At 64.8% G+C, this 57,105-nt stretch carries 52 protein-coding genes and 2 pseudogenes (2 of these 54 only partly in view); 25 read left to right on the top strand and 29 right to left on the bottom strand.

The features are described 5' to 3' along the window. The 4 genes from K3F49_RS11815 to K3F49_RS11800 all read right to left on the bottom strand — a co-directional run. On the bottom strand, positions 1–49 hold the 5' portion of the coding sequence (locus K3F49_RS11815; RefSeq protein ID WP_234681088.1) for an ABC transporter substrate-binding protein. It extends 998 nt beyond the left edge of the window; the window shows 49 of its 1,047 coding nt (coding positions 1–49); its start codon is at positions 47–49; the stop codon falls past the left edge of the window. 30 nt (positions 50–79) lie between these two features. Beyond that, on the bottom strand, positions 80–1,174 hold the full coding sequence (locus K3F49_RS11810) for an ABC transporter ATP-binding protein (protein WP_234681087.1): 1,095 nt from the start codon (positions 1,172–1,174) through the stop codon (positions 80–82). Positions 1,175–1,285: 111 nt separating this feature from the next. Beyond that, positions 1,286–2,038: an aspartate/glutamate racemase family protein gene (locus K3F49_RS11805; protein ID WP_234681429.1), complete on the bottom strand. Its 753-nt coding sequence runs from the start codon at positions 2,036–2,038 to the stop codon at positions 1,286–1,288. A gap of 2 nt (positions 2,039–2,040) precedes the next feature. Then, positions 2,041–2,751, bottom strand: coding sequence for a GntR family transcriptional regulator (locus tag K3F49_RS11800; RefSeq protein ID WP_452100902.1), 711 nt, complete (start codon positions 2,749–2,751; stop codon positions 2,041–2,043). Here K3F49_RS11800 and K3F49_RS11795 point away from each other — a divergent pair. Genes K3F49_RS11795 through hydA (K3F49_RS11765) form a run of 7 tightly spaced genes read left to right on the top strand, consistent with a single transcriptional unit; the run spans position 2,651 to position 9,118 of the window. Further along, positions 2,651–2,947 carry a hypothetical protein gene (locus K3F49_RS11795; RefSeq protein ID WP_234681085.1) on the top strand — a complete coding sequence of 99 codons (297 nt, stop codon included), beginning with the start codon at positions 2,651–2,653 and terminating at the stop codon, positions 2,945–2,947. The genes K3F49_RS11800 and K3F49_RS11795 overlap by 101 nt on opposite strands. A 3-nt stretch (positions 2,948–2,950) precedes the next feature. Next, entirely contained in the window at positions 2,951–3,955 is a 1,005-nt protein-coding gene (locus K3F49_RS11790; protein WP_234681084.1) for an ABC transporter substrate-binding protein, read from the top strand. Beyond that, positions 3,939–4,790 (top strand): ABC transporter permease, encoded by an 852-nt coding sequence (locus K3F49_RS11785; RefSeq protein ID WP_234681083.1) that lies wholly within the window; start codon positions 3,939–3,941, stop codon positions 4,788–4,790. The genes K3F49_RS11790 and K3F49_RS11785 overlap by 17 nt, the downstream gene beginning before the upstream one ends. Further along, positions 4,790–5,566: an ABC transporter ATP-binding protein gene (locus K3F49_RS11780; RefSeq protein WP_234681082.1), complete on the top strand. Its 777-nt coding sequence runs from the start codon at positions 4,790–4,792 to the stop codon at positions 5,564–5,566. Before K3F49_RS11785 ends, K3F49_RS11780 begins: the two co-directional genes overlap by 1 nt. Before the next feature lie 2 nt (positions 5,567–5,568). Further along, positions 5,569–6,960 (top strand): amidohydrolase family protein, encoded by a 1,392-nt coding sequence (locus tag K3F49_RS11775; RefSeq protein WP_234681081.1) that lies wholly within the window; start codon positions 5,569–5,571, stop codon positions 6,958–6,960. Further along, positions 6,957–7,697 (top strand): maleate cis-trans isomerase family protein, encoded by a 741-nt coding sequence (locus K3F49_RS11770; RefSeq protein ID WP_234681080.1) that lies wholly within the window; start codon positions 6,957–6,959, stop codon positions 7,695–7,697. Before K3F49_RS11775 ends, K3F49_RS11770 begins: the two co-directional genes overlap by 4 nt. A gap of 11 nt (positions 7,698–7,708) precedes the next feature. Next, on the top strand, positions 7,709–9,118 hold the full coding sequence (gene hydA / locus K3F49_RS11765) for a dihydropyrimidinase (protein ID WP_234681079.1): 1,410 nt from the start codon (positions 7,709–7,711) through the stop codon (positions 9,116–9,118). A 36-nt stretch (positions 9,119–9,154) separates the two neighbouring features. Here the strand turns inward: hydA (K3F49_RS11765) and K3F49_RS11760 are convergent, their stop codons facing one another. Next, positions 9,155–10,291: an MFS transporter gene (locus K3F49_RS11760; RefSeq protein WP_234681078.1), complete on the bottom strand. Its 1,137-nt coding sequence runs from the start codon at positions 10,289–10,291 to the stop codon at positions 9,155–9,157. A 339-nt stretch (positions 10,292–10,630) separates the two neighbouring features. Between K3F49_RS11760 and K3F49_RS11755 the strand changes: the two genes are divergently transcribed. The 7 genes from K3F49_RS11755 to K3F49_RS11725 all read left to right on the top strand — a co-directional run bounded on the left by K3F49_RS11755 (position 10,631) and on the right by K3F49_RS11725 (position 18,757). Further along, entirely contained in the window at positions 10,631–11,563 is a 933-nt protein-coding gene (locus K3F49_RS11755) for an N-carbamoyl-D-amino-acid hydrolase (protein WP_234681077.1), read from the top strand. A gap of 60 nt (positions 11,564–11,623) precedes the next feature. Beyond that, complete coding sequence (gene hydA, locus K3F49_RS11750; RefSeq protein WP_234681076.1) at positions 11,624–13,093, top strand: dihydropyrimidinase; 1,470 nt, start codon at positions 11,624–11,626, stop codon at positions 13,091–13,093. Between the two features lie 191 nt (positions 13,094–13,284). After that, positions 13,285–14,889 (top strand): ABC transporter substrate-binding protein, encoded by a 1,605-nt coding sequence (locus tag K3F49_RS11745; RefSeq protein WP_234681075.1) that lies wholly within the window; start codon positions 13,285–13,287, stop codon positions 14,887–14,889. A 17-nt stretch (positions 14,890–14,906) separates the two neighbouring features. Next, complete coding sequence (locus K3F49_RS11740; protein ID WP_234681074.1) at positions 14,907–15,848, top strand: ABC transporter permease; 942 nt, start codon at positions 14,907–14,909, stop codon at positions 15,846–15,848. After that, positions 15,845–16,768 carry an ABC transporter permease gene (locus tag K3F49_RS11735; RefSeq protein ID WP_234681073.1) on the top strand — a complete coding sequence of 308 codons (924 nt, stop codon included), beginning with the start codon at positions 15,845–15,847 and terminating at the stop codon, positions 16,766–16,768. The genes K3F49_RS11740 and K3F49_RS11735 overlap by 4 nt, the downstream gene beginning before the upstream one ends. Positions 16,769–16,787: 19 nt before the next feature. After that, the gene (locus K3F49_RS11730) at positions 16,788–17,777 is read left to right on the top strand and encodes an ABC transporter ATP-binding protein (RefSeq protein ID WP_234681072.1); all 990 of its coding nucleotides are present in this window, start codon (positions 16,788–16,790) and stop codon (positions 17,775–17,777) included. Beyond that, positions 17,774–18,757 carry an ABC transporter ATP-binding protein gene (locus K3F49_RS11725; protein WP_234681071.1) on the top strand — a complete coding sequence of 328 codons (984 nt, stop codon included), beginning with the start codon at positions 17,774–17,776 and terminating at the stop codon, positions 18,755–18,757. The genes K3F49_RS11730 and K3F49_RS11725 overlap by 4 nt, the downstream gene beginning before the upstream one ends. An 85-nt stretch (positions 18,758–18,842) precedes the next feature. Here the strand turns inward: K3F49_RS11725 and K3F49_RS11720 are convergent, their stop codons facing one another. The 3 genes from K3F49_RS11720 to K3F49_RS11710 form a co-directional block, all read right to left on the bottom strand. Further along, positions 18,843–19,847: a helix-turn-helix domain-containing protein gene (locus K3F49_RS11720; protein ID WP_234681070.1), complete on the bottom strand. Its 1,005-nt coding sequence runs from the start codon at positions 19,845–19,847 to the stop codon at positions 18,843–18,845. Between the two features lie 190 nt (positions 19,848–20,037). Then, a complete protein-coding gene (locus tag K3F49_RS11715) occupies positions 20,038–20,745 on the bottom strand; it encodes a hypothetical protein (RefSeq protein ID WP_234681069.1) in 708 nt (235 codons plus the stop codon). A 118-nt stretch (positions 20,746–20,863) separates the two neighbouring features. Next, positions 20,864–23,701, bottom strand: a complete 2,838-nt coding sequence (locus tag K3F49_RS11710) for an ATP-binding protein (protein ID WP_234681068.1) — start codon at positions 23,699–23,701, stop codon at positions 20,864–20,866. 330 nt (positions 23,702–24,031) lie between these two features. Between K3F49_RS11710 and K3F49_RS11705 the strand changes: the two genes are divergently transcribed. The 5 genes from K3F49_RS11705 (at position 24,032) to msrA (ending at position 28,231) form a co-directional block, all read left to right on the top strand. Further along, positions 24,032–24,703, top strand: a complete 672-nt coding sequence (locus K3F49_RS11705; RefSeq protein ID WP_234681067.1) for a sensor histidine kinase — start codon at positions 24,032–24,034, stop codon at positions 24,701–24,703. Between the two features lie 57 nt (positions 24,704–24,760). Next, the gene (locus K3F49_RS11700) at positions 24,761–25,450 is read left to right on the top strand and encodes a VOC family protein (RefSeq protein WP_234681066.1); all 690 of its coding nucleotides are present in this window, start codon (positions 24,761–24,763) and stop codon (positions 25,448–25,450) included. Between the two features lie 256 nt (positions 25,451–25,706). Beyond that, entirely contained in the window at positions 25,707–27,020 is a 1,314-nt protein-coding gene (locus tag K3F49_RS11695) for an epoxide hydrolase family protein (RefSeq protein ID WP_234681065.1), read from the top strand. Between the two features lie 138 nt (positions 27,021–27,158). After that, on the top strand, positions 27,159–27,581 hold the full coding sequence (locus K3F49_RS11690) for an OsmC family protein (RefSeq protein WP_234681064.1): 423 nt from the start codon (positions 27,159–27,161) through the stop codon (positions 27,579–27,581). A 134-nt stretch (positions 27,582–27,715) separates the two neighbouring features. Next, the gene (gene msrA / locus K3F49_RS11685; RefSeq protein ID WP_234681063.1) at positions 27,716–28,231 is read left to right on the top strand and encodes a peptide-methionine (S)-S-oxide reductase MsrA; all 516 of its coding nucleotides are present in this window, start codon (positions 27,716–27,718) and stop codon (positions 28,229–28,231) included. Between the two features lie 15 nt (positions 28,232–28,246). Here the strand turns inward: msrA and K3F49_RS11680 are convergent, their stop codons facing one another. After that, positions 28,247–31,087, bottom strand: a complete 2,841-nt coding sequence (locus K3F49_RS11680; protein WP_234681062.1) for an ATP-binding protein — start codon at positions 31,085–31,087, stop codon at positions 28,247–28,249. Between the two features lie 89 nt (positions 31,088–31,176). On the opposite strand from K3F49_RS11680, the gene K3F49_RS11675 reads away from it, so the two are divergent. Continuing rightward, on the top strand, positions 31,177–31,377 hold the full coding sequence (locus K3F49_RS11675) for a hypothetical protein (protein ID WP_234681061.1): 201 nt from the start codon (positions 31,177–31,179) through the stop codon (positions 31,375–31,377). A gap of 82 nt (positions 31,378–31,459) precedes the next feature. Beyond that, the gene (locus tag K3F49_RS11670; RefSeq protein ID WP_234681060.1) at positions 31,460–32,449 is read left to right on the top strand and encodes a Bug family tripartite tricarboxylate transporter substrate binding protein; all 990 of its coding nucleotides are present in this window, start codon (positions 31,460–31,462) and stop codon (positions 32,447–32,449) included. Positions 32,450–33,200: 751 nt separating this feature from the next. On the opposite strand, the gene K3F49_RS11665 is transcribed toward K3F49_RS11670, so the two are convergent. The 20 genes from K3F49_RS11665 to K3F49_RS11570 form a co-directional block, all read right to left on the bottom strand. Then, on the bottom strand, positions 33,201–33,827 hold the full coding sequence (locus K3F49_RS11665; RefSeq protein WP_234681059.1) for an FMN-dependent NADH-azoreductase: 627 nt from the start codon (positions 33,825–33,827) through the stop codon (positions 33,201–33,203). Between the two features lie 3 nt (positions 33,828–33,830). Continuing rightward, on the bottom strand, positions 33,831–35,408 hold the full coding sequence (locus K3F49_RS11660; protein ID WP_234681058.1) for an isochorismatase family protein: 1,578 nt from the start codon (positions 35,406–35,408) through the stop codon (positions 33,831–33,833). A gap of 75 nt (positions 35,409–35,483) precedes the next feature. Then, a complete protein-coding gene (locus K3F49_RS11655; protein WP_212300604.1) occupies positions 35,484–36,332 on the bottom strand; it encodes an MBL fold metallo-hydrolase in 849 nt (282 codons plus the stop codon). Between the two features lie 30 nt (positions 36,333–36,362). Next, positions 36,363–37,247 carry an amidohydrolase family protein gene (locus tag K3F49_RS11650; protein ID WP_234681057.1) on the bottom strand — a complete coding sequence of 295 codons (885 nt, stop codon included), beginning with the start codon at positions 37,245–37,247 and terminating at the stop codon, positions 36,363–36,365. Further along, entirely contained in the window at positions 37,244–38,365 is a 1,122-nt protein-coding gene (locus K3F49_RS11645) for a vWA domain-containing protein (protein WP_234681056.1), read from the bottom strand. The genes K3F49_RS11650 and K3F49_RS11645 overlap by 4 nt, the downstream gene beginning before the upstream one ends. Next, positions 38,362–39,243, bottom strand: coding sequence for an AAA family ATPase (locus tag K3F49_RS11640; protein WP_234681055.1), 882 nt, complete (start codon positions 39,241–39,243; stop codon positions 38,362–38,364). Before K3F49_RS11640 ends, K3F49_RS11645 begins: the two co-directional genes overlap by 4 nt. A gap of 12 nt (positions 39,244–39,255) precedes the next feature. Next, positions 39,256–40,278: a xanthine dehydrogenase family protein molybdopterin-binding subunit gene (locus K3F49_RS11635; RefSeq protein WP_234681054.1), complete on the bottom strand. Its 1,023-nt coding sequence runs from the start codon at positions 40,276–40,278 to the stop codon at positions 39,256–39,258. After that, positions 40,279–41,865: a xanthine dehydrogenase family protein molybdopterin-binding subunit gene (locus tag K3F49_RS11630; RefSeq protein WP_234681053.1), complete on the bottom strand. Its 1,587-nt coding sequence runs from the start codon at positions 41,863–41,865 to the stop codon at positions 40,279–40,281. Between the two features lie 12 nt (positions 41,866–41,877). Beyond that, on the bottom strand, positions 41,878–42,354 hold the full coding sequence (locus tag K3F49_RS11625; protein ID WP_234681052.1) for a (2Fe-2S)-binding protein: 477 nt from the start codon (positions 42,352–42,354) through the stop codon (positions 41,878–41,880). 6 nt (positions 42,355–42,360) lie between these two features. After that, entirely contained in the window at positions 42,361–43,179 is an 819-nt protein-coding gene (locus tag K3F49_RS11620) for an FAD binding domain-containing protein (protein ID WP_234681051.1), read from the bottom strand. Beyond that, a complete protein-coding gene (locus K3F49_RS11615; RefSeq protein ID WP_234681050.1) occupies positions 43,180–43,623 on the bottom strand; it encodes an SRPBCC family protein in 444 nt (147 codons plus the stop codon). 5 nt (positions 43,624–43,628) lie between these two features. Beyond that, the gene (locus K3F49_RS11610) at positions 43,629–44,066 is read right to left on the bottom strand and encodes an SRPBCC family protein (RefSeq protein WP_015686997.1); all 438 of its coding nucleotides are present in this window, start codon (positions 44,064–44,066) and stop codon (positions 43,629–43,631) included. Positions 44,067–44,076: 10 nt separating this feature from the next. Continuing rightward, positions 44,077–46,983 carry a flotillin family protein gene (locus K3F49_RS11605; protein ID WP_234681049.1) on the bottom strand — a complete coding sequence of 969 codons (2,907 nt, stop codon included), beginning with the start codon at positions 46,981–46,983 and terminating at the stop codon, positions 44,077–44,079. Between the two features lie 26 nt (positions 46,984–47,009). Beyond that, positions 47,010–47,843 carry a phosphoenolpyruvate hydrolase family protein gene (locus tag K3F49_RS11600; protein WP_234681048.1) on the bottom strand — a complete coding sequence of 278 codons (834 nt, stop codon included), beginning with the start codon at positions 47,841–47,843 and terminating at the stop codon, positions 47,010–47,012. Between the two features lie 3 nt (positions 47,844–47,846). After that, positions 47,847–50,063, bottom strand: a complete 2,217-nt coding sequence (locus K3F49_RS11595; RefSeq protein ID WP_234681047.1) for an ABC transporter permease — start codon at positions 50,061–50,063, stop codon at positions 47,847–47,849. Then, positions 50,056–50,838, bottom strand: a complete 783-nt coding sequence (locus tag K3F49_RS11590) for an ABC transporter ATP-binding protein (RefSeq protein WP_234681046.1) — start codon at positions 50,836–50,838, stop codon at positions 50,056–50,058. Before K3F49_RS11590 ends, K3F49_RS11595 begins: the two co-directional genes overlap by 8 nt. After that, a complete protein-coding gene (locus K3F49_RS11585; RefSeq protein WP_234681045.1) occupies positions 50,831–51,919 on the bottom strand; it encodes a branched-chain amino acid ABC transporter permease in 1,089 nt (362 codons plus the stop codon). Before K3F49_RS11585 ends, K3F49_RS11590 begins: the two co-directional genes overlap by 8 nt. Position 51,920: 1 nt before the next feature. Further along, on the bottom strand, positions 51,921–52,931 hold the full coding sequence (locus K3F49_RS11580) for a branched-chain amino acid ABC transporter permease (RefSeq protein ID WP_234681044.1): 1,011 nt from the start codon (positions 52,929–52,931) through the stop codon (positions 51,921–51,923). Between the two features lie 176 nt (positions 52,932–53,107). Then, a complete protein-coding gene (locus K3F49_RS11575) occupies positions 53,108–53,935 on the bottom strand; it encodes an AraC family transcriptional regulator (RefSeq protein WP_234681043.1) in 828 nt (275 codons plus the stop codon). 131 nt (positions 53,936–54,066) lie between these two features. Beyond that, positions 54,067–55,317, bottom strand: coding sequence for an ABC transporter substrate-binding protein (locus tag K3F49_RS11570; protein ID WP_200468655.1), 1,251 nt, complete (start codon positions 55,315–55,317; stop codon positions 54,067–54,069). A gap of 356 nt (positions 55,318–55,673) precedes the next feature. Here K3F49_RS11570 and K3F49_RS11565 point away from each other — a divergent pair, with 356 nt between their 5' ends. From K3F49_RS11565 to K3F49_RS11550, 4 genes and pseudogenes are all read left to right on the top strand, one after another. Next, the gene (locus K3F49_RS11565) at positions 55,674–55,913 is read left to right on the top strand and encodes a hypothetical protein (protein ID WP_234681042.1); all 240 of its coding nucleotides are present in this window, start codon (positions 55,674–55,676) and stop codon (positions 55,911–55,913) included. An 82-nt stretch (positions 55,914–55,995) separates the two neighbouring features. Then, a complete protein-coding gene (locus K3F49_RS11560; protein WP_234681041.1) occupies positions 55,996–56,451 on the top strand; it encodes an RbsD/FucU family protein in 456 nt (151 codons plus the stop codon). Positions 56,452–56,456: 5 nt separating this feature from the next. Continuing rightward, positions 56,457–57,038, top strand: a pseudogene (locus tag K3F49_RS11555) (PfkB family carbohydrate kinase); the annotation flags it as partial. After that, positions 57,037–57,105: pseudogene (locus tag K3F49_RS11550) on the top strand (sugar ABC transporter permease); its annotated part runs 156 nt beyond the window's last position; the annotation flags it as partial. The pseudogenes K3F49_RS11555 and K3F49_RS11550, both read left to right, overlap by 2 nt.

Below are 57,105 nucleotides of genomic sequence, written 5' to 3'. Positions count from 1 at the left end.
CGCCGAGGGTGAGTGCGGTCGTCATCAGGCTTCGGCGGTTGAGGATCATGTCGAACTCCCTGTGGGCAAAGACTAAAATCTAAAGCGTTGCGGGAAAGGCGTTGGCGAGCGAAGGCGCGAGCAGAGCGAGGCGCACCGCAGCACCGTTTTCCAACGCGCGCGTCTCGCCGACGCGCGCCTGGGAAACCTTGACGCCGGAGCCGTCGGCGGTCGTCACTTCGTGCACGACAGTGGCCCCCAGCGGTAGCGACATGCCGACCACGCCGGCAAAGCCGGTCTCGTCGCCGACGAATTGCAGATGCTCGGGGCGGATGCACACGGTGACGCGACGGCCTTCGGCAAGCGCGCCACCGGCAGGCCTTGCGATGATCTCTGTGCCGGCATCGAGACGTATTTTTGCGGCGGTGCGGTCCGCCGACACCACGACACCGGGCATGCGGTTGCTGGAACCAACAAAAGTATTCACGAACAGGGTCTGCGGACGGTCGTAGACGTCAGATGGCGTTCCGAACTGTTCGAGCTTGCCATGGCCCAGCACCGCGACGCGGTCGGCCATCGACAACGCCTCTTCCTGATCGTGCGTCACGATCAGCGTGGTGATGCCGGAGACGCGCTGCAGCCGCTTGATCTCGATCTGCATGTCGAGCCGCAAGTTCTTGTCCAGCGCCGCAAAGGGCTCGTCGAGCAGCAGGATCGACGGCTTGATTGCGAGCGCGCGGGCGAGCGCGACACGCTGCTGCTGGCCACCGGAGAGCTGCCGCGGTAGCCGCTCCGCCATCGCGGGCAACTGCACGAGTTCGAGCAGCCGCTGCGCCTCGCGCTGGCGCGACGCCTTGTCGACGCCGCGGGCGGCGAGGCCATATCCGACGTTCTCGCTGATCGATAAATGCGGGAACAACGCGTAGTTCTGGAACACGATGCCGACCGCGCGCCTGTTTGGCGGCAGCGCATCGACGATGTCGTCGCCGATGATGATCCGCCCCTGCGTCTGCGCGATGAAGCCGGCGATGATCCGCAGCAGGGTGGTCTTGCCGCAGCCGGAGGGGCCGAGCAAGGCAATGATCTCGCCGCCCTTGATATCGAGATTGATGTTCTCGACGGCGAGCGCGCCGCTCGGATAGCGATGGGTGACGGCATCGACGACGAGCGAGCGTCCGCCTTGCGCTTCAGCCATAATGTTGCCTCCCGTTTTCCTCGGAAAGAAAGCAATTCTCGTGCCCCAGTCTGCCGTCAGCCGTGCGGCTGAGAGCCGATCGTATCCCTCGCATCTCTGATCGAACCCTTCTCACGAGTTGTCGCGATGCTCGAGCCGGGCGGCGAGCACCTCGGCAAGGCCAATGGTGGGCTTGGCAGCTGGCCTTCGGAATGTTCCGGCCGTGGCCTTGCGCAGGCGCAGCGCAACCAGCGCCTCGGCCTGCTTCACTGAGGCGACCACCTGATCCACCACAGGGACCGGGACTCGGTGGGCGACGCGCTCGGCGAGGCCCGAAAGCGGGGCGCCCGCGAAGATCAGAACGTCGGCCTCGTCCTCGACGATCGCACGCTGCGCAAGCTCGACGAGCACATCCTCCTTTTCGGTGCCGACCTCGGAGATCGCTTGAAATGGCGTATCGAGCATGCGGATACCGGCGCAGCGCTCGCGCAGCCCGTGGTCGCGGACGCATTCCTCGTACCAGGGGCCCAGGGCTTGCGCGAAAGTGACGATGGCGAAACGGCGCCCGGCCATGCAGGCCGTCAGCATCGCCGCTTCAGCCATGCCGATGACGGGAATGTCGAAGGTTTCGCGCGCGGCGAACAGGCCGGGATCGCCGAAGGCGGCGATGATCGCGGCGTCGACGTTGTCGTGTTGTTCCGCCAGCATCTCCAGCGCGATGGCGCCGCCGATCTGCGCTTCGGTGCGCGTCGAGATATAGGGCACGCCGCGGGTTGCAGTGCAGGGGATGAGCTCCGTGCCTGATGACGCCGCGCGCTGCCCGACATCGATCATCAATTGCGTGACAGCGGTGCTGGTGTTGGGGTTGAGCAGCAGCAGCTTCATGGTCACGCCGCCGTCTGCTTGGGTTTGGATGCCGCGAGGACTTCGAGCAGCGCGGTGCCGGTCTGACGAACGTGGGCACCGAGCAGGCGTCCCGCGGCCTCGCTGTCGCGCGCCTCGAGGGCGGCGAGGATGCCGGCGTGCTCGTCGACCGAATTGCTCCAGCGGCGGTCGGCACCCAGCGCCAGATAGCGCGCGCGTTCGGCGCGGGAGATCAGCGTCTCGTGCGCCTCGCGCAGCGGGGCGTTGCGGGCCATGCGGACGATGGTGTTGTGAATCTCGCCATTGATGGCGAAGTAGTCGTCGAGCATGCCGTCGCGGTGATGAGCTTCCATACGCGTCTGAAGCGTGCGGAGGCGGGCGAGATCGCGCTTGGTTGCGCGCCCCGCTGCAAGCTCTGCGGCGAGCCGCTCGATGCCGGCCAGCGCTTCGAACAATTCCGAGATGCCGTCAACCGCGATGCCGGCGATGCGCGGGCTGCGATGCGGTCGCAGCTCGATCAAGCCTTCGGCCGCGAGCAGCTTCATCGCCTCGCGCAGCGGCGTGCGCGACACACCAAGCTCCTTCGACAGCCTGGTCTCCTGGGTCTGTGAGCCCGGAGGCAGTTCGCCGCGAATGATCATCGTCCGCATCCGCGCGGCGGCGCGCTCGTGCAAACCCATCCGCTTGAGTTTGGGCGACCTACGTCCCTTCGGCGTTTCCGACTTCTGCTGCACGCGTGCCTCATTGCTTCAACTCACCTTAGCCGTTTCCAGTGCTTTGACTTGCCCAAAATACCGACGCATCTCGCTGAAAACGATGGCACAACGCGCAAATTGTATGCAGCATGCAAAAACCGGATTGCGCTGCCGCGAAGAGCAACGGATGATCTTGCACGACGCGCGAGATCTCGCGCCCTTCGAAACGGAGTAAGCGATGCGGACGGGTTTGCGACTGGGCCTCGTGGCGATGGCGGCAATGCTTGGTGGAAGCGATCTCGCCTCCGCGCAAACTGCGAAGATCAAGCTCGGTTACGCCAAATGCGCGCATTGCCTGCCGATGTCGCTGGTCGCCGGCATGGCGAAGGGCATCGAGGTCGAGGCCACCGGCTTCAACTCGGGCAATGACGTTCTCACCGCGCTGATCTCGAAGAGCATCGACGTCGCGCAGGTCACCTACCTCCATTACATCACCGCGCTCGACAAAGGTTTCGACGTCGTCGCCGTGTCCGGTCAGATCAACGGCGGCTCGGAATGCTTGTCCTCGTCGAAGTTGGACCTGCCGCCCGATGACTGGACTGCGTTCAAGGCGATCGTTGCCAAGGGGAAGATTGACGGTCAGCCGTTGAAGGTCGCGGCGTCCCGCGGCAATGCGCAGGACATCCACATGCGCGGCGCGTTCCTCAAGCAGGGCGTCGATCCCAACAAGGACATCCAGTTCATCAATATTCCCAATCCGTCCGACCATCTCGCGGCCTTACAGCGCGGCGAGGTCGACATGATCTGCTCGGTCGAGCCGTTCGCCTCGCAGATCAGGCTCGCCGGTGCCGGCAAGCATTTCGTGCTGCCCTATGACCAGGCCGCCGGAAATCTGACCAACCTGATCGTCACTCGTTCTGACGTGATCGCGAGCCAGCGCGCCGGCGTTCAGGGTGTCGTCACCGCCGTGGTCGAGCTCGACAACAAGCTGATCGCCGACAAGGGCCCGTGGGTCGAGGTCATCAACAGGCTCACCGGCCTCGACAAGGCGGTGGCGACCGAGGCGCTGAAGAATGCTTCGCCGGATCCCGCGATCCATCGCTCGCAGACGCTCGCGATCGCCGCGATGATGCGCGACCTCAAATACATCTCCAAGGACGTCTCCGCGGAAGCGGAGAAGAACATGGACTATTCGTTCCTGGAGCAGGCCACGGGAAAGGCCAAGAATGACCTCGGTTACTGACACGGCGCCAGCCAAGCCGGCGTTTCGGCTGACGCGGGCGTTCCAGGGGCTGGAACGGGTTATCGTCCCCGCACTGCTGATCGCCGGCTGGGAAGCCTTCGCGCGCAGCGGCATGCTGCCGCCGGCGCTGCTGCCGGCGCCGAGCGCGGTGCTGCATGCGCTCGGCGACTGGGTGTTCGGCTTCGACGAGACCACGCAGACCTATTCCGGGCACTGGACGCGCGATGCGCTCGCCAGCGCTCTTCGCGTGTTCGGCGGCTTCGCGCTGGCAAGCCTGCTCGGCATCCTCGCCGGGGTCGCGATCGGCTGGTCGCGCCTGTTCGAGAAGACGCTGGAGCCGACGCTGCAGATGTTACGTCCGATCCCGCCGGTGTCCTGGATACCGCTGGCGATCATCTGGTTCGGCATTGCCGACAAGCCGGCGATCTTCCTCGTTTTCCTCGGCGCCTTCTTCCCCGTGCTGATGAACAGCATTCACGGCGTCAAGACCGTGGACCACAACTTCGTGCGGGCCGGCGCAATGATGGGCGCCAACCAACGCCAGATGCTGACCGATATCGTGCTGCCGGCGGCGCTGCCCTCGATCTTCGCGGGCCTGCGCATCGCGGTCGGATCGGCCTGGATGCTGACGGTCACGGCCGAGATGGTCGCGGTGAAGAGCGGCCTCGGCTACGTCTTGTGGGATTCCTACTATTTCCTGCGCTACGACATCGTGCTCGCGGCAATGATCTCGATCGGGCTGCTCGGCTATCTCTCCGACCTCGGCCTCAAGGCGATCATGGCGCGCACGCTGCGCTGGCAGCAGGCGACCACCGTGCAGGGCAGGACTGGCTGATGGCGGCAATCGAGCTTCGCAACATCGTCAAGGTGTTTTCCGACAAGCGGCGCGGCCGCGACCTGCTCACGCTGGACAACATCGATCTCGACATCGAGGCCAACGACTTCGTCTGCCTGCTCGGCCCGTCCGGCTGCGGCAAGTCGACCTTGCTCAACATCATCGCCGGCTTCGAGCAGGCGACCTCCGGGCGAACGCTGGTCGACGGCAAGCAGGTGGAGCGGCCCGGCTCCGACCGCGGCGTGGTGTTCCAGCAGCCGACCCTGATGCCGTGGCTGACGGCGATCGACAACATCGCCTTCCACCTCAAGCTCAAGGGAATAGCAAAGGCCGAGCGGAACGACCGAGCGATGGAGTTCATCGATCTCGTCGGCCTGCGCGGCTTCGAGCATCATCATCCCTCCGAAATGTCCGGCGGCATGAACCAGCGCGTCGGGATCGCCCGGGCGCTGCTGATGAACCCGAGCGTCATTTTGATGGACGAGCCGTTCGCGGCGCTGGATGCCCAGACCAAGCTCGAAATGCAGGAGGAGCTGGTTGCGATCTGGCAGAAGCGCCGCTGCACCATCGTGTTCGTCACCCATAGCGTCGACGAGGCGCTGGTGCTCGGCAACAAGATCGTGGTGATGACGAAGCGGCCAGGCCGGATCCGCGAGGCCGTCAATTTCGACCTGCCACGTCCCCGCGACAGTACCAGCCCCGAATTCAATGATGCAAAGCGTCACATCCTGGCCCTGATCCGGGAAGAGTCGACGCGCCTTGCGCAGGCGTCTTAGCCATGGAGCCCGCAATAGCCCCGCGCATCTGTGATCTTCTGGTGAAGGGCGGACTGGTCGTCACGCTGGACGGAACCGATCGCATCTTGGCAGGCGGGGCGGTTGCCGTCGAAGGCGGCCGCATTGTCGACGTTGGCGAGGGCGATGAGGTTCCGATACGCTGGTCGCCTGTGCGTACGATTGATGCGCGCGATCGGCTGGTGATGCCGGGGCTGGTCAACGTTCACAACCATACGCCCTTGATGATTACCCGCGGAATGATCGAGGATCTCGGCTTCGCGCCGATGTTCACGGCCGGAATTCCGCAAGGACATCGTTTGAGCGAGGGCGAGGCCACAGCGCTATCGCGGCTCGGGGTCTACGAGATGCTGCGGACAGGCTCGACGACGATCGTCGATTTCTACCGTTATCCCGAGGCGCTTGCCAAGGCTCATTCCGAGCTTGGCTCGCGTGCGGTGATCGCCGGCCGGATCCACGATGCCGATCCGGAAGCCCTGACCCAGAAGCGCTACGACTATTCGGCCGCGATCGGTGCGGCGAGCGTCGCCGAAAATATTGCGCTGGTCGAGCGCTGGCAGGGCCATGACAACGGCCGGATCAGGTGCGATTTTGCCCCGCATGCGCCGGACACTTGCTCGGACGATCTGCTGCGTGACGTCGCCGATCTCGTGCGACAATACGGCGGAAATGTTCACACCCACGTCTGTCAAAGCCCGATCGAAGTGTCTCAAACCCGGGCCCGCAGTGGCCGGTCTCCGGTCGAGGTGCTCGATGCGGCCGGTCTGCTCGACCAGCGCCTGATTGCGGCGCATTGCATCCACGTGACGGCCGATGACGAAGCCGCGCTCGGCGCGGCGAAGGCGACCATGGCCTATACGCCGATCGGCAATGCCAAGACCGGCCGCATTGCACCGGCGGCATCCATCGCGAGCCACGGCGCCCGGATGGCGCTGTGCACCGATACGTTTTCGGGCGACATGTTTGAGGCGATGCGTTGGGCGGTCGCCATGCAGCGGATACGTGGCGAAAAGGACGGCTTGAACGCGCGTGCGGCTCTTCGGTGGGCGACGCAGGGCGGAGCCGAAGCGCTCGGGCTGGGCGATGAGATCGGGTCGATCGCAGTGGGCAAGAAGGCGGATCTGGTCTTGCTCGATCTGTCCGAGCCGACGCTCGCGCCCGTCATCGACGGCTTCGGCGCTCTGGTGTGGTCTGGTAACGGCAATAATGTGAAGACTGTCGTTGTTGATGGCCGTATCGTGATCGAAGAGGGGCTTTTGCTGAGTGCCGACGGCGCGGAGCTGGTGCGCGAGGCGCAGAAGGTTGCGGAGGCGCTATGGGCCAGACACAATGTCACCCCAGTCAGGCAGCGCCATTCGAGGCCCGCAATAGGATGACCGGCGTGCGCAAGCGGCTCGGCATGATCACGCCGTCCTCCAATTCCGTGCTGGAGCCCGTGACGAGTGCAATGCTGCACGGCGCGGCTGGCATCACCGCGCATTTTTCGCGCTTCCGCGTCACCGAGATCGCGCTCGACGCCGCGGCGCTGAGCCAGTTCGACGCCTCGGTGATGCTCCCGGCGGCGGACCTGCTCGCCGATGCCAAGGTCGATGCCATTGCCTGGAACGGCACCTCCGCGAGCTGGCTCGGCATCGATCGGGACCGGAATCTTTGCGAGGCGATCACCGCGCGCACCGGCGTGCCGGCGACGACCTCGACGCTCGCCTGCATGGACGCCACCCGCGCGCTTCGCGCCAGACGCGTCGCACTTGTCTCGCCTTATACCGACGATGTGCAGCGGCGCATCGCCGATGTCTGGGCCGAGGAGGGGATCGTCCCGCATGCGGAGCGGCACCTCGGCTTGCGCGACAATTTCTCCTTCGGCGAGGTCGCGCCCGCGACGATTGCCGACATGATCCGTGCGGTGTCGGCAGAGGGTGCCGACGCCGTCGTCATCCTCTGCACCAATCTCGACGGCGCCGCGCTGGCCGCCTCGCTCGAACGCGAGCTGGATATCGCCGTGCTCGATTCCGTTGCGGTCACGTTATGGCGAACCCTCTGTCTCGCCGGCGGCGACATCACGGCCCTTGCGGCGTGGGGGCGGATATTCCAGACAATGCCAGCCATCAAGTGACGGAGACTCCTGTGACGCAGCTCGATCTTGCCATTCGCGGCGGCACCATCGTGACGGCCAGCGACGAGTTTCGCGCCGATATCGGCATTCGCGACGGCCGGATCGTCGCCATCGCCGACAGCATCGAAGGTGCGGCGCGCGAGATCGACGCGTCGGGCCTGCTGGCGCTGCCGGGCGGCATCGACAGCCACGTCCACATCTCCCAGGCCCAGGGCCCCGATGTCGTGATGGCCGACGATTTTGCCTCGGCGACGCGCGCGGCGGCAGCCGGCGGCAACACCATGGTGCTGCCTTTCGCGCTCCAGGAGAAGGGGACGTCGCTGCGGACCTGCGTGGAGAACTACCGCAAGCTTGCGGAAGGCGAGTGCTACATCGACACCGCCTTCCACCTCATCATCTCCGATCCGACTGCCGTCGTGCTCGGGCAGGAGCTGCCGGCGCTGGTCAAGGACGGCTACACCTCGTTCAAGGTGTTCATGACCTATGACGACCTCGTGCTGAGCGACAAGCAGCTGCTCGAGGTGTTCGATGTCGCGCGCCGCGAGGAGGCGCTGGTGATGGTCCATTGCGAGGGCTATGACGCCATCCGCTTCCTCACCACCAAGCTGGAGCGCGAGGGTCATATCGCGCCCTATTATCACGGCACCTCGCGGCCGCAGGCCGTCGAGCGCGAGGCAACGCATCGCGCCATCAGTCATGCTGAGGTGATCGGCGTTCCCATCATGATCGTCCACGTCTCCGGGCGCGAGGCGATGGAGCAGATACGGTGGGCCCAGCAGCGCGGCCTGCCGGTGCATGCGGAGACCTGCCCGCAATACATCACGCTGACGGCTGACGACATGAAGGGCCTGAACATGGATATAGCAGGCGCCAAATATGTCTGCTCGCCACCGCCACGCGATGTCGAAAGCCAGCAGGCGATCTGGGAGGGCATCACGTCAGGCGTGTTTCAGACCTTCTCGTCCGACCACTGCCCGTTCCGCTACGACGATCCCAAGGGCAAGCTGACACCGAATGCCCGCACCTCGTTCCGCTGGGTACCCAACGGCATCCCCGGCGTCGAGACGCGGCTGCCGATCCTGTTTTCGGAAGGTGTCTCGAAAGGACGCATCACGCTGCAGAAGTTCGTCGAGCTGACCGCGACCAACCATGCCCGCATCTACGGGCTTTATCCGCGCAAGGGCTCGATCGGGGTAGGCTTTGATGCCGATATCGTGCTGTGGGACCCGAAGCTCAAGAAGCCGATCCGGCAGGCCGATTTGCACCACGGCTCCGACTACACGCCCTGGGAAGGCTTTGAAATCACCGGCTGGCCGGTCACCACGATCGCGCGGGGGCGGGTCGTGTACGAGCAGGGCAGGATCGTCGGAGACAAGGGCGCGGGCGAGGTGCTGAGCCGCGGCAAGTCCAGCCTGGTGTGACGGCGAGATGATGTCACGGCACGCCCTGCCGCGCCTTTACCATTTTGTGGTCACGGCGCGCGCGGACAGTGTGACGAGGCACATCAACGCTGCGAGCATCCAGAAGGCCATCGGCAGGCCGACGGCATGGGCGACAAAACCGATGCCGGCAGGGCCGACCAGAACACCGGCGTAGCCGGCGGTGGTGATCGACGCCACGGCGAGCCCCGTGGGCATCGCGGTCTGCGTCGCCGCGCCGCGGAACAATACCGGCACGAGGTTCGACGCGCCGAGGCCGATGAGGAGGAAACCAGCGATGGCAACGGCCTTGCTCGGCGCGAGCAACAGCACTGCAAGGCCCGCGACGGCAAGCAGGCTCCCCCCGACCAGCGTTGTGCGATCGCCGATGCGTGCGACGACGACGTCGCCGCCGAGCCGGCCAACGGTCATCGCGATCGAGAACACGATGTAACCGATTCCGCCCTGGGCCTCGCTGACGAGGCCCGTGCCGATGACGAGCAGCGCGCCCCAGTCGAGCATCGCGCCCTCGATCAGGAAGGTGATGGCCGCGAGCAGCGCCAGCAACAGCACGATGCCATGCGGCAGCACGAACAGCGGCCCCTCCTGCGCCTGTGCCCGGCGTAGCAGGCGCGGCGCGGCAAGCGACATCGCGATCAGCATCAACACGGAACAGATCAACGCGCTCGCGAGCGGTCCAAGATGAAACGACAGCAGCGCCGTCATCACCGCCGATCCCGCGAAGCCGCCAATGCTGAAGAGCGCGTGAAAGCCCGACATCAGCGGTTGTCCCGCCGCGCGTTCGACCTCGACGGCATGGATGTTCATGGCGACATCGATGGAGCCGAGGGCAGCCCCAAATCCAAGCAACGCCAGCGCCAATGTCAGGGGCGTGGCCGCGACGACCAGCAGGGGCAACACCAGGGCGAGGCCGATCCCGCCCGCGATGATGATCGGCTTGGTGCCATGGCGTGCGCTCAAAATGCCGGTGGCGAGCATCGCGACGACCGAGCCGATGCCGAGGCTGAGCAGCAGCAGGCCGAGGACCGCGTCATCGACCGCGAGCCGCTCCTTCGCGAACGGCACCAGCGGCGCCCAGCAGGCAAGGCCGAAGCCGGCGACCAGGAACGAGAGGCGCGTGGCGAGTCGCGTCGCCGGCCGGTCGGCTGAGCTCATCAATGAAACTCCGGGAGGGAAACGAAGCGCGCGATCACGGCGAGGCGTTAGATCATCAACCAGGGGCGAACGCCAGAGTTCCGCCGACGCTGTGAGTTGACGAATTGTATCATTATGATGTCGTTCTTGGCGCTGTCGTTTCGACTGCAAGCATCCGATGATCCCACTTCGCGGGCAGTGTGCCCTCCGAGGTGGAGGTGACGCTGTAACAGAACGGCATGAAAGCTGCTTGGCTGGAAAAACGGTGCGAGGCTGCGTTATGTTGCGCGCGCCGACACGCCCCTGAAGCTGCGATCCCCCAGCCTCGCCAAGAAAATTGAAGAAGTCAGGAACTCGCTGATGCGTATCGTCAATGTTGCCGCCGCCCAGATGGGCCCGATCCAGAAGGCCGACAGCCGCGAGGCCGTGGTCAAGCGCATGATCGCGCTGATGGACGAAGCCAAGGCCAAAGGCGCCGACCTGATCGTCTATCCGGAACTGGCGCTGACGACGTTCTTCCCACGCTGGTACGTGGAGGATCGGTCGGAGTTCGACGGCTGGTTCGAACGCGAAATGCCGAATGCCGCGACCAGGCCGCTGTTCGATCGTGCGGCGCAGCATCAGATGGCAATGAATTTCGGCTATGCCGAGCTGACGCCCGAAGGCCGCCACTTCAACACGGCGATCCTGACCGACAAGTCCGGCAAGATCGTCGGCAAATATCGCAAGGTCCATTTGCCGGGCCATGCGGAATACGACACCAATCGCTCGCACCAGCATCTGGAGAAGCGCTATTTCGAGCCGGGCGATCTCGGCTTCAACGTCTGGCGCGAGTTGGGCGGCGTCATCGGCATGGCCATCTGCAACGACCGGCGCTGGCCCGAGACCTATCGCGTCATGGGCTTGCAGGGCGTCGAGATGGTGCTGATCGGCTATAATACACCGTCGGAAAATGCTGAACGAAGCGACGAGAGCCTGGAAAAGCGCATGTTCCACAATCGCCTTTCGGTGCAGGCCGGCGCCTATCAGAACGCGACCTGGGTGGTCGCAGTCGCCAAGGCTGGCGTCGAGGACGGCCATGCATTGTTTGGCGGCAGTCTGATCGTCGATCCCGACGGCGAGATCGTTGCCGAAGCCAGGACCGAAGAGGACGAACTCCTGATCTATCCCTGCGATCTCGATGCCACCAGCTTCGGCAAAACCACGATCTTCAACTTTGCACAGCACCGCCGCATCGAGCATTACGGCCTGATTACCAGCCGTACCGGCACGGTGCCGCCGCCGGAGAAGTGATGCCGATGGTCTTCCTGCAAACTGGCAATCATTTCGCTCAGGCCTATCATGGAGTGCTTCATGACTGAACCGACATACGATCTGATCATCCGCGGCGGCCGCGTCGCCACCACGACCGATGTGTTCGAGGCCGATGTCGCCATTTCCGGCGAGACCATTGCGGCGATCGGCCGCGGGCTTCCGCCGGCGAAGCGCGAGATCGACGCACGCGGGAAGCTGGTTCTGCCCGGCGGCGTCGACAGTCACGCGCATATCGAGCAGCTGTCTGCCGCCGGCATCATGAATGCCGACACCTTTGAAAGCGCGACCGTGTCGGCGGCCTTTGGCGGTACGACCACGGTGATTCCGTTCGCCGCCCAACATGTCGGCATGAAGCTGCCGCAGGTGGTGGAGGATTATCACGCGCTGGCGAAAAAGGGCGCCGTGATCGACTACGCCTTTCACATGATCATCGCGGACGCGACCAGGGAGACGGTCGAGGAGCACATTCCGGCGCTGGTGAAGCAGGGGCACGGCTCGATCAAGATCTTCATGACTTACGACCGGCTCAAGGTCGACGACGAGCCGCTGCTCGACATTCTCCTCGCCGCACGCCAGTCCGGCGCGATGTTGTGCGCCCATGCCGAAAATCACGGCATCATCGCCTGGATGGTCAAGCGGCTGCTCGCGCGCGGCTACACGATGCCCAAATACCACGCCGTCAGTCATGCGCGCGTCTCGGAGGCGGAAGCCTTCACCCGGCTGATCGGCATGGCCGCGCTGATCGATCAGCCCATCATGATCTTCCATGTCTCGACCGCCGAAGGCGCCAGGGTCATCCGCGACTCGCGCGGGCAGGGGCTCAAGGTGTTTGCCGAGACCTGTCCGCAATACCTCTTCCTCACGGCTGATGATCTCGACAAGTCGGGCGCGGAAGGCGCCAAGTGGATGTGCAGCCCGCCGCCGCGCACGCATTCGGACCAGGAGGCGCTGTGGCAGGCGCTGTCGCTCGGCGATCTCCAGACCATCTCGTCGGACCACGCGCCGTATCGTTACGACGAGACCGGCAAGCTGCGCGCCGGCCCCAATCCAAACTTCAAGCAGGTTGCGAACGGCCTGCCGGGACTGGAGCTGCGGCTGCCGCTGCTGTTCGACGCGATGGTGTCGAAAGGGCGGCTCGGCCTCGAAAAATTCGTCGAGCTGACCGCGACAGCACCCGCCAAAATCTACAATCTGCATCCGCGCAAGGGCTCGATCGCGGTCGGCGCGGATGCCGATATCGCGATCTGGGATCCTAATCGCGAGACCACGATCGCGGACGAGATGATGCACGATCTCGCCGGTTACACGCCGTTTGCGGGCCGCCAGCTGAAGGGATGGCCGGTGTCGGTGCTCTCGCGCGGCCGCGTGATCATCGACGGCGACAAGTGCCTCGCCAGCGCCGGCAGCGGCAAATTCCTGGCCCGGAGCGGCGGCGAGGCGGCAAAGCCGACGGGCCGCCTCGTGGCGGACATGGATCCTGAGCGGAATTTCGGAGCAAAGTTGCTGTGATCGCGGACCAACGCCGCGCGTGTTCTTGGCGCGGTCGCGTCCATGCTGCCGCGCACCCACGGGCCAAAAGTCGATGAGAACCCGCTGGCGGACCCGCGGTTACTGGCATACCATTTGCACGCTAATGGGCTCGATTTCACCTGCCCTTGGCCAACGAACGGCCGGCATCACGGCATTACTGGGAGAACGTCATGGATCGCAGGACCGTATTGAAGGGACTGGCTGGCGCGGGCGGTCTGGCATTGTCGGGGGGCCTCTCTGCGCCGGCGATCGCGCAAGGCGCCTCAGCTCGCACCCTGCGTTTCGTGCCGCAGGCCAATCTCGCCAATTTCGACCCTATCTGGGGCACCCAATATGTCGTGCGCAATGCCGCGGCGCTGGTCTGGGACACGCTTTACGGCGTCGATGCCCAGCTACAGGCGCAGCGCCAGATGATCGAGTCCGAGGAGACCTCGGACGACGGCAAGACCTGGACGTTCAAACTGCGCCCGGGGCTGAAATTCCACGATGGCGAGCCGGTGCTGAGCAAGGACGTCGTGGCGAGCCTGGCGCGCTGGGCTGCACGCGATCCAATGGGCCTGATGATCCTTGCGATCCAGCAGGAATTGACTGCTGTCGATGACCGCACCTTCAAATGGGTGTTGAAGCAGCCCTTCCCGAAAATGCTCTACGCACTCGCGAAAAACAATGCGCCGTGCTCCTTCATCATGCCCGAGCGCATCGCGAAGACCGATCCGTTCAAGCAGATCACCGAATATATCGGCTCCGGGCCGATGAAGTTCGCCAAGAGTGAATGGGTTCCCGGTGCCAAGTCGGTGTTCGAAAAATTCACCGATTACGTGCCGCGGCAGGAGAAGCCGTCGTGGCTTGCCGGTGGCAAGCAGATCCTGGTTGACCGCGTCGAATGGCTGGTGATGCCGGATCCCGCAACTGCGGCCGCAGCCTTGCAGAACGGCGAGGTCGACTGGTGGGAGAACCCGATCGCCGACCTCGTGCCCGTGCTGAAGAAGAACAAGAACATCAGTGTCGATATCGGCGATCCCCTCGGCAATATCGGCTCGTTCCGCATGAACCATCTGTTCGCACCGTTCAACGACGTGCGGGCACGACGGGCGGTGCTGATGGCGCTCAGCCAGGAAGACTACATGCGCGCGATCGTCGGTGACGACGATGCGCTGTGGAAGTCGCTGCCGGGCTTCTTTACGCCCGATACGCCGCTCTACAGCGAAATGGGTGGCGAGATCCTCAAGGGCAAGCGCGACCTCGATGCCGCCAAGAAACTGCTCGCCGAGAGCGGCTATTCCGGTCAGCCGGTGACCTGCCTCGTCGCGCAGGACCAGCCGATCACCAAGGCGCAGGGCGACGTCACTGCCGATCTCCTGAAGAAACTCGGCATGAATGTCGACTTTGTCGCCACCGATTGGGGCACGGTCGGCTCCCGCCGTGCGGCGAAGACGCCGCCGGGGCAGGGCGGCTGGAACATGTTCCACAGCTGGCATGCCGGTGCCGATTGCATCACGCCCGCCTCCTACACCGCCATTCGCGCCAATGGCGACAAGGCCTGGTTCGGTTGGCCCAATAGCCCCAACACCGAGAAGGAGGTCACGGCGTGGTTCGACGCCAAGAACCTCGACGAAGAGAAGGCCGCAGTCGGCCGTCTCAACAAGGCGGCGCTCGATGATGTCGTCTACGCGCCGACCGGGTTCTTCCTGACCTACACGGCCTGGCGCAACAACGTGTCGGGCATCACCAAGGGACCGCTGCCGTTCTTCTGGGGCGTATCGAAGACCGCATGATCCTGCGCTGAGGCCAGATGCTCTCCTATATCCTCCGGCGCATCGTCGCCACCTTGCCGGTGATGGCGATCGTTGCACTGTTCGTGTTCAGCCTGCTCTATATCGCGCCGGGTGATCCCGCCGTGGTGATCGCTGGCGACCAGGCGAGCCCGGAGGATGTGGAGCGCATCCGCCAGAGCCTCGGTCTCGACCGTCCCTTCCTGATCCAGTTCGGAAGCTGGGTCTGGCGCATTCTGCACGGCGACCTCGGCACCTCGATCTTCACCAATCTGCCGGTCTCGACCATGATCGGGCAGCGCCTCGGGCCGACGCTGTCGCTGATGGTGATCACGCTTCTACTCACGATCGTGGTCGCGGTGCCGCTCGGTGTCGTGGCGGCGTGGAAGGCCGGCAGCTTCATCGATCGCGCCATCATGGGCTTCGCGGTGTTCGGCTTCTCGCTGCCGGTCTTCGTCGTCGGCTACATGCTTGCCTACATCTTCGCGCTCGAGCTCGAATGGCTTCCGGTGCAGGGCTACACGCCGCTTAACCAGGGCCTCTGGCCGTGGTTGCAGAATCTGATCCTGCCCGCGATCGCGCTCGGCTGCGTCTATATCGCGCTGGTTGCGCGCATCACGCGCGCCGCCATGCTCGAAGTCTTGCAGCAGGACTATATCCGCACCGCGCGGGCCAAGGGCATGGGGCAGGGTGGCATCCTGTTCATTCACGCCTTGAAGAACGCGGCGGTGCCGATCGTGACCGTGATCGGGATCGGCATCGCGCTCCTGATCGGCGGTGCGGTCGTCACGGAAAGCGTGTTCGCGATCCCCGGTCTCGGCCGTCTCACGATCGACGCGATCCTGCGCCGCGACTATCCGGTCATCCAGGGCATCGTGCTGCTGTTCAGCTTCGTCTACGTCCTCGTCAATCTGATGATCGACGTCACCTACACGCTCGTTGATCCGAGGATCCGCTATTGACCGACATGACCGTCAATCCACAGGCGCTGCCACCGGGTCTCGTCCTCGCGCCGCAACTGCCTGAAATCCTCCGACCAGTCACGATCCGTCGCGGCTTCATCGGGTTCTTGCGCGGCCATCCCACCGTTGCGATCGGCGGCGCGCTGCTGCTGACGCTGGTTCTGATCGCGATCTTTGCGCAGTATCTCTGGACAGTCGATCCGACGGCACTTGCACCCGCCAAGCGCACCCGCGCGCCGTCCGCGCTTTACTGGTTCGGCACCGACGTGCTTGGCCGCGATATCTATTCCCGCGTGCTGTTCGGCGCGCGCGTCTCGCTCACGGTCGGACTGTCGGTAGCGATCCTCGCATCCGCGGCGGGTCTCGCCATCGGCATGGTCTCGGGCTTCGTCCGCTGGGCGGACGGCATCCTGATGCGCTTCATGGACGGGTTGATGTCGATCCCGCCGATCCTGCTGGCGATCGCCTTGATGGCCTTGACGCGCGGCAGCGTCGGTAACGTCATTCTGGCGATCACCATCGCCGAGATTCCGCGCGTCTCGCGCCTCGTCCGCAGCGTTGTGCTGTCGCTGCGCGAGCAGCCCTATGTCGATGCGGCGGTGGCCTGCGGCACGCGCACGCCGATGATCATCCTGCGCCATATCCTGCCCAACACGCTGGCGCCGATGCTGGTCCAGGCGACCTACATCTGCGCCAGCGCCATGATCACCGAGGCGATCCTGTCCTTCATCGGTGCCGGCACGCCGCCGACCATTCCGTCCTGGGGCAACATCATGGCCGAAGGCCGCGCGCTCTGGCAGGTCAAGCCCTATATCGTGTTCTTCCCGGCGGCGTTCCTGTCCGTCACCGTGCTCGCCGTCAACCTGCTCGGCGATGGTCTTCGTGATGCGCTTGATCCGCGCATGGCCAAGAGCCTCTGATGCTGCGGAGCTGATCGCGATGGCGTTGCTCGAAGTCGAGAACCTTCAAACCCACTTCCGGACGCCCACCGGCATCAACCGTGCGGTCGACGGCGTATCGTTCCATGTCAACGAGAGAGAAACGCTCGCCATCGTCGGCGAGTCCGGCTGCGGCAAGTCCGTGACCTCGATGTCCCTGATGCGGCTGATCCCCGAGCCGCCGGGCAGGATCGCGGGCGCCATCCGCTTCGCGGGCAGGGATCTCTTAAAACTCTCGGATCGAGAGATGCGCGCCATCCGCGGCAACGACATCTCGATGATCTTTCAGGAGCCGATGACGAGCCTTAATCCGGTGCTGACGGTCGGTCGCCAGATCCGCGAGACGCTGATGATCCATCAGGGCCTAGACCAGCAGGCCGCCGAGGCGCACGCGATCGAGATGCTGACGCTGGTCGGCATTCCCGAGCCGAAGCGGCGTGTGCGCGAATATCCGCACCAGCTCTCCGGCGGCATGCGCCAGCGCGTGATGATCGCGATTGCGCTGGCCTGCAACCCGAAGCTCCTGATCGCGGACGAGCCGACGACCGCGCTCGACGTGACCATCCAGGCGCAGATTCTGAAGCTGATGCTGGACCTGAAAAGCCGCGTGGGCGCGGCGATCATTCTGATCACCCATGATCTCGGCGTGGTTGCCGAGATCGCCGAGCGCGTCATGGTGATGTATGCCGGCCGCAAGGTCGAGGAGGCGCCGGTGGCCGAGCTGTTTCGTTCGCCGCGTCATCCCTATACCCAGGGCCTGCTTGGCGCGGTGCCGAGGCTCGGCTCCTCGCTGACCGGCACGGCAAGACGGCTCGCCGAGATCCCCGGTCAGGTGCCTGATCTGCGCAAACCGATCACCGGCTGCGTTTTTGCCGGACGCTGTGCGCTCGCGACCGATCTCTGCCGGCAATATGCGCCGGGTCTCGAAGAAAAGGGGCCACGTCACATCGCGGCCTGCCACTACGCCGCCAAGGGGGCGGTTGCGGCATGAGCCCTCCGCTGCTCCAGGTCAACGACCTCAAGAAGCACTTTCCGGTCAATAGGGGTCTCTTCGGCCGCAAGTCCGAATGGGTCTATGCGGTCGACGGCGTGTCCTTCGAGATCGCACGCGGCGAGACGCTGTCGCTGGTCGGCGAGTCCGGCTGCGGCAAGTCGACGGTCGGCCGCGCGATCCTGCGGCTGTTCGACGTGACCTCCGGCCAGGTGATCCTCGATGGCCAGCGCATCGACGATGCGCATCCGAGCACGATGCGTCAGTTGCGGCAGCGCATGCAGGTGGTGTTCCAGGATCCGTTCTCGAGTCTCAATCCGCGCATGCGCGTGCGCGACATCCTGGCGGAGCCGATCCGCAATTTCGGCCTCGCCAAATCTGCGGCCGATCTCGAGACGCGCGTGACGACGCTGATGGACACGGTGCGCTTGCCCCGGGAAGCGCTCAACCGCAGGCCGCACGAATTCTCCGGCGGCCAGCGGCAGCGCATCGGCATTGCACGAGCGCTCGCGGCCGAGCCGGAGCTGATCGTCTGTGACGAGGCGGTCTCTGCGCTCGACGTCTCGGTCAAGGCGCAGATCGTCAATTTGCTGCAGGATCTTCAACGCGAGTTTGGTCTCGCGCTGCTGTTTATCAGCCATGACCTCGCCATTGTCGAGCACATGACCCATCGTGTTGCGGTGATGTATCTCGGCAAGATCGTCGAAGTGGCGCCGCGCCGGGAGATCTTTGCGGCGCCAAGGCATCCCTACACCAAGGCGCTGCTCTCGGCAGTTCCGCTGCCGGAGCCCGGCGCTCAGCGCAATCCCATCATCCTGAAGGGAGACGTGCCGAGCCCGATCAATCCACCGAGCGGATGCCGCTTCCACACCCGTTGTCCCTATGTGTTCGATCGCTGCCGGACGGAAGAGCCGCTGCTACGTTCGGCGGAGAGCGAACAGTGGGTGGCCTGCCACCTCGATGCTCTGCCGGCGGGATAGAGAACGATATCGGGTACCGCACCGTCGCCAGACCGCGCGCTCCGCGCCTCTCCCAAGCGATCGCGAGTTGCGGCTGTTGAACGCCTCACAGCGCATTTGCGTAGGGTCCATTGACGGCCCAATCCTTGTCTGGCGAGAGCCGGCGTCGCGGAGGACTTTCAAGCGCGGGCCGTTCGTTCCTGGCGGCGGCGCGCCATCGCGCCGGCGTCTGGCTGCTGATGCGCTTGAACACGGTCGAGAAATGCGCCTGGGTGCTGAACCCGACGGCAAGTGCGATCTCGGCCAGCGGCCGCTGCGTCGTCGTCAGCAACGACTTTGCGTGCTCGATCCTGTGATTGAGCAGGTATTCGCGTGGACGGTATCCGGTCGCTGCACGGAACTGTGCGGCAAAATGCATCCGCGAAAGGCCTGCGACATTGGCGAGCTCGGACAGGCTGATGCTGCGTTCGAAATGAGCGGCGACATGTTGCTCGACACGCCGCAGGCGCCATTTCGGCAATGCATTGACCTTGGCGCGCGGCAGTTCGGGCCGGGCCAGATGCATCGCAAGGATCTGGCCGATGCAACGGGCAAACTCGCGGACTGCGGCATCGCCTTGCTCGGCCAGTGCCGTGGCCAGTCCCGCGGTGAGCGGATCACGCAACAGAACGAGGTCGTCGAGCCCTTCCGCAGCGCTCTGCGCCCATTGAGTCGGGAAGTGCTCCGCGGAGATGTGGAAGTGCAGGAAAGCGCAAGGCGCCTGGAATTGGGCGCTCAGCTGTTTCGACGGCGCGCTGACATACAGGGTACCCGACGGCATGGTGCCGTCGAAGATGATCCGCCGCTCCCTGGTCAGGGTGGCGCGCGTTGTCTTCAACGCAATGCCGACGAAATATCGATCGGGCGGCGTCGTCGCTACGTGCCATGAGGCCTCCCGCGAGTCGTCCCATCGCGAGATCGCGATGTCTTCCAGCGCGGCCTGCGAGCTGCAAATGTTCTGACGCCATTTGGCTTCCTGGGCGATGGCCTGCGTCGCGCGAGGTGCTTCGTGATCTCTCGGGCCGGCCGGAAGATCGATCCGGGCGTGGGTCTGGTGCAATTCGGTCAGCATCGCCTATTCCTTCTGAGCTTCGCGGTCGTTCGCTATGACCGGTGAACTCGCATCCTCGGTATGCTGACAGGATAGGCGTGAGCAGGCTTGGAAGCCCGTTAGGGGTGATTAGGATGTGTTAGATTATGTGGGCGCGGGTGGGGTGCGGCAGCTGGTCGCGGGAGTCTGGATTTTAGACGACGTTTAGCCGTTATTCGAACACGGCGTCGAAAATCTCGACGTCGATCAGCACGGGCTTGGCGAGAACGGTGCCATCGGGCTGGAGCGTCAGCGTGCGCCGAAGGGTTGGAACCACGATGCCGTTGAAATGATCGTGAGCCCACGAATAGTGCGCGACATGTGCGCCCAGCAGATCGTGATCGGTCCGTCGCTGCAAAGCGCTCCCGTCGAAATAGAACACTTGCTCGGACGCGAGGCTGATCAGGCTCGGCGGGAATTGCGCGCGAAGGCGTCGCCAGGTCTCACTGTTCTCCTGCCACGGCGGCAGCTCCTCGACGACGACGTCGGGACGAGCCAGGAGGAATGGAGTGGTGAGATAGTTCCAGATCTGGACGCCGCAGAAGAAGACCAGATGCAGTTCGTCCGCCAGCGCGTGCGCGCCGTTTGTTGGAAAGGCGAGGCTCGGGTTGCGCCAGGTCCGCAGCACCTGGCCATCCAGGCTTTCGATCGTGATCGCATCCGGCGCAAACGCGCCGGACCGTTCTCCGCCCGTGATCCCGGTGAAGCGGACCGATTGCGTCCGCGTCGATCCCTCCGCGGTGACGTCCTTGAATTCGCGGGCATGTCCGGCGTCGGAGAACAGGGCGCCCCCAACGGAAAGATGCAGCGTGAACCGGCTCAGGCTGTTCCAGCGGGCCAAGCCCCCGCAGGCGTCGATCGCATCGTCAAGAAGTGCCATGTCTCACTGCATCCACCATGAAGTCTCAGCACCATGGCGGGCCGGATGCGGCTTGGCGTGTTAGAAGTTGTTAGGAGTTGCAAGAGTGCAATGGGGCGGTATCCCGTTGAAGATGCTCTTAATTCAGCGCGCTCAGGAGCCCCTTGGCGGCGACCAGGTCGCGGCTCGACAGGCCTTCCTGATATTGCCCGACCAGCGGCGCCAGCAGCGCCTGCGCATCGCCCTTTCGCCCGGCCCGTTGCCAGACGCGGGCCAGGCTCATCGCCCCCCGCAGCTCCCAGCCGCGCGCACATTGCCGGCGCGACAGGGCCAGCGATTGCTGGAGACAGGCTTCGGCCTCGGTCGCCCTGGCGGATTGAACCAGGATATCCGCCTTGACCCGCAGCATTTCCGGCATATCGAACGATTCGCCGTGATCGCCGATCTGGGCGATGGCTTCGTCGATCGTGCGCAAGGCCTCATCGGCCTCGTTCTGGGCCGCCAGACCCTCCGCGAGCGCCGTTGCAAACACCGTCGTCATGATCCGGTGCCGGGTGGCGTACAAAGTTGCCTGGCTGCGGCGAAGCTGCTCGATGCCGCCGGCGATGTCGCCGCGGCGGAGCAGGAGCTCGCCCTTCTGGCCGATGCCGACCGCGTGATAGGGGCCGAGGAAGTGCCGCGCGGAATGATCGATCAGCCGATCGATCAGGCTTTCGGCGCTGGCCCAGTCGCCGACCCACAGAAACACGTAGATCGTCCAGATCAGGGAAATGCCGAGCGTCAGGGGCTGCTCGAGCTGCTCGGCCTGATGCACGGTGTATCTTGCCGCCTCGATGGCACGGTCGGGCCGGCCGCTGAGCCAGAGCCCGCGCGCCAGGGCGACCAGCGCGACAATGCGGTCGTCATAGCCGAGATGGCCGATATTCAGCCGCTGCGAGCCGGGATTGTGCACCATCGCGCTCTCGCAGAACGCGACGGCCTTGTCCTGGTTCCCGATCAGATGATGCGCCACGCCCAGCATCCACTCGACATTCAGGGTGCTGGTCGGGTCGTTCAGCTTCCGGGCGACGCCTTCGCTCTGTACGCCGGTGCCGAGCGCGCCATGAAAATCTCCGACCCGGGTCAGGTAGATGTGCAGCCCGCGCAACAGCCAGAGCTGCCAGTGCAGGTCGTCGAGCGCCTCGGCCAGTTGCAGGCTTCGCGTGAACGCCGAACGGACCCCATCCGTGTTGCCTTGCGTGAACATCACGGAGACGCCAAGCGCCGCTTGCAAAGTCATTTCCTTGCGACGGTCGACGTTCTCGGCAGAGGCGAGCGCCTGCTGGGTCCAGCCATGACATTCGGTCAGCAATGTCAGCTCGAGGAAGAACTGCGCGGCCGAAGCTGCGAGGTCCACGGCGAGCGCGCGATCGCCGGCTTCTGAAAAGCTCCAGGTTAGCGCGGCCCGCACATTCGGCAAATGATCGGCATAGGGCAGGAAGCCGCCCGCGCTCTGCATGCCATTGGACTTGACGGAGATGTCATGCAGGAAGTCGCGGAAATACTCAGCGTGGGCGCGCGCGACGCGGTCCGCTTCTCCGCTCTCGACGAGCTTGTCGCCGACGAAGGCGCGGGTCGTGTCGAGCAGGCGGTATCTCAGTCGTCGTTCTGCAGGCGACGTTGCAATCAGGGATTTGGACAGCAGATTCGAGATCGCTTCGACCGCTTCCGCCTCGCCGATGCCCTGACTTGCGGCGACCGCGAGCGCAGCTTCGAGTGTGAATGGCCCGACGAATACCGACAGGCCGCGCAATGTCGCGCCCTCGGCCCGAGGCAGGAGATCGTAGCTCCAGCTCAGCGCCGCGCTCAGCGTCTGGTGCCGGGGAATTGCAGTGCGGCGCCCTCGCCACAGAAGCGAGAAACGGCTGTCGAGCAGCGAGGCCGTGCCGGCGATCCCGTAGGCGTTGACCCGTCCGGCGGCAAGCTCGATCGCAAGGGCAATGCCGTCCAGACGCCGGCAGATATCGGCGACGAGAGGCGCGTCCTCTTCACTGAGCTCGAATTCGCTCAGGCTTTCGGCAATCCGCTCGACGAAAAGCTGGCTCGCCGGATAGGCAAGGATTTCGGCCATGCTGAGTCCGTCGCGCTGCGGCGGACAATCCAGCGGAAACAGCCGGTACACCCGCTCGCCCTCGGTGCGAAAGGATTCGCGGCTGGTGGCGAGAACATGCAGCTCCTCGGCTTCCCGCACGATGCGCTCCGCCAGCGGAGCGAGCTCGTCGATGATATGCTCGCAGCTGTCGAAGACCAGCAGCGTCCGGCGGTTGCGCAGTGACATCAACAGCCCGGGTATCGGGTCGTCGGAGTTGACGGTCAGGCCAAGCGCCGCGGCAATCGTACCTGGAACGAGCCGCGGCTCCGTCAGCGCGCCAAAGTCGACGAAGCAGACCTGGCTCTCGAAGCTCGCAAGCTGACCATGCGCCACGGCAAGTGCAACCGAGGTCTTGCCGATGCCGCCGGGGCCGACGATGGTGACGAACCGATGCAGGGACAGTTCAGTCGCGATCTTCTCGACGGCGTCATCCCGGCCAATCATCTTCGCGGGTGGAGCAGGTATGGACCGGAGCGAGGACGCAGTCGCGACGGGCCGGCTCTCCGCAGGCGCGGTGCGGCGCGTTGGTGCCGCGAAACAATAGCCGCGGCCAGGCACGTTGACGACATAACGAGAGCCTTCGCCGCCATCGCCCAGGGCCTTGCGCAGCGACGTGATGTGAAAGCGCAGGCTGCCCTCGTCGACATTCACGTCGGCCCAAATCCGCTTGACCAATTCCCGCTTGTCGACCACCTCGCCGGCACGCTCAGCGAGAAAAATCAGGATATCGAGCGCGCGACCGCCGAGATGAACCGGGACGCCGTCCTTCTCGAGCAACCGCGACCGGGGAAGCAGCCGAAAGGCCCCGAAGGAAACGGCTGAGTCCTGGTCGTTAGTGTCCGGCACGTGCCATGATTCCAATGAAAGGAAAGGGCTGCTGTCTGTTTGATCTACCAGAACGAGATCGTGAGTAAACCGGCCGAAAGCGGCGAAATCGAGCAGCACATACAGGAATTGCTCGGACCAAACGCTGCGAATTTTGCTTAAACGCGAGCGGCTTATGCGAAAGCGTGAAAGTTCGGCAGCGCGCGTCAGAACTGATGGATTGGTCGCGACAGGCAAGTATCACGCGTCTTCCGATCATAACAGAATCTTGCAACGTCTAACGAGCGTGAGCCGGGGATCTGCATCAGTATAGCTTTCGAGTTAGGCCTATTTCCAACGGGGGAGGCTATCATGCCCGAAATCAGCTCTCGGACGAACGACAGGGGTGTTCGATCTCACTTTGTCGCCAATCTCGACGATGTATCGCGTGACTGGGAACTCGTGCTGCGCGAGTCGCACCATCGCATGAAGAACACCCTGACGCTCCTGGGTGCGTCAGTCCGCCGCGATTTCACGCGGGCCGGGACCAGGGACATGTCGGTCGCGGTGGACCGGTTGGAGCGGCGCATCGTCGCATTCGGCAGGCTCTATCAACTTTTGTCCGACAATGACGATCTTGCCATGATCTCGGTCGAAGCCTTCTTCGAAAGCCTGTGTGGCGCGCTGTCCGAGGCGGTGCTGGCGCCGGCCGTCATCCGCTGCGAGGCATCGATCGCAAACGGCATGCTGCCGGCCTGGCAGTGTCATCGGCTTGCACTGATGCTGACGGAGCTGGTCACGAATGCGGCAAAGCATGCCTTTCCCAACAAGAAGGGCGCGCTGATCCGCATCGAGGTCGCGAACCACGAGGGCAGCTGGCTCTGCACAGTGACTGACAATGGTATCGGCGCCACCGGGCCGCTTCAGGGCGCCGGCAGCCGGATCCTGGAAGGCTTGGCGCGCAGCATCAGTGCCCGGATGCAGGGCGAGGCCGGGCAGGGCGGTACGCGCGTGACCATAGCAATGCCGAGCGCGGCCGCCTGAGAAAGCGATCGCGCTCGCAATCGCTCACGAACCATACCTCAAACCAGGGAGTTCGACATGACCACCACCGAGATCAATCATCCAGCCGACGCGAAGCCAGCGAAATCGCGTGCCGTCGATCTCAAGCTCGAGGTCGTCGTAATCCCTGTATCGGACGTGGACCGCGCCAAGGCATTTTATGCGAGCCTCGGCTGGAGACTGGACGCTGATTTCGCCTCCGGTGATGGCTGGCGCGTGATCCAGTTCACGCCGCCGGGTTCGGCCTGTTCCGTGATCTTCGGCAAGAACGTCACGCCCGCGGCGCCCGGTTCGGCGCAAGGCCTTTATCTGATCGTCTCTGATCTTGAGGCGGCGCGCCAGGATTTGCTAGCGCGTGGCGTCAAGATCAGCGAACCCTTCCATGGTGGCGGCGACGTTCACGCGGGGGTGGACGAGCCGTATCTCTTCGGCAGTGTCCGGGTCAACGGCGCTGATCCAAAACGCGGCAGCTACAGCTCATTTGCCTCCTTCAGGGACCCCGACGGCAACGGTTGGCTGTTCCAGGAAATCACAACGCGGCTGCCCGGCCGTATCGACGCGACCGATACGATTTTCACCTCGTCAAGTGAACTTGCGCGCGCGCTACGCCGCGCCGCGGCGGCGCATGGTGAGCACGAGAAACGGACCGGCGCGCATGACGAGAACTGGCAGGACTGGTACGCCGACTACATCGTGCGCGAGCAGGCTGGCCAGCCGCTGCCGACCTGACTCGCGAACGTAGACATCTGAGTCAATGCTGACACGGCGCGCGATGGCTCATCGCGCGCCGTGATGCATTTGCGCCCCGAAGACCATGCCTCATCACATTCCCGCTCGGTGTCACGACGACTCGCAACGGCTAACGCAGCCTAACAATCCATAACGAGCCAATGGCCGGTGTGTGAGTCAATCTGTCTCCAGGACGAACCGATCGGCGATTTCGAATTTCGGTCAACGTCACAGACCAGAACAAGGGAGAGCGAAAATGACAACGCAGACACGAGCCGACATGATGAACCCGGATCGACGCCAATTGCTGGGTCAGGCCGCAATGATGGCTGTTGCCGCAAGCACCGCGAGCCTGTTTCCGGCAGGCCCGGTAAAGGCCGCCGCAAGCGGCGCAATTCGCCCGTTCCACGTCAACGTGCCCGAGGAAGACCTGCTTGATCTGCGCCGCCGTCTCGCAGCGACGCGCTGGCCGGATCGCGAGATCGTCGCCGACCAGTCGCAGGGCGTGCAGCTCACGACAGTCCAGCAGCTCGTGCGCTACTGGCAGTCCGACTATGACTGGCGCAAGATGGAGGCACGGTTGAACGCGTTGCCGCAATTCGTCACCGAGATCGACGGCGTCGATATCCACTTAATCCACGTGCGTTCCAGGCACGAGAATGCCTTGCCGATGATCGTCACGCATGGTTGGCCGGGCTCGATCATCGAGCAGATGAAGATCGTCGGTCCGCTGACGGATCCGACTGCGCATGGTGCCAAGGCAGCCGATGCATTCGACCTCGTGATCCCCTCACTGCCGGGCCACGGTTTTTCCGGCAAGCCGACCGAGCTTGGCTGGGATCCGCAGCGTGTTGCACGCGCCTGGGTCGTGCTGATGAAGCGGCTTGGCTACAACCGTTACGTCGCCCAGGGCGGCGATTGGGGCAATGCGGTCACGGAGCAGATGGCGCTGCTGGCGCCGCCGGAGCTGCTCGGAATTCACACCAACATGCCCGCGACGGTTCCCGATGATATCGCCAAGGCGCTCCAGCCCGGCGGATCGAAGCCACCCGGCCTCTCGGCAGATGAGACATATGCCTACGATCAGCTTGACGATTTCTACAAGCACGGCCTCGGCTACGCGATCGAAATGTCGAACCGGCCGCAGACCCTCTATGGTCTGGTGGATTCGCCGGCAGGCCTGGCATCCTGGATGCTCGACCACGACGCGCGCAGCGCCGCGATGATCGCCCGAACCTTCGACGGCAAGACCGAAGGCTTGTCGCGCGACGATGTCATCGACAACATCACGCTGTACTGGCTCACCAACACGGCGGTGTCGTCGGCGCGTCTGTACTGGGAGAACAAGCTGGTGTTCTTCGCGCCCAAGCATTTGAAGATCCCGGTCGCCGTCAGCGTTTTCCCTGACGAGATCTACGCGGCACCGCGCAGCTGGGCCGAGAAGGCCTATCCCAAGCTGATCCACTACAACCGCCTCGACAAGGGCGGGCACTTCGCGGCCTGGGAGCAGCCCGCGCTGTTCTGTTCGGAAATGCGCACCGCGTTCCGCCCGTTGCGTCAGTCGATCTGAGCTGGATGGGACCCGCACCCTTCGTGGAACCGCTGCGACGCTCGACTGGTTGGAAGGCGACACGGAGGTGACGCCGGGATAGCCTTCCACCGGTGCGGAGCGCCGCCAAACGACCACAAGCAAACAAGGAGAAAAGAGATGATCCGCAAAGCAAAAGCAGTATGGCAGGGCACCGGCCGCGATGGCACCGGCCATCTATCGAGTGAATCCGGCGTGCTCGCCGAGACGCCGTATTCGTTCAAGACGCGCTTTGAGAACGAGAAGGGCACCAATCCCGAGGAATTGATCGCAGCCGCTCACGCCGGCTGCTTCACGATGGCACTGGCCTTTGGTCTTCAGCTCGCCGGCTTCACGCCGACTGAGCTCTCCACCGAGGCCGCAGTGACCCTCGATCCCGATGGCAAGGGATTCAAGATCAGCAAGTCGGCACTGACCTTGCGCGCCAAGGTGCCGAACCTCGACGACGCCGGTTTTGCCCGTATCGCCGGCGAGGCCGAGAAGAACTGTCCGGTGTCGAAAGTGCTCAACGCGACGATCACGCTCGACGCCAAATTGACCTAGGCGGAAATTCGGAGCTGCCCCCAGGACTTGCCAGCATCAGTCTGATGAAGGCAAAGTCCTGGGCGAGAGGTTATCGGTAAGATGGCGTTTCCGCGTGGACGCGGGCACCTCGACGGCGAAGAAGGACACATCAAATGACGACAGAGCGCGCAGTTTTGGCTGGAGGCTGCTTCTGGGGCATGCAGGATCTCATCCGCAGGCAGCCCGGCGTGATCTCGACGCGGGTCGGCTACACCGGCGGTCGGGTGAAGAACGCCACCTATCGCAATCACGAGGGCCATGCCGAAGCGATCGAGATCATGTTCGATCCCGAGAAGACCAGCTTCCGGACCATGCTGGAGTTCTTCTTCCAGATCCACGACCCCACCACGCTCAATCGCCAGGGCAATGATCTCGGCACGAGCTACCGTTCTGCGATTTTCTACACGTCGGACGCGCAGAAGCACGTCGCCGAAGACACCATTGCCGATGTCGAAGCGTCGGGGCTGTGGCCCGGCAAGGTGGTGACGGAAGTCGCCCCCGCCGGCGAGTTCTGGGAGGCCGAACCTGAGCATCAGGATTATCTCGAACGCTATCCTGACGGCTACACCTGTCATTTCATCCGGCCGGACTGGAAGCTGCCGCGGCGCGCGGCTGTTTCCGGAGGGTAAGCGTCGATGCGCGGGTCAGGACTGCAATTGCGCGATGAGATCATTGGCGATCCGCATATCTGCGATACCGGATCCTTCGGTCATCGCGGCGCAAGCCTTCTCCAGAACAGCAAGGGCCTCCGCGCCCTGGTCCCGTCCGATCCTGGCCTGTGCCATGCTGATCGCGCATCGCAACTGCCAGAAGTCTGCGCCCTGCTGCGCGGCCAGATCCATCGCCTCGTGAAAGCAGGCGTCAGCGGCTTCCGATTGCGGTGATTCTCTCAGCATCAGCTCACCCTTAATGCGGAGCAGCTCCGGCAGATACCAGCGTTCCTGCCTGTCGTTGCAACGCGCCAACGCGTTCTCGATCGTGTCGAAGCCGTTGTGGATCTGGTTGGCCCGTCCGAAACACGCTGCGAGTTCGCCAAGCAGGGGAAGAAAGCGCGGCAGGAAGCGCGCATCGCCGGCGCGATTGAGTTCGTCGCGCAACAGCGGCAAGCCCGTCTCGACGTCCGCGCGCCTGGCGACGACCAGGGCGTTGAAAGCGCGGGCCCACAGACCCCAGAGCCGGATGGCGTGGCGATCGGTATGCGCGACCAACTCGGTCCCGTAGCGCTCGGCCGCATCGTAGTCCCCGGCCAGAAAGGCGATCGGGCAGGCGGCCTGTCCGAGCACGCTACAGAACGTCAGCGCGTGGCCGTTGGCGCGGCCTTCATGGATGTTCTGTTCGGCGAGTGCCAGAGCCTGATCCGCATGGCCTTGGAGCCACAGGATGCGGGCGCGGAAATACTGCGTCGACAGCCTGACATCGAGCGGGAAGATCTTTGGTTTCTCGGCCAGCACATGCAGGGAGGCATTCACGCGGTCGATGCGAATTCGGGCCCCGTGCTGGTCGCCGAGATAATGCAGCGCCACGGCGGTCAACCGGTCGCCCAGCATGAGATCGGTCTTGTCGGGTGAACTCGAAGCAGCCTCGGCGAAACGATCGGCGAGCGCGCGCGCCTTGCCGAACGCGCCGTTGTTGAACTGGTCGATGCACAGGCCCCAGAGCGCCCGCAGCCGGAAATCCTTGTCGTCGAGCCTGTCGGCCAGTTCGAGCGTGGCCTCGAGTATAGGGCGGGCCTCGCGCGCGCGTCCCTCGCCATACATCAGCGACCAGCCGAGCGCCGCCAGGAGCTGCATGCGTACGCGCTCGTCGCCGTGGTCGCCGAGCGCGGCAAGTGCCGTCCTGGCGCGCTCGCGACACTCCGAGAACAGCGAAAGACGGATCCAGAGCGTGACCGCCACCGCCGTCAGCGCGATGCCGAGCCGTGCATCGCCATCCGGCGAAAAGGCCCAATCCAGCGCGGCGCGCAGATTGTCCAGCTCCGCGCCATAGACGCCAAGCCAGTCCGACAGTGGCGAGGACGTCTCTGCTTCCGCGCGCTCGAACAGGTCGCGAAAATATTCGGCGTGCCGCTGCACGATCCGCTTGGCTTCGCCGGCCTCGTTCAGCTTGCCGAGCGCGTAAGTGCGCGTGGTATCCAGCAGGCGATAACACAGTGTTCGCGCGCCGGATGGTGCGATCAGCGATTTCGTGACGAGATTATCGATCGCCTCCATGGTCGCCAAGGCACTGAGCCCATCGCCCGACGCGACGGCGGCCGCCGCCTCCGGCGTGAACGGGCCAACGAACACCGACAATCTCCGCAGGATCGCGCTCTCGGATGCGGGAAGAAGGTCGTAGCTCCAGTCGAGCGCGGCGCCGAGCGTCTGGTGTCGCGGGATGGCCGTGCGTCGCCCGCGCCATTGCAGCGAAAACCGGCTGTCGAGCAGGGACGCCGTGCCGGCGATGCCATAGGCATTGACGCGGCCCGCCGCGAGCTCGATCGCGAGTGCGATGCCGTCAAGACGGCGGCAGATGTCGGCCACCAGCGGTGCTTCTTCCGCGCTGAGCTGAAATGGCCCGGAGCTCTGTGCGATGCGTTCGACAAAGAGCTGGGCTGCGGGATAGGCGAGGATTTCGGCCACGGCGAGGTCGTCGCGCCGGGGCGGACAATCCAGCGGAAACAGTCGAAAGATCCGCTCACCCTCGCTGCGAAAGGATTCGCGGCTGGTGGCGAGCACATGCAGGCGCGGCGCCTCGCGAACCAGCCGCTCGACCAGCGGCGCGAGGGTCTCCAGCACGTGCTCGCAACTGTCGAAGATCAGCAGCGTCGGTTTCGCCTGGAGATGGGTCAGCAGGGCCGGAACGGGATCCTCCGCATTGATGGACAGTCCGAGCGTCGATGCGATGGTGATGGCGACGAGTTCGGGCTTCCTCACTGGTCCGAAATCGACAAAGAAGACGTTGCCATCGAAATGGGCCAGCCGGCGATGGCCCACGCTCACGGCCACTGCGGTCTTGCCGATCCCGCCGGGGCCGACCACGGTGACGAAACGATGTTGCGCGAGCCCGGTCGAAATCTTCTCGATGACGTCGTCGCGCCCGATCACCCGGGCGAGCGGCGCGGGAAGCGAACGGGGAAGGGGGACATCAACCGAGGCAGCACGAAGTGCGGGAGCGACCTGGGCGAGTGATGCGACGAAGCAATAGCCGCGCCCGGGGACGTTGACGACATAGCGGGCGGACTTGCCGGTGTCGCCGAGTACCTTGCGCAACGCTGCGATGTGGAAGCGGAGGCTGCCGTCGTCCACATTCACGTCGGCCCAGACACGTTTGACCAGCTCGCGCTTGTCGACGACTTCGCCGGGCCGCTCGGCCAGGAAGATCAGTATGTCGAGCGCGCGGCCTCCGACGTGAAGGTGCGCGCCGTCCCTCTCCAGGAGGCGGGACTTCGGAAACAGTCGAAATGGCCCAAAAGAAATGGCCGAGTCATGGTTGTTATCGTCTGGCACGCACCATCGCCCCCTCGGCAGGGAGTCAAAAACGTTGGACTTTGTCTACCAGAACGAAGCGTACAGTAAACTGGACGAAAGCAGCGGGGATGGCCAACAATCCGATCCCGGCTGCCTTGATCTGTGTCCTGGAGAGAAAATATCGCTTTCTGCTGAAGGACTTAAGCCCGCGCCCGAAACACCCCTCCCAGGAGCTGTCGATCCTGCGCAGGGGGCGCATGTCGCAAAACGGGGGAGACCTCCGTTTTGCGCACGAGCCCCGTCGCCTTGCCGATCGCGCCCGCCATTGACGATGGCCGCAGAGTGCTGCGAAAGGAGTTTCGGGAGCCGGTCCCGCCACGGATCACAATCCGCCCACCTTCGGAATGAGACATGCCCTCCCTCTCGCGGCGACGATTCGTCAATGCAGCCGCATTTGCAGCGACCATCGCCGGATTTCCACGCTGCGGGGGCGCCGCAGGCTATCCCTCCCGTCCCATTCGGCTGGTGATCCCCTACGGGGCCGGCGGCTCGGGTGATGAGATCGGACGTCCCTGGGTGGAGCGGATGTCATCGCAGCTTGGTCCGACTTTCGTCGAGAACATCGGCGGTGCAGGCGGCGCGATCGGGACGACCGCCGTCGCGCGCGATGCGCCCGATGGCTATTCGCTGCTTCTGGGCAATGGCAGCACGCAGGTCATCATTCCACTGACGACGGCAAATCCCAGCTATTCCGTCGGCGACTTCCGGGCGATCTATCGCCTGATCAGCAGTGCGCTGGTTTTTGCCACCCATCCGTCCGTGCCAGCGACAAATCTGCAAGAGCTGATCGCCTACGCCAGGATCAAACCCGGTACGATGTCTTACGGGACACCAGGCATCGGCACCGGAAATCATCTGGTCGGCGAGATGTTCAAGCAGCAGGCGGGCGGGCTGGATATGGTCCACGTTCCCTATCGGGGGATCGCGCAGGCAACCAACGACCTCGTCGCCGGCCAGATATCTCTCATCATTGCCGTCATGTCGGTTCAATTGCTGCAATTGAGTCAGGCCGGCAAGATAAAGCTGCTCGCGGTCACACCCGAGAAGCGGTTGAGCGGCGCGCCGGATATCCCGACCGCTATCGAATCTGGCATGCCCGATCTCAGCTATGAAGGATGGTTCGGCCTGTTCGCGCCGAAGATGACCGAGGATGCGGTCATCGACCGGATCGCGCAGGAGACACGAACCGCGATGGCCGATCCTGCATTGCAGGCGAAGTATCGCGCACAGGGTATGGAGCCGGACAGCGATTCGAGCCCGGACAAGTTTCAGCGAATTGTCGATGCCACCACGGCAAGTCTTGCTCCGGTCATCAAGTCGATCGGGCTTAAGTCGCTGTAGGCGACGTTGTGCCGTCGGGCAAAACACCCCACCAGCCGTCAACCCCTCCCCGCAAAAATATTCCACTTTACCGAAATTCGGAAATGGCGTATGTGTTGCGGCATCCCGGCTCATCCTTGAGGGGCGATCTCGTGTCGTCTTGATTGCGAGCCGGGCTTGCGGTGGACGCGGGCAGCGTTGGGCGCGAGAGGTGCGGGCAGGGCGGGTAGTCCCCGTGAGCCCGAAACCGCGTGTCGACGAGCGGCGCTGTCAGGGTTCGTCTCGCCAGCATTCTCTGGGCAATGTCGACAACGCCTGGAGATAATGCGGCGAACAAACGAGCCGTGCGTACGGCAAAACCGTGTGGTCCTGGCCGTCGTCGCTACGGTCAAGCCTTTGCGGAGGTGCAGGGAGCCCAACCGGGTGAAATGCACGGTCAATTCGCGAGGCGAGGGAGGCCAGAAGGAATTCGGCTCCCGGGAGAGCACGGCATAAGCCGTCAACCCACCGCGCAGGGAAGGCCGAGTGATTGGCACCACCTGTATGCTGCTGTGCGGTTTTCCTGCGCTACACCTTCGCGCAGCGGACCGCGGGTGCGAGGTCAGCACCCGGCCTTCCCTGCGCCCTCTTGGAGAAGAGGGCGGAAAGATCAAGCAAAGCTCCGGCGAATTGCGCTGCGAGGACGCGAACGTGTGTCTGTGCTCGCTATCCAACGGCACTGTACATTTAAGAGTGACGTTGCCGCCTCAGACTCCGTCATTGCGAGCGCAACTCAGAACCGCTTCGCCATTTCGGCAAGGCGGCTGTGGGCAGCGTCGCGGGCGGCGCGGATCGGCTCAATTGGGCCTGTCGTTGGGCCGATCGGCACGAAACGCACGTCGCTGACGCCGATGAAACGAAGCGCCTCGCGCAAGTACGGCGTCGCCATGTCGATGCGGCCGCGGTTCATGCCGGTGGCGAAGTCGCTGCCGGAGGCGAGGATGACGATGGTCGGCCGGTCCTTCAGCAGCGGTAAATAACCCCGCGCCGGATCGAAGCGGAACGTCAGGCCGGGCTGGATGACGATGTCGAACCACTGCTTCAGCTTGTAGGGAATGCCGAAATTCCACATCGGCGTCGAGATCAGCACGCGATCGGCCAGCGAGAAGCGCAACGCCATCCGCTCGGCTTCGGCAAACCTGGCCCGCTCCGCGTCGTTGAAGGCCTGCGCGTTCATCCGTGCATATTTGGCCTCGACGATGGGACCCGCGAATTCCGGCATGCGCTCGTGCCAGAGATCGGCGACGTCGATGTCCCAGTCGGGGCGGGCCTGGCGAAACCCGTCAAGAAAGAGGCGTGCACCGGCGCTCGACTCGGAATCAACGCGCGGGGAGCAGGAGAGGTGCAAAAGCTTCGCCACCGCTCATCCCAGCGCTCTGATGACGGCGTCCGCGCGGGTGACGACGGCAACGTTCTGCATGGCGAAGTTGATCGAGGCCGAGTGCCAGTCGGCATTCATGGTCGAGCAGCAGTCCTCCGGCACGATCATGAAATAGCCCTTGTCGGCGCCGGTGCGCGCGGTGTGCTCGACCGACATGTTGGTCCAGGCGCCGGTGTTGATGATCATGTCGCGGCCGGTGGCCTTCAGGATCGTTTCCAGCCGCGTGCCTTCCCAGGCGCTCATCCGCATCTTCTCGACCACGAAGTCGCCGGGGCGCGGCTCGAGGCCGGAAACCGGTGCAGCCCCCCAGCTGCCGCGCACCATCGCCTTGCTGTCGACGAGGCCCTCGAACAGTGGCGCGTTCAGCGTCACGCCGGGCGCGCCGGGCTCGACCACGAACCAGACATGGATGATGGTGACGCCGCGCGCGCGTGCCGTTTCCGCCAGGCGCCGGACGTTCTCGACGACATGCTGCTGCTTCGCGTGCCCGGGCGCACCGGACTCGGCGAACGCGCCGCCATCCATGATGACGTCGTTCTGAAGGTCCTGGATGATCATGGCGCAGCGGTTTGGATCGAGGCGCAACTCGCCGTCGGCCAGGATCGGCGCCGCAGCGGCGGGGCTGGCGCTCGTGGCGCCGCCACCGCTACGCCTGCCACTCATATAGGGTTCGTGCCGCGGTCCGGCCTTGGTCGGGATGGCGTAAACCGAATGCGTCGAGGTCAGGTACAGCGTGCGGAAATCCGGTCCGCCCCAGGCGAGGTTGGCGACGAGCTCGGGCACGCGAAGCTTTCCAAGCAGCTCGCCGCGCGGCGAGTAGACCCAGACGCCGCCGGGCGCGGTGACCCAGACATTGCCGTGCTGGTCGCACTTCATGCCGTCGGGGAGGCCCGGCTCCAGCTCGGAGCGGATGCCGCTTGCGAACACGCGCGCGTTCGACAGCGTGCCGTCGGCATTGACGTCGAACACGCGCACCAGCGCCTGCACGGTATCGTTGACGTAGAGCAGTTTCTCGTCGGGCGAGAAGCACAGCCCGTTCGGCTGATCGAACAGGGTTCTGTCGACCACCAGCTTGGGCTCGCTGCCGGGCACCACGCGATAAACGCCCTGAAAGCCGAGCTGGCGCGGCCGCTCGACGCCGTAGACCGGCATGCGGCCATACCAGGGATCGGAGAAATAGATCGCACCGGAGGAGTGCACGCAGACGTCGTTCGGGCTGTTGAGCTCCTGTCCGCCAAAGTGCGAGGCCAGCACTTCGCGCCGTCCGTCCGGTCGTTCGCGGATCAGCGACGAGGTCGCGTGCTCGCACACGATCAGATTGAGCTCGGCGTCATAGGTCATGCCGTTGCATTTGTTCGAGGGACGCTTGACCTCGGCGACGCCGCGCCGCGCATCCCAGCGCCGGCGCACGTCGCCCGGCATGTCCGAGAACAGCAGGTAATGATCGACCGGATGCCAGATCGGCCCTTCCGTGAAGTCAAAGCCTGTGCCGACCTGCGCGACGGGCGCGTAAGGATCGATCAGGGTTTCGAATTCCGGGCGCAAAGTGACGTGTGTCATCGGTTGGTCCTCAAAAGCATGATCCGGAAAAGTGTGGAGCGGTTTTCCGACAAGATCATGCGCAGACAAAAAGGCTCAGGCCGGGAACCAGTTGCGCGCGGGCAGGGACTGCACGATCGGTCCCGGGACCTGGTCGTGGAGCCGGCCCACGACATTGCCGCCTTCGATCTTGGCGGGGCGGTCGTGTACCGGCAGCAGGTAGCGCGAGTTGCTGAGCAGCTTTTTGATCGCGGCCTTCTCCGCACGCTTGCTGGTGCCGTGGTTGCCCGTCGTGCGGGGCTCCCAGTCGTGGATCTCGTTGAAGGGCGTGACGATCTGGTCGTTGAAATCGTAGATCACGTCGCCGCAGATGGTGGCGATGCCGTCGGCGGTCTCGACGATGATGTTCATCGAGCCCTCGGTGTGGGCGCCGGCGGCGTCGCAATAGACGCCGGGCATCAGCTCGATCGGGCCGGTGATCTCGAGGTCGAGGAAGCGCAGCGCGCTCTTGGTGTGCAGGCGGTCGATCAGGTGCTTGATGTCGGGTGCGGGATATTGCGGATGCATCAGGCCGGACACCGAATATTCCAGCTCCTTGCGGTTGAGGACGACGGTCGTGTTCATCGGGAACAGATCGTCCTTGCCGGCGTGGTCGATGTGCAGATGGGTATGGCAGACGAAACGGACGTCGCCCATGCGCACGCCGTGGCGCGCGAGCTGGTTCTCGATCATGTTCTCGTGGTACTGCAGGCCGCGCATGCCCAGCGTCTCCATGATCTGGTTGGAGCGATAGCCGGTGTCGACCACGACCGGATATTTGCCGCCGAGGATCAAAAAGCCCAGCGTGAGGACGCGGCGGGTGCGGCCGCAATCGCGGCCGAGCACCAGGAAGCTCGATTCCAGCTCGATATCGCCGTAGTCCAGGATCTTGATCTCCAGCGCCATTCGTTTCCCTCCCTGTTCCGTTTTTATCCGTCAAAGCCGATAGACGCGCGCTGCGGTGCCTCTGAAGATCGCGTCCCGTTGCTCGGCGCTCAGCGGGGCTGTCGCGGCACGAAATGCGTCGACGAGCTCGCGATAGCTGGTCCACAATTTCTCGATCGGGAAATTGGAGCCGAACAGGCAGCGATCGGCGCCGAAGATTGCGACGGTGTCGGTAACCATGGCTGCGATATGCGCGGGGTCGTTGCGGTGGATGAAGGTTCCGAGCCCGGAGAGCTTGGAGACCACGTTCGGACAGGTCGCGAGCCGGGCCATGCCCGCGCGCCAGGCCGCGCGTCCCGCCGGAGAAGGATCTTCGAGCATGCCGGCATGCTGAAGGATGAAAGTCACCTTGGGGCAGGACTCGGCGAGCTGCGCGGCATCCGGCATCTGCGGTGTGAACACCTGCAAGTCGAAGCTCCAGCCGTAATCGGCGAGGCGAGCAATGTTGCGCCTGACCAAGGGATCGATGCAGAGATCGGGCTTTGCGGCGAAACGATAGAGCGGATTCTCGTGCCAATGCAGCTGCATGCGCACGCCGCGCACCAGCGGATAGCGCTTCAGGCGGTCGAGCTGCGGGCGCACGTCGTCCACGGCGAAATTGGCGTAGGCAACGATGGCATGCGGCCAACCTTGCTCGTCGGCGGTCTGCTGCACCCAGGCGGCTTCGTCCTCGAAACGATCGTTGGCCCAGTTGGTCTGGACATAGACCGAGCGGGTGACGCCGCTACCCCTGAGGTCGTCGAGATATTCCAGCATCGGATAGTCGCGCCGAATGGCCTCGTAGGGTCCAAAGATGCGGGGCTGCATCGGGCCGACCAGCCAGGGCAGGTCGGCCTGCCGCCAGATATGATGATGGCCGTCGACAATCTCGGTCACGCAACTCTCCTTCGTCCCAATGCCAGCACATGCGCGACGATGGACGCGCTCGATCCACCGTCGACGAGATCGTCGACGAAGCGCTCGATGGCGATGAGCGCTTCAGTCTGCGGACGAAAGCCCGGGCCCGCCGCGAGCGGCGTCAGCCAGCTGACGCGCCAGGCCCGCCGCGATAGCTTTGCGACCGCATCGCGCAGCGCGTCGGGCTCGCCGCGCTCCAGTCCGTCCGAGACGACGACAACGGCTGCTCCACGCGCATATCCGCCGAAGCGGGGGACAGCCAGGAAAGCCTGCAGCGCGTCGCCGATCCGGGTGCCGCCGTCCCAGTCGCTGACGAGATGGGCAGCCGCGCTCAAGGCCTGCTCGCGGCGCTTCAGCCGCAACGCACGGGTGACCCGGGTCAGCCGCGTGCCGAAGGTGAAGACCTCGACGTTTGGCGCCGCCTGCACCAGCGCATGGGCTAACTTCATGTTGTCTTCGGTGCGGGTCTTCATCGAACCGGAGACGTCGATCAGCAGCAGGAATTTTCGCGGGCGTTGGCGCCGCTTCATGTGGCCGAGCCGCAGGATTTCGCCGTCGCTCCGGACGGAGTCGCGTAAGGTGCGGCGGAGATCGGCGAAGGGGCCGCGGCGGGCGCGCATGCGGCGATGGCCACGCCGCCGCGGTAGGCGCCGGGGGGCCTCACGCGACAGGCGGCGAAGCGCATCTGTCGTGGAAAGCTGCGCAAAGCGGCGCTCGACGAGCGCCTCGGTGCGGGTCGCAGTCAGGCCGGACTCATTGGCGTCGTCGGAGAGAAGCGGCTCCTCGTCGCCGCGACCTTCCTCCTGGAGCCGGACGGTCTCGTCGTCCTCGCCGTCATCAACGCGCTCCAGCGCTTCGCTGCCGCGGAAGTGGAGGTCGAATAACCGGTTGAAGGTCGCGCGGCGCTCGGGTGGCGGAGCCAGGGTGGCCAGTGCGGCCTGCCTGATGTCCCCGAGGTCACGCGGGCCGAGCAGCTCGATTGCGGTGAGGAACGCGGTGGTCTGCTCCGGGGCGACGGCAAAGCTGTTGGCGCGCAGGAGTGCAACGAAGGAGACGAAGATGCGCGCCGCGCGCGGAAGCTCGGGCTCGGTGCTCATGCGGTGGCCTCCGCGAGCAGGGCGTCGAGCCGGGGGGAGATGAAGTGCAGATCCTCCTCGTCCTTGAGCGCCACGCCGATCGAGCGCTTGAACGCGTCGGGCCAGCGCGCGCCGCCCTTGTTGAGCAATGTCGCGGCTTCGGCCCAGTCGACGGCCTCGGCAATGCCCGGTGCCTTGCTGAGCGGCTCGCGCCGGAGCCTGCCGACGGCCGCGACGACGGCCCGCGCGGTCGCCTCCGCAACGCTGGAGGCCCGCAGCATGATGATGCGCGCTTCGCGCTCTTCGGTGGGATAATCGATCCAGTGGTAGACACAGCGGCGGCGCAAGGCTTCGTGCAGATCACGCGTCCGGTTCGATGTCAGCACGACGACAGGGCGCTCGGCGGCGCGTACCGTGCCGCGCTCGGGGATAGAGATCTGGAAGTCGGACAGGAATTCGAGCAGGAAGGCCTCGAATTCCTGGTCGGCGCGGTCGATTTCGTCGATGAGCAGCACGGTCGAGTCCGGCGCACGCAGCGCCGCCAGCATGGGACGCTCGATCAGAAACGTCTCGCCATAGATATCGATGCTCTCGTCGCCGGCCTGGCGGATCGCGAGCATCTGGCGCGGGTAGTTCCATTCGTAGAGCGCCGCGGAGGCGTCGATACCCTCGTAGCATTGCAGGCGGATCAGCCGGCGGCCGAGCACGGCGGCGATGGCCTTCGCCGCTTCCGTCTTGCCGACACCCGGCGCGCCCTCGAGCAGCAGCGGCTTGCCGAGCGCGAGGCCGAGATAGGCGGCGGTCGCGAGACCCTCGTCGGCCAGGTAATAGGCCGCGCGCAACGCCTTCTCCAGCGCCTCCGGGCTGTCGATGCCAACGATGTTGCTGCGGACCGCCATGAACCAAAACCCCTAGCGCCGCGCCTGCGGCCGCGCGCCGCCCTGGGCCTTGATCGCGCGCAGCACTTTTTCAGGCGTAATCGGCAGATCGTCGATGCGCACGCCGACCGCGTTGAAGATTGCGTTGGCGACTGCCGGCAGAACCGGGTTGGCGCACATCTCGCCGGGACCCTTGGCGCCGAACGGACCGTCGGGCGCAGGGCGCTCCAGCACCGCGATGTCATGCGGGCAGATGTCGCCGGGGCCGGGCATCAGATATTCAACGAAATCGCGCGGGCCGTGCACGGGCTCGGGGTAATAAGGCTCCGGCGTTTCGTAGAGCGCATGGCTGACGCCCATCCAGGCGCCCCCGACGAGTTGCTGCTCGACCAGGCGCGGATTGAGCGCGCGGCCGAGCTCATAGGCCGAGTCCATCCGGACCATCGCGACCTCGCCGGTCTCGTCGTCGACATCGACCTCGGCGACGAGGCAGGCATGGGCGTAGCAGGTCGCGGGCGACATCTCGCCGGTCTCCGGATTGACCTCGGAGAGCGGCACCAGGAAGATGCCGCGGCCCGAGATGGTCTTGCCCTGCTTGAACTGCGCGGCGATCGCGACGTCCTTGGTCGAAATCGAGCGGTGCGGCGCGCCCTTGACGTGGATATTGCCGCGCCCGTCGGTATCGAGATCGGCGGCGTTGACTTCGAGTTCCTCGGCCGCGGCTTCCATCATGACGCCGCGCGCCTCGCGGGCCGCCGCCATCACCGCGTTGCCGACGCGATGCGTGCCGCGCGAGGCGAACGAACCCATGCAGTGCGGGCCCGTGTCGGAATCTGCTGTGTCGACATAGACGTCCTCGACCGGCACGCCGAGCGTCTCCGCGCAGATCTGCCGAGTCACCGACTTCATGCCCTGACCGAGGTCGATGGACGACAGCGCCACGGTGAACTTGCCGCTCGGGTTGGAATGCACCAGCGCCTGGCTGGGGTCGCCGCCGAGATTCATGCCGATGGGATAGTTGATCGACGCCATGCCGCGTCCGCGATGCCGGGTCATCTAGCGCCTCCTGGTGCCAAAGACGGAGGAGAAGCGGGTCGCGCCATGCGACGGCGCAGTCGGCCGTGGCGGAGCCGGTGGTGGCGGTGGCTCGCGTGGCGGTTCGCGGGTGGCGGTCGGCGGCGGCCGGTCGTAGCTGGTGCGTTGCTGGACCGGCGCGGTGGACCTCGCGCGCGAAGAATCCGTCGGTGTTGGTGGGATCACGGCGCGACTGCCGCCGCCGTCCTTGCGCGAGGAGGCCCGCTTGAACTCCTCACGAAGCGGCCACTTGGCTTTCTCGGCTGCGACCTGGACGCATTCGATCAGAGCTGTGTTTTTCGCTTCGCGCCGGTGCGCCTTCATGTCGCCGTCGCGATAGGCGTTGAGGATCCGGAATTCCATCGGATCCATGTTGACGAGGTGCGCCAGCTTGTCCATTTGGCACTCGATCGCAAAGTCCATCGCGGTGACGCCGAAACCGCGCATGGCGGTTGCCGGCGTGCGGTTGGTGAAGACGCAATAGACGTCGCCATAGACGTTGGGGATGGTGTAGGGGCCGGGCAAATGCGCCGCGCATTTCACGGCGGCGTAGCTGGACAGCCGGGTATAGGCGCCGCTGTCGAAGTAGCATCGGATCTTTCGCGCGACGACGCGGCCGTCACGCATCACGCCGTCCTTGATGTAGATGCGCTCGGCGCCGCGCGGCGGGCCGTATTGCATCTCCTCCTCGCGGCCGAATACGTAGCGTACGGGTCGCCCGGTCAGCATCGCGCCGAGGATGGCGAGCGGCTCGGTCAGGGTGTCCACCTTGCCACCAAAGCCGCCGCCGACCGTGCCGCCGATGAAGTGGAAGGTGTTGGACGGCACGTCCAGGATCTTGGCGCAGGTATCGACAGAGAAGAACAACGCCTGCGTCGAGGTGTAGACCACATAACGGCCGTTGGTATCCGGCGCCGCGATGGCACCGTTGGTCTCGGTCGGGGCGTGCTCGATCGGCGACATCTGGTAGCGCTGCTCCAGCACGTGGTCGGCGGTCGCAAGCGCCGCGTCGGCATCGCCGAAGCGCAGTCTCTGGTGATCGTAGGTCTCGTGATAGGTGAACGTGTTTTTTGGATAGGTCTCGTTGACGACGGGGGCACCGGGTTTCAGCGCGTCCTCGACGTCGAACACGGCTGTGAGCGGTTCGTAGTCGACTTTGACCTTGGCGATTGCCTCGAAGGCCTCGCGCTCGCTGTCGGCCACGATGGCGACGATCGGCTCGCCCTTGTAGCGGACCTTGTCGACCGCGAGCGACGGCTCGTCGTCCTTGCCGAAATTGATCAGGCTCAGAAGCGTGTTCAGATTGACCGGCACGTCGGCGCCGCCGATGATGCGGCGTACGCCGGCCGAGCGCTCCGCCTCAGTGGTGTCGATCCGGCGAATCCTTGCGTGGGCCTGCGTCGAGCGGACCACCTTCAGGTGCAGCATGCCCTGCAGTTTGTGGTCGTTGAAATAACTGGACGTGCCCGTGACATGGCCGAGCATGTCCTGGCGCTGGGTACCCTTGCCGATCTCCTTCAGATTGTCGTCGCGCTCGTCAGCGAAGATGTCCTTGCGCAGTTCCAGCATGGTCGCGTTCCCTTAGGCGCTGACCCGGCCGCCGGCGGCGGCGAGGATGGCATTGATGATCGGCTCGTAGCCGGTGCAGCGGCAGATGTTGCCGGAGATGGCTTCAATGACCTCGTCGCGGCTGGGCGAGGGATTGCGGTCGAGCAGGGCTTTCGCGGCCATCAGCATGCCCGGCGTGCAATAGCCGCATTGGGCGGCAAATTGGTCGGCGAAGGCGCGCTGCAGCGGATGCAGGTTCGGGCCCTGCTTCATGCCGTCGAGCGTCTCGATGCTGCGGCCAGCGACAGTTTCCGCCAGCGTCAGGCAGGAGAGGTGCAGCTCGCCGTCGATCAGCACGCTGCAGGTGCCGCAGCCGCCCTGGCCGCAGCCGAATTTCGGCGTCATGTCGCCGATCAGCTCGCGCAGCGCGACCAGGAGATTGGTGCCGCCGTCGACGAAGATCGCGACGTCGCGGCCATTGTGACGAAACTGCAGGGGTATCTTGGACATGAGGCTCTATTCCTGACCGGACAGCAGACGGCGCAGATGCACGCCGACGATTTCGCGGCGATACCAGGCGCTGCCGAGCGCGTTGTCGGATGGCGATGTACCTTCAGTGGCGGCGGATGCCGCTGCCGCAATAGTCGCGGCATCCAGCGAGCGGCCCTCCAGCGCCCGTTCGGCGGCGCGGGCACGGATTTGGGTCGGTGCCATCGAGCCCAGTGCGATCCGCGCGCCTGCGATCCGGCCGCCGCTGATCGGCAGAAGCGCGGCCAGCGTGATGACCGAACCGCCCTTCGGCTTGATCCGTGCGATCTTGCGATAGCGGAACGCCTCGCTGCTGGCCGGCCGGGTGCAGGAGACCGACAAGACCAATGTTCCGGCCTGTCGCTCGCGCGCCTGCAAGAACTCCTCGATCGGGATGTCGCGCGAGCCGAAGCCGCCCGCGACGGCAACGGTGGCATCGAGCGCCAGCAGCGCGACGGTGAAATCGCCATAAGGGTTCGGGGCGAAGAGATTGCCGCCGACAGTCCCCATGTTGCGCACGGCGGGGCCGCCGATCGAGCGGGCGGGGACGTGGAGGAAGCCGAGATCGCGTTCGGCAAGGACGCGCGCGAAGGTGACGCCGGCGCCCACCGTGATGCGCGGGCCGGAGGCATCGATCCGGGTCAGCGCTTGGTCCTGAGCGCGAACGACGGTCGAGATCGACACATCGCCTTCGTTGAGTGCCCGCATCACCAGGGTGCCGCCGCCGAGATAACGCGCGCTGCGATCCGAGGACAGCGCGCCCGCCGCCTCGCTGGCACTGGCGAAAGTCTTCACTGTCACGGCCATCTAGGCGGTCTCCCTCAGATGCCGCCGGATCGCCTCGAACCCGGCTTGATAAATATCTTCGGCGACCATGTGCGTGATGCGGTCCCTGTCCTCGGGCCTGGTCGTGAAGCGCGACTCCCAATGCCAGAACGTGCGATCGCCGTCGGTGACCGGCAGCAGGCGGACATGAGCGACGTAGTTGAACATCGGGATCGGCGTATCGAGCAGGCAATAGCTGAAGCTCTGCTCGAGGTCGGACAGCGCCAGCAATTGCTCGCGCAGCTCGGCGCCGTCCTTCAGCTTGAACCGCCTGACGCAGCCGATCTTGTCGGAGGCGTGCGCGCGCTCGATCGAGGACGTCGCGACCGCCGGATGCCAGCGGTCGTGCCCGTTGAAATCGCGCAGCACCGACCACGCCGCATCGGTCGGCGCGTCCAGGACGGTGCTCTTGACGATATGCGGCACGGCTCTCAGCCTCCGAACACGCGCTTCAGCGCGTCAAAACCGCCCTGGAATACGCCGCCGCCGATATTGCCGACGAGTTCGGTCTCCCGCTCGGGCGCGCAGTCGAACTCGGCGGTCCATTCCACAAAAGTCTGGTCGCCGTCGGTGACGGGTGTCAGCCGCAAGGTCGCGACGTAGTTCTCGACGCCCATCGGGGATTCCAGGATCGAATAGGTGCAGAACATGTCGTAGTCGGAGAGCCCCAACAGTTTTTCGCGGATGCGGTCGCCATTGCGTAGGCGAAAATCGCGCACACATCCGATCTTGTCCGAAGGTTCGCCGCCCTCGATGCGGCTTTCGGCGATCGCAGGGTGCCAGTTCGGCAGTCCGTTGAAATCGCGCACCCGCGCCCAGACGCGGTCGTTGCGCGCGTTGACGACGGTTGAGACGTAGACGCGGGGCATGGCTTTGACCTCAGCTCTTCTTCCGCGGACCGCGCTCGGCCGGCGGCTCGCCACCGCCCTCAGCCGCAGGCGGAGACGCCGCCGGCTTGTCGCCGCTACCGCCACTCTTGCGTGCGGACTCCTTGATGCCCTGCATGTCGCGGGCTTCGCGGATCAGGCCCGGCATTTTTGCGAGGCTGCCGCCCTCGACACCGATGTCCGCGAGAAGCGAGTCGATCAGCGGCGCCTGCACACGGTAGCGCAGCGCCGAATCGATCACCTCGTCGGTAGCGCTGCGGCCGCCATTGCCACCGCCGCCATTGCCGTTGAGGCCATCCACCTGGAGGATGCGGATGCCTTCGATCTTCTCCATTGGTTTGACGCTCTCCCGCACGATGCCCTCGATGCGGTCGAGCAGCTTGCGGCGGAACAGCGAGTAGCGCGCCTGATCGGTGAGCACGTTCTCGGCCTCGTTGAGCATCCGCTGCGCCTCGGCTTCGACCGCGGCACGGACGCGCTCAGCCTCGGCGGCAATCCGCGTCTCCTCGGCCTGTTTCTCGGCGATCATGACTTCGACCGTTCTGCGGCGTTTGGCGATCTCGCTCTCGCGCGCGGTGATGACGCGCTCGGTCGCCTCAGTGGCCCGCATCCGCGCTTCCTCCGCCATCGCCTTGGCGGCGGACTCTTCCAGCGACTTCTGGTGGATCGCGATTGCCTTCTCCATCAGGACGGTCTCGACCTCTTTCTCACGATTGACCTCGAGCTTGCGCAGCTCGCGCTCGCGGCCGACGCGGGCCTCGTCGAGACCGCGGTCGGAGGCAATGCGGGCGCGCTCGACCTCCTCGCGCGAAGCAATCTCGGCCTCCTGCAGCGACTGGACCCGGGCGACCTCGAGCTGCTCGATCGCGCGCCGGCGCTCGAGGCGGGCGGCTTCGAGGGCCTGCTCGCGCGAGACGTCGGTGGTCTCGACCTCCTTGCGGGCAACGATCTCGGCCTGCCGGACCTGGCGGTCGGCATCGATCCGCTCGGACTTTTTGGCGGAGAGGGCGATGACGCGGTCCTCGTCGGCGATCTCGATCGCCTTCTTCTGCTCGATATTGAGCACCTCGCGCTTCTTGGACGAGTTGATGCGCTCAGCCTCCAGCGCGAGATCGACGGTAATGCGCTGGCGCTCGATGGCGTCGCGCCGCTTCAGCTCGGCGGCTTCCAGAACCCCGGTGCGCTCGATTTCCAGCGAACGGGTGTCGCGCTCGGCCTGAATTCGCTCGGCGGCGACGGTCTTTTCCTGGGCGATGCGGGCTGCCTCGATCGCTTCGCGGGAAGCGATGTCGGCTTCCTCGACGGCGCGGTTGCGGGCGATTTCCAGCGAGCGGACGCGCTCTTCCTGGGCGATGCGCGAGGCTTCAGTGGTCTCGCGTGCGGCAATGCCGGCAACTTCGAGCGTCTGGTTGCGCTCGATCTCCAACTGTCTTGTGTTCTGCTCGGCGGCGATGCGCTCGGCGGCGAGCGTCCGCTCGCGGGCGATGCGGGCCGCCTCGACGGCGCGCTGCGCCTCGATCTCGGCCTCCTGGATGGTGCGGACCTGCTGGATCTCCAGCGCGCGGGTGCGCTCGTCAGACGAGATGCGCTCAACATTGACGATCAGCGTTTGGGCGATGCGCGCCTTCTCGGTGGCTTCGCGGGCCGCGATCTCGGCCTCGTCGACGGCGCGGGTGCGCTCGATCTCGCGGCGCCGCGTCTCCTCTTCATTGGCGATGCGGGCGTCGGTGATGACACGGTCCTGCTGGATCCGAGCCTTCTCGATCGCTTCGCGCGCGGCGATCTCGGCTTCCTCGACGGTGCGCATCCGCTCGATCTCGCGCTGGCGGACCTCGCGTTCCGATGCAATCCGCGTCGTGTCGATCGAGCGCTGGTTGGCGATCCGGGTCTTCTCGATATCCTCGCGGGCCAGCAATTCCTTCTCTTCGATGGTACGGGTGCGCTCGATCTCCTTCTGGCGGGTCTCGCGCTCGGAGGCGATGCGAGCCTCGGCGATGGCCTGCTCATTGGCGATCCGGGAGCGCTCAATGGCTTCACGCGCCGAAATCTGGGCCTGCTCCGCCTCGGTCTCGCGCAGCGCGCGCTCGCGGGCGACTTCGGTGCGTTGAAGCGCGCGGCGCATCTCGATATCGCGTTCCTGCTCCAGCCGCGCGGTCTCGCTCTCGCGCTCGATCTCAAGCGCCTGACGCTCGGCTTCCAGATTGCGGGTTCGGATCTTGATCATCGAGTCCTGCTCGATGTCGTTGCGCAGCTTGCGTCGGGCCTCGATGTCCTCCATCAGCCGGGTCAAGCCTTCGGCGTCGAAGCGGTTCGAGGGGTTGAAGAATTCGAGGTCGGTTTGGTCGAGATCGGTGATGGCGACGGACTCGAGCTCAAGACCGTTCTGGGCGAGAGCCTCGGCCGCATTGGTCTTGACGCGCACGACATAGTCGCCGCGCCGTTCGTGCATCTCTTCGAGGGTCATTTCGGATGCGACCGAGCGGATCGCGGAAATGAACTTGCCGGCAAGCAACGCGTGGAGCTGTTCCGGTTCCATGGTGCGGCGGCCGAGCGTCGCGGCGGCGATCGAGACGGCTTCGCGGGTGGCCTGAACTCGGACGTAGAAGTCGGCCTCGATATCGACGCGCATCCGGTCACGGGTGATCACCGCGTCCTGCCGAGAGCGCACGATACCCATCGGCAGCACGTTCATGTTGACCGGCGTGTAATCGTGAATGAACGGCAGCACGAAGGCGCCGCCGTTGATCACCACGCGTTCGCCGAGGAAACCGGTCCGGACGAACGACACCTCCTTGGAGGAACGGTGATAGAGCCAGTTGACGATGTAGACGCCAACCACGATCACGATAACAGCGACGATCAGCCAGAGAATGAGCTCGCCGACCAGGATCCCTGACATGTTTGCCTCCCTCGATCTTACAGGCGTTATCGCGCGCCGATCGCCTTGAATTTGCGTACCTGTTCCGTCAGCGCCCGCTCCACGGGCAGCCGCTCCATCGAGGAGGCGCCGTAGAAGCCGTGGCAGTAGCGGGTGTTCTTCATGATGAAATCGGCATCCGCCGGATCCGCAATCGGGCCACCATGGGCGAGCACCAAGATGTCCGGATTGACGCTGAGCGCCGCCGAAGCCCAGGTGTCGATACGCGCCGGGCAGTCCTTGAGCTTGGGCGCGGTCTGCGCGCCGATCGTGCCGCCGGTGGTGAGCCCGAGATGGCAGACGATGATATCGGCGCCGGCGATCGCCATCGCCGCGGCTTCTTTCTCGCTGAAGACGTAGGGCGTCGTCAGCAAATCCTTCTCGCGCGCCTTGGCGATCATGTCGATCTCCAGCGCGTACGACATGCCGGTCTCTTCGAGATTGGCGCGGAACACGCCGTCGATCAGGCCGACGGTCGGGAAGTTCTGCACGCCGGCGAAGCCGAGGGCTTTGAGCTGGTCGAGGAATACATCCATGTCGCGGAACGGATCGGTGCCGTTGACGCCGGCGAGCACCGGCGTCTTGCTGACCACCGGCAATACTTCGCCGGCCATCTCCAGCACGATGGCGTTGGCGTCGCCATAGGGCATCAGCCCGGCAAGAGAGCCACGGCCGGCCATGCGGTAGCGGCCGGAATTGTAGATCACGATGAGATCGACGCCGCCGGCTTCCTCGCATTTGGCCGACAGGCCGGTGCCGGCGCCGCCGCCGACGATCGGCTCGCCGCGTTTCGCCATCTCGCGAAACCGCTTCAACAAGGTAGCGCGTTCAAACCGGGCCATCGGTCACCTCGCTAGTCTCCGGCGCGCCCCGGCGCGTCCGAACAGCGTCCGGAACGCAGCTGTGATGGTCGAGGCGAACTCGGGATCGTTGATGTTTTGCTTGACGCGGATCAGTTGGCGGTTGCCTGTCGCACGCACCGTGCGCTCCAACGTGCGGAACAGGGCGGCGTCGGCCTCGCTATCCCAGAACGGCTGGCCGCGGGCATCGAGCGCGGAGACGCCCCCCTCGGGCAGGAAGAAGCGCACCGGCCCATCCATCTGGTTGAGCCGCTCGCCGATCCAGCGGCCCATGCGCTCGTTCTCTTCCACTGTCGTCCGCATCAGCGTCACTTGCGGATTGTGGACGTGGAATTTGCGGCCGCGATAGCGCTCGGGGATGGTGTCGGGCGCGCCGAAATTGACCATGTCGAGCGCGCCGACCGAGCCGATATAGGGCAGGCGAGCCCGAATGATCGCGCCAAAGCGATCCTCAGTCGCCGGAAAGACCCCGCCCATCAGGAGGTCGCAGATCTCGGTGGTGGTGAGATCGATCACGCCGGCGATCTGGTCGGAGTCGACCAGCTTCTCCATCGAGCGGCCACCGACGCCGGTGGCGTGGAAGACGAGGCATTCGAAGTCGTCACGCAGATCGGCCGCGATCTTCTGTACCGCCGGCGTGGTGACGCCGAACATGGTTATGCCGACCGACGGCAGCCCGGCGCTCGCCGCTCGCTCTTTGGCCTCGCGCTGGTCGAGCCGCCCCTTGACCATGCCGGCGAGCGCGTTGGCACCGTTCGACAGCACCGCGCGCGAGATCGAATTGAGGCCCTGCACGTCGGTGACCGAATACATCATGGTGATGTCGGCGGGACCCACATAGGGCGCGACGTCGCCCGAAGCGACCGATGAGATGATCAGCTTCGGCACGCCGACGGGGAGGGTGCGCATTCCCGGCGCGACCAGTGATGCCGCGCCCGAACCGCCAGCGGAAATCACGCCGGCAATATTGCCCTGCCGCTTGATCCAATTGGCGAACGCCTCGGCCATCGCGGTGACTGCAGCACCGCGGTCCGGGCCGAACACGGCCGAGCCGCCGCGACCATGGTTCAGCGCGATCTCCTGCGCAGAGACGTCGCAGGTTGCGTGCTTGCCGCTGGTGGAGACGTCGACCAGCCGCGTGCGCAGGCCGCCTTCCATGATGATGTCGCGGATGAAGCGGAGTTCCGTCCCCTTGGTGTCGAGCGTGCCGACGACCAGCACGACCGGCGGCCCGGAGGTCTGCGCCGTCACCGGCTCGCGCTTGCGCCTTGCGGTTTCGTCGAGGCGGGCGACCTGCGTCGATTGCGTGCGCGCGGCGGCCTCGATGCGTCCGATCGGGACCGGTTGTGACCAGCGCGTTGGGGGGGCGGGGTTGGAGATATAGACGCGGATCGGGCCGCTGGTGCGTGCAGGCTGAGGGACCGGCTTTGCGTCGCCGCCGGCAGTCGGCGCATCGATTTCGGGTTCGAGCTCGGCGTGCAGTCCGACGCCGAGCAGACGCTGCTGCAGTTCGCGGTCGGCGGACAGTCGCCCAGAGTCGATGATGCGGTTGATGCGGCCGTTGACCATGATCGCGACATTGCGCGAGATCGCGGTGGCGACGCCGATGTTCTGCTCGATCACGAGCACGGACATGTCGCCGTCCTCGCCGAGCTGCAGCAGCATTTCCTCGACCTGGGCGACGATGACGGGCGCAAGCCCCTCGGTCGGCTCGTCCATGATCAGCAGCTGCGGATTTGTCAGCAGCGCGCGCGAGATTGCGAGCATCTGCTGCTCGCCGCCGGAGAGCTGGCCGCCGCCATGGTCCTTGCGTTCGGCGAGCCGCGGAAAGGTGTCGTAGATGCGCTCGACGGTCCAGGTGCCTGACCGCATCCCGCCGGCAAGCCGCAGATGTTCGTCGACGCTGAGAGAGCGCCAGAGTCGCCGGCCCTGCGGCACATAGCCGACGCCGAGCCGCGCGATATGCGCGGGTGGGCGCCGCGTGATGTCCTCGCCGCGGACGCGGATCGAGCCGCCACTGACCGGTACCAGGCCCATGATCGCCTTGCACAGCGTGGTCTTGCCCATGCCGTTGCGGCCCACGACCGAGAACACGCCGGCGTCGAGTGAGAGATCGACGCCCTGCAGCGCGTGCGAATGGCCGTAATAGACGTCGAGGGCTCGGACCTCGAGCGCTGCGGCGGAGCGGCGGACATCACTCATGGCCGGCTCCGAGATAAAGCTCTTGCACCTCGGGGTCGGACTGGATCTCCTCCGGCACGCCTTCCTTGAAGATGCGGCCGTTGTGCATCATCGTCACGCTCTCGACGACGCGCAGCGCCACGTCCATGTCGTGCTCGATAATGATGTAGCCGATATGCGCCGGGAGCGAGGTCAGGATCTCGACCAGCTCGGCCCGCTCGGTCGGTGACAGACCGGCGGCCGGCTCGTCGAACAACACGAACCGAGGGGCGCCCGCCAGCGCCAGCGCGATTTCGAGCTGGCGCTGCTGGCCGTGTGCGAGCTCCGCGACGCGTTGATCCTTCACAGCGGCGAGGTGCACGGCTTGCACGAGACCGTCGGCCGCGTGCATCAGCGCATCGTTCTGGCCGGGACGCAGGAACGAGAAGCGGCCGCGCGAGACGCCGCGGCAGGCGAGGTAGACATTGTCCTGGACGGTGAGGCCGGGGAACAGCGCGGAGATCTGATAGGTCCGCCGCAGCCCACGGCGGATGCGCTCATAGGGCGGGAAGTGCGTGACGTCCTCGCCGAAGAAGCGGATCGTGCCTGATGTCGGCGGGAAGTCGCCGGTGATGCAGTTGAACAGCGTGGTCTTGCCGGCGCCGTTGGAGCCGAGCACCGCGCGCCGCTCGCCGGGGCGCACGGTGATGGTGACGTCGGTCAGCGCCGCCAGCGCGCCGAACAGCCGCGTGACGCCGCGCAGCTCGAGGGCTGCACCGGCACCGACAGCGGAGAGGCGCTGAGCGACGCTATCCATGGCCGCGCCCTCCGCCCGGGTGATCTGACCTCGGACGTTGGCTCTGGCGCCAGCGTTGCCACAGGCCGATCACACCGTCCGACGACCAGAACACGATGGCGAGGAAGCCGAGCCCGATCAGCAGCCGGAACCGGTTGCCGTCGAGTCCGATCTTGACCAGGAAGTCGAGCGCAAACGTGCGCAGGAGGACGAAGACGAGTGCGCCGATATAGGGACCGATCGGGCGGGTAATGCCGCCGACGACGGCGATGATGAGGACGTCGATGCAGGCGCCGACGCTGACCGAGCCCGGCGAGATCTGGCGGTAGTTCCAGACCTGCAGCACGCCTGCGAGGCCTGCGATGAAGGACGCCACCGCATAGGCCGCGACGCGGTGCGCGTTGACGTTGAAGCCGAGTGCGGCCATGCGGCGCGGATTGTCGCGTACGCCCTGCAGCGCCAGGCCGAACGGCGCGCGTGAGATGTAGTCGACGGCGAAGTAGCAGATCGCAGCGACTGCGAGCACGACATAGTAGAAGGGAATATCCCAGCGCCAGTCGACGCCCCAGAAGTGCGGCGTCGAAACATTGTTGATGCCGGTGTGGCCGTTGAAGATCGCCCAATTCTGGTTGGTGAAGTAGTAGAAGGCGGCACCGATCGCGAGCGTGATCATGATGGTGTAGATGCCCTCGGTCCGCACCGCGAGCGCGCCGCCGAGGGTGCCGAAGATGGTCGCAAGCGTCAGCGCCATCGGCACCGCCAGCCACCACGGCCAGCCTAGGCTGATATTGGCGTTGCCGCTGACGCCGAACACCGCGACCATGTAGGCGGCAAAGCCCGCGATGGTGAGCTGCATCAGGCTGACCATGCCGCCGTAGCCGGCCAGGAACATCAGGCTGAGTGCGATGGTGCCGAGGATCAGCGTCGTCGCAAAAATCTCGATCAGGAAGAAGCCGTTGGCGATCAGCGGCATGATCAGGAGGATGACGGCCACGATCCAGGCTGCGGGATTGTTGATGTCGGGCCAGCCGCGTACGGCCGGGCGCTGTGCCGTGGCGGCGGGCTTGTGAATCTGGACGCGGGCGTCGTGGGTGACCGACATGTCAGCGCCTCGCGAGCAGGCCCTGCGGCCGAAGCGCCAGCACCAGCACCATGATCAGGAAGGTCTCGACGATGGCATAGGTCGGGATGTAGACCGAGCCGAGTTGCTCAGCGAGGCCGATGATCAGCGCGCCGAGGGCGGCACCTGGTATCGAGCCCATGCCGCCGACGATCACGACCACGAGGGATGCGAGCAGGAAGCGGATGTCCTCACCGGGGGACAGCGACTGGAAGGTGCCGCCCACGACGCCCGCGATACCGGCAAGCCCGGCGCCGAGCGCGAAGACCAGCACGAAGACAATCTGGATGCGCACGCCGGTTGCGGCAAGGATGTCACGATCGTCAACACCGGCGCGGATGATCATGCCGATCCGGGTGCGATTGAGCGAGAGCCACATCGCGATGCCGATGATCACGGAGGCCAGGAAGATCACGAGCCGGACCAGCGGATAGCGCAAATAGACCGGTTCGCCCGAGGATTTCACCGCGGTGATCAGCGGCAGCTCGATCGGGCCGATCAGCCAGTTCGGGGTCTGGATCTGGTAGAAGTCGCCGCCGCAAGCCCACAGCATGAGATCGGCGAACACGATCGAAAGCCCGATCGTCACCATGGTCTGGCGCAGATCCTGGCCCTCCATGCGGCGGAACACCAGGACCTGAAGCAGGACGCCGACCAGCGCCGTCAGGATGAAGGCGACGATGAAGGACAGGATCCAGGACCCGGTCGAGGCGCTGATGGCGTAGCCGACATAGCCACCGAACAGATAGAGCGAGCCGTGGGCGAGGTTGACGTTGCGCATCAGCCCGAAGATCAGGGTAAAGCCGCTGGCGACGAGGAAATAGAGACCGCCGAGCGTGATGCCGTTGAAGACCGCATTGAGGAACACCCGCTTGCGGCCGATTGCCTCTTCAAGCCCCGGCGGCCATACCGCGAAGATCAGCCACAGCGCCACTGCGATCGCGATGATGACGATCAATGCCCAGGCGGGGTGGCGCTCGACAAAGCGGGTCATGGCTTCACCTCGAGCCCCTTGCGGGCGAGGTCGCACGCAGACCGTTGCCGGCCGCAAGCTGTGCCATGAACGTACACTCCCTATCGACCACGATCCTCTTGTCGGGATCGCGTTACGCACATCCTAATCGGACGCACGGGAGCGCATTTGATCGTGAGTATCTTTTCGCGCGCTCGTCAACCGCGCAAAACCTTGGCCGCGCGACGATAATCGGTCGGTGCCATCCCGACATTGGCGGCGAAGAAACGGGTGAACCCGCTCTGCGAGGAGAAGCCGAGATCGAAACCGATATCGGCGATCGGCGCTTCGCTCGCCACCAGCGCTTCCAGCGCCTGCTCCATCATCAGTGTGTTGAGGTAGAGGTGAGGGGTAACGCCGGTCTGGGTGCGGAACAGCCGGTAGAAATGCGGCCGCGACAGGCCGGATTCGCGCGCGATGGTGTCGAGCTCGATCTCGGCGCCGGGGCTCTCCGACATCATCTTGATGCACTTGCGCACGCGAAAATCGGTGACGGAGCCATTGGCGCGCGGATCCCGCGTGAGCTCGGCCTGCTGCCAGCTTTCGTCGTAACAGATGTCGATCAGGCTTCTCAGCTCGCCGTCAAGGCTATTCAGCGAGGGTGCGCCGCACACAAGGGCGGCCGCGTGCCTGATATGCTTGTCCAAGGCGGCTGACCGCGTGAACTGGGTGCGGCCGAAGCGCAGGCGGTCGGCGCCGGGCGCATCGGGCGCAAACCACTCCGCATTGACATAGAGTACGAAGAAGACCGCGCCCCCGTCGAGATCGGACGGCAGGAAATTATGCGGCTCCCATGGATTGACCGTGACCACGGAACCTTCGGTGAGCTCGTAACGTCCATCGTTGACATCGATGCATGCGGGACGTCCCCCGACATGGAAGATCAAATGACCTTCGCGATGCGCGTGGATGTTGAAAGGGCGGTTCAACTGATAGACCGTCGCCCGGCCAAAGCGGCCGTGGAAGACGGCGAGCGCCCGGCTCATGCCTTCCCTCCCGGAACCTCTTGTCTTTTTTTGATAGGGTTCAACAACCGGGGAGAGAATGCAAGGGCGCACGTGTCGCGCTCTTTGCAAATCTCTCCCCGGTCAGTCATGGCGCCGCTGATACGACTACGTCAGTACTTCTTACATTCCGGCACTGTACGGCTTGGCAAACCGATCTTGGCGAATACGGCGGGGTCGTAGCCCAGCGTCTGGTTCACGTTCGGGATCACCTTCACGACCTTCGAGAACAGCGCGCCCTTGCCGTCGTCGACGACTTCAGTGACGAAGTTGGTGCCGATCGCCTGCCGATTAGCGTCGAGCTTGATCTTGCCGTTGGGCGCATCAAGCTCGATCTTCGCCAGCGCGGCCTTGTACTTGGACTGGTTGTCGCTGAGATCGCCATTGACCTGACGCAGTGCCAGGATCAGCGCCATGGTCGAGCCGTAATAATTGGTGGCGAGCAGCGACGGGCTCGGGAAGCGCTTGTTCGGCGGGAAGGCGTCCTGATAGTCCTTCACGAACTTCTGCCAACCCGGGTCCTCCCAGGTGTCGGCCTGGCCGCTCGCGGCCAGCGTGCCGACCAGCGCGTTTTTGGCGTTGCCCTTGGACGACAGGATGGTCTGATCGATCATGATCGATCCGCCCATCAGATGCGCCTTGCCGCCCGCCTGCTGATACTGGTTGAGGAAATTGACTGCGTCGGCACCGCCGAGACCGAGATAGATCGCATCGACATCGTCGGGCAGGGCGGCGATGACCGAAGCGAAATCCTTGGTGCCGAGCGGCACCCATTGCCGGTTGGTGACTTGCCCTCCGGCGCCGCAGAATTCGAGCACGAGGCCGAACACCTGGGTGTAGATGAAGGAATAATCCTCGCCGACGGTCGCGATCTTGCGATACTTCTTCTCATCATACGCATATTTGCCGAGGCCGACCTGCCACTGCGCGCCGTCCATATTGTAACGGAAGAAGTTTGGGGCCGGATCGACGTAGGTCGTTTCCTGGGCGCCGGAGGCCGCATTGATGAACGTCAGCTCGGGATGAGTCTTTGCAAAATTCTTGACCGCGATGCCCTCGTCGCCTGATAGCGGCGACAGCAGGATCTGCACCTTGTCCTGCTCGATCAGCTTTCGCACGGCGCGCACCGCCGAGTCCGGTGTCGCGTCGGTCGAAGCGATGACGAATTCGAGCTCCTTGTCGCCGACCTTTTTGCCGAGCACGTTGAGTGCCGTCTGGAAGCCGCGGATGCCGTCCTCGCCGAGCACGGTGTAGGTGCCTTCGAGCGTCGCGGTGACGCCGACCTTGATCTTCTCCTGCGCGAAGGCGGTGCCCGACAACAACAGGCTGCTCAACGCGATCAGTCCTAGACTGCCTTTCAACATTGCTCTCCTCCCTGGGGCGTTCTTGTCGCTGTTTTTCACCGCATCCTCGCGCGCCCACCGCGCGGTGCAGCGTTTGTGCAAGGCCAACGGTTCTTGAAGCGGAGGCTAGCCGAACTTGGATGCGGCGCACGCGTCGGAGCCATGCGCGGCTTAACGGGCAGTCTCATTTTGAATGGTGCGTTGCAAATCGTTCCGCGGTGCAATGTCGCGCATCTTCGACATTGAGATCCAACAATGCGGCTGTGCTCGCGGCCCCGCAGCAGCGCTTGGTTTCGGTGACGCCCTGCGATCGACACTCACCTCCATGTCGAGAGCCAGGTGATGCGGGGCGCCGCAGCGACCACATCCGGAAAGGCGTGCCGGAACCGGTCTCTATCCCTGCGAAATTCGTTCGCTTGGGGCGCGCGCTACCCGGGATCGCCCCAGCCGACAGCGCCAGATTTGGCGCGCCGCCGATCGATCGGACGGCAAAACTGTTCGTCGGCGGCAAGCAGGAGGCCCCGTTGCTCGGCTTCATCAGCCTGGTGGCACCGTTGATCGCGATGGGCAATCGGGTCGTCGCCGCCCCGAACACCTGGATTCCCGACGGGGATTAAAGGCGTTACCTTGCGGTGATATGGGTTGGCATCCGGACCATCAGAGTTCGGGCGATTTTTGAAGACAAGAGAGGGACGCAACATGCTCAAGGGCATCAATCCACTGCTCAATGCCGACGTGCTCTATGCCTTGCGCGCAATGGGGCACGGAGATCGCCTCGTGGTGTGCGACACCAATTTTCCTGCCGACTCGATCGCGCGCCAGACCGTGTTCGGCGAGCTGCTTCGCATCGACAACGTCAGCACGGCAAAGGCGATCGAAGCCATCCTCTCGGTGCTGCCGCTCGATACGTTCGTCGACGATGCCGCGATCCGCATGGAGATCGTCGGCCAGCCCCAGGAGGTGCCGCCGGTGCAGCGCGAGGTGCAGGCCGCGATCGACCGCGCCGAAGGACGCTCCTGGCCGCTGGTCGGGGTCGAGCGCCATGCCTTCTATGAAAAGGCCAAGACGGCCTACTGCGTGATCGCCACCGGTGAGCGGCGCTTCTACGGCTGCTTCCTGTTCTCCAAGGGCGTCATCGCGCCGGACGGAGCGTGACGACCATGAGCAAGACTGGCGTCGCAGTGCTCGGCATCTTCGTCGTCGATCTGGCCTTCCGGGCCGGCACCATGCCTGCGATCGGTGAAACGATCGCGGGCTCGGGATTTGCCATGGGACCAGGCGGCAAGGGATCGAACCAGGCCGTGGCCGCTGCGCGCGCGGGCGCGGACGTGACCTTCATCTCCCGGATCGGCAGCGATGCTTTCGGCGAGCTTGCCATCAGGACATGGGAAACCGAGGGAATTCGGCCGCGCGTCGCCAGGACTGCGGAGGCATGGACTGGCGCCGCCTTCATCTACGTTCACGAGACGCGCGGCGACAACGCCATCATCGTGGTGAGCGGAGCGGCCGACGGTCGCAGCCCCGCCGATGTCGACGCGGCGGCGGATGCGATCCGCAGCAGCCGCGTCTTCGTGACCCAGCTCGAGCAGCCGGTCGCGGCCGCGCAGCGCGGGCTTGAGATCGCGCGCGCTGTGGGCAGCATCACCGTGTTCAACCCGGCACCGGCGCTCGCATTCGACGACGGCCTGTTTGCACTATGCGACTACGTCGTTCCCAACGAAACCGAGGCCGAGGGATTGACGCCTGATGGAGAGCTACAAGATCATGGACACCGTGTTCGTGATCACGGGCGGCGGACCGGGGGTCGAC

The organism is Bradyrhizobium monzae, from assembly GCF_021458635.1.
Taxonomy (GTDB): Bacteria; Pseudomonadota; Alphaproteobacteria; order Rhizobiales; family Xanthobacteraceae; genus Bradyrhizobium.
The sequence above is the reverse complement of the archived record's forward strand: the minus strand, read 5'-3'. Positions and strand labels throughout refer to the sequence as shown.

What these genes read in the sequence shown, in the direction of transcription:
- K3F49_RS11810 (WP_234681087.1), bottom strand. Translation starts at nt 1,174, where the DNA reads ATGGCTGAAGCGCAAGGCGGACGCTCGCTCGTCGTCGATGCCGTCACC.
- K3F49_RS11805 (WP_234681429.1), bottom strand. Translation starts at nt 2,038, where the DNA reads ATGAAGCTGCTGCTGCTCAACCCCAACACCAGCACCGCTGTCACGCAA.
- K3F49_RS11795 (WP_234681085.1), top strand. Translation starts at nt 2,651, where the DNA reads ATGATCATCGTCCGCATCCGCGCGGCGGCGCGCTCGTGCAAACCCATC.
- K3F49_RS11790 (WP_234681084.1), top strand. Translation starts at nt 2,951, where the DNA reads ATGCGGACGGGTTTGCGACTGGGCCTCGTGGCGATGGCGGCAATGCTT.
- K3F49_RS11785 (WP_234681083.1), top strand. Translation starts at nt 3,939, where the DNA reads ATGACCTCGGTTACTGACACGGCGCCAGCCAAGCCGGCGTTTCGGCTG.
- K3F49_RS11780 (WP_234681082.1), top strand. Translation starts at nt 4,790, where the DNA reads ATGGCGGCAATCGAGCTTCGCAACATCGTCAAGGTGTTTTCCGACAAG.
- K3F49_RS11775 (WP_234681081.1), top strand. Translation starts at nt 5,569, where the DNA reads ATGGAGCCCGCAATAGCCCCGCGCATCTGTGATCTTCTGGTGAAGGGC.
- K3F49_RS11770 (WP_234681080.1), top strand. Translation starts at nt 6,957, where the DNA reads ATGACCGGCGTGCGCAAGCGGCTCGGCATGATCACGCCGTCCTCCAAT.
- K3F49_RS11760 (WP_234681078.1), bottom strand. Translation starts at nt 10,291, where the DNA reads ATGAGCTCAGCCGACCGGCCGGCGACGCGACTCGCCACGCGCCTCTCG.
- K3F49_RS11755 (WP_234681077.1), top strand. Translation starts at nt 10,631, where the DNA reads ATGCGTATCGTCAATGTTGCCGCCGCCCAGATGGGCCCGATCCAGAAG.
- hydA (WP_234681076.1), top strand. Translation starts at nt 11,624, where the DNA reads ATGACTGAACCGACATACGATCTGATCATCCGCGGCGGCCGCGTCGCC.
- K3F49_RS11745 (WP_234681075.1), top strand. Translation starts at nt 13,285, where the DNA reads ATGGATCGCAGGACCGTATTGAAGGGACTGGCTGGCGCGGGCGGTCTG.
- K3F49_RS11740 (WP_234681074.1), top strand. Translation starts at nt 14,907, where the DNA reads ATGCTCTCCTATATCCTCCGGCGCATCGTCGCCACCTTGCCGGTGATG.
- K3F49_RS11730 (WP_234681072.1), top strand. Translation starts at nt 16,788, where the DNA reads ATGGCGTTGCTCGAAGTCGAGAACCTTCAAACCCACTTCCGGACGCCC.
- K3F49_RS11725 (WP_234681071.1), top strand. Translation starts at nt 17,774, where the DNA reads ATGAGCCCTCCGCTGCTCCAGGTCAACGACCTCAAGAAGCACTTTCCG.
- K3F49_RS11720 (WP_234681070.1), bottom strand. Translation starts at nt 19,847, where the DNA reads ATGCTGACCGAATTGCACCAGACCCACGCCCGGATCGATCTTCCGGCC.
- K3F49_RS11715 (WP_234681069.1), bottom strand. Translation starts at nt 20,745, where the DNA reads ATGGCACTTCTTGACGATGCGATCGACGCCTGCGGGGGCTTGGCCCGC.
- K3F49_RS11705 (WP_234681067.1), top strand. Translation starts at nt 24,032, where the DNA reads ATGCCCGAAATCAGCTCTCGGACGAACGACAGGGGTGTTCGATCTCAC.
- K3F49_RS11700 (WP_234681066.1), top strand. Translation starts at nt 24,761, where the DNA reads ATGACCACCACCGAGATCAATCATCCAGCCGACGCGAAGCCAGCGAAA.
- K3F49_RS11695 (WP_234681065.1), top strand. Translation starts at nt 25,707, where the DNA reads ATGACAACGCAGACACGAGCCGACATGATGAACCCGGATCGACGCCAA.
- K3F49_RS11690 (WP_234681064.1), top strand. Translation starts at nt 27,159, where the DNA reads ATGATCCGCAAAGCAAAAGCAGTATGGCAGGGCACCGGCCGCGATGGC.
- msrA (WP_234681063.1), top strand. Translation starts at nt 27,716, where the DNA reads ATGACGACAGAGCGCGCAGTTTTGGCTGGAGGCTGCTTCTGGGGCATG.
- K3F49_RS11675 (WP_234681061.1), top strand. Translation starts at nt 31,177, where the DNA reads ATGGCCAACAATCCGATCCCGGCTGCCTTGATCTGTGTCCTGGAGAGA.
- K3F49_RS11670 (WP_234681060.1), top strand. Translation starts at nt 31,460, where the DNA reads ATGCCCTCCCTCTCGCGGCGACGATTCGTCAATGCAGCCGCATTTGCA.
- K3F49_RS11660 (WP_234681058.1), bottom strand. Translation starts at nt 35,408, where the DNA reads ATGACACACGTCACTTTGCGCCCGGAATTCGAAACCCTGATCGATCCT.
- K3F49_RS11655 (WP_212300604.1), bottom strand. Translation starts at nt 36,332, where the DNA reads ATGGCGCTGGAGATCAAGATCCTGGACTACGGCGATATCGAGCTGGAA.
- K3F49_RS11645 (WP_234681056.1), bottom strand. Translation starts at nt 38,365, where the DNA reads ATGAGCACCGAGCCCGAGCTTCCGCGCGCGGCGCGCATCTTCGTCTCC.
- K3F49_RS11640 (WP_234681055.1), bottom strand. Translation starts at nt 39,243, where the DNA reads ATGGCGGTCCGCAGCAACATCGTTGGCATCGACAGCCCGGAGGCGCTG.
- K3F49_RS11635 (WP_234681054.1), bottom strand. Translation starts at nt 40,278, where the DNA reads ATGACCCGGCATCGCGGACGCGGCATGGCGTCGATCAACTATCCCATC.
- K3F49_RS11630 (WP_234681053.1), bottom strand. Translation starts at nt 41,865, where the DNA reads ATGCTGGAACTGCGCAAGGACATCTTCGCTGACGAGCGCGACGACAAT.
- K3F49_RS11625 (WP_234681052.1), bottom strand. Translation starts at nt 42,354, where the DNA reads ATGTCCAAGATACCCCTGCAGTTTCGTCACAATGGCCGCGACGTCGCG.
- K3F49_RS11620 (WP_234681051.1), bottom strand. Translation starts at nt 43,179, where the DNA reads ATGGCCGTGACAGTGAAGACTTTCGCCAGTGCCAGCGAGGCGGCGGGC.
- K3F49_RS11610 (WP_015686997.1), bottom strand. Translation starts at nt 44,066, where the DNA reads ATGCCCCGCGTCTACGTCTCAACCGTCGTCAACGCGCGCAACGACCGC.
- K3F49_RS11605 (WP_234681049.1), bottom strand. Translation starts at nt 46,983, where the DNA reads ATGTCAGGGATCCTGGTCGGCGAGCTCATTCTCTGGCTGATCGTCGCT.
- K3F49_RS11600 (WP_234681048.1), bottom strand. Translation starts at nt 47,843, where the DNA reads ATGGCCCGGTTTGAACGCGCTACCTTGTTGAAGCGGTTTCGCGAGATG.
- K3F49_RS11595 (WP_234681047.1), bottom strand. Translation starts at nt 50,063, where the DNA reads ATGAGTGATGTCCGCCGCTCCGCCGCAGCGCTCGAGGTCCGAGCCCTC.
- K3F49_RS11590 (WP_234681046.1), bottom strand. Translation starts at nt 50,838, where the DNA reads ATGGATAGCGTCGCTCAGCGCCTCTCCGCTGTCGGTGCCGGTGCAGCC.
- K3F49_RS11585 (WP_234681045.1), bottom strand. Translation starts at nt 51,919, where the DNA reads ATGTCGGTCACCCACGACGCCCGCGTCCAGATTCACAAGCCCGCCGCC.
- K3F49_RS11580 (WP_234681044.1), bottom strand. Translation starts at nt 52,931, where the DNA reads ATGACCCGCTTTGTCGAGCGCCACCCCGCCTGGGCATTGATCGTCATC.
- K3F49_RS11575 (WP_234681043.1), bottom strand. Translation starts at nt 53,935, where the DNA reads ATGAGCCGGGCGCTCGCCGTCTTCCACGGCCGCTTTGGCCGGGCGACG.
- K3F49_RS11570 (WP_200468655.1), bottom strand. Translation starts at nt 55,317, where the DNA reads ATGTTGAAAGGCAGTCTAGGACTGATCGCGTTGAGCAGCCTGTTGTTG.
- K3F49_RS11560 (WP_234681041.1), top strand. Translation starts at nt 55,996, where the DNA reads ATGCTCAAGGGCATCAATCCACTGCTCAATGCCGACGTGCTCTATGCC.